Genomic DNA, 57671 nt, shown 5'->3' with positions numbered 1-57671 from the left:
TAAGGTATACCATTCATATGGGTACTCCTTATATTTACGATTCCATCGAATATCTTCCTCCCATTCATCTTCATGACAGTACGGTGCTCGACCACAGCAAACTGTCGCAGCTGCATAAGGGAGATAATTTTTCGTTGGATGGTCTGGTTGCAGACCGCAAAGAGATCAGCAATAAACTGAGGGATTACGGCTTCTATTTCTTTCGTCCGAACGATGTCGCTTTCGAAGCCGATACGCTCATCGCTCCGGGCAAAGTGCAGGTACGTACATTGCTTCCTGCCAATCTGCCCCGCCAGTCTCGCATGCCCTGGCAGATCGGCCGCATAGAGCTGCAGATGCGCAACCGGCAGGATGTGCTTCAAAATCGGGAGCTGAAAGATTCCGTACTGATAGACAGTGCCATACTGGTTCGCTTCAATGACGGACTGCCCATCCGAAAGAATGTACTCAAAAACCGTATCATGTTTCGCCCGGGCGATTTCTTCAATCAAACGAGAGAGGGGTCGACCCTTACGGCTCTCAGTGCCTTGGGCACATTTTCCAGCACCCGGTTCGTATATACGCCGCGTAACACGGAGGTACCGCAAACCGATACCGTGACGCGGCAAATGGAGGTGCTTGACAAGGAGGATGTGAAGCAGTTGTTTTTGCCTTATTCGGATGCCGGTAAGCTCGATCTCGAGGTGCGCATGATACAGGATAAACTTTGGGATGTTTCCATAGAAGCGCTCTATAAGGTAAAGAGCAATAATTATATGGGGCCGGGGCTGAATCTGGGTTTGGCGCGGCACAATATTTTCAAGGGCGGTGAAGTGCTTTCTCTGGATCTGTATGGCAGCTACGAGTGGCAGACAGGCAAGTCGCCTTTCGATAAACGTGCTTTCGATATCAACACCTACCAGTTCGGTGCAGACTTGAGTCTTAAGTTCCCGGCTTTGCTGATGCCGGTGTTGAGTGATCGTTATCTGAACGGTACGGCACGCACCACTTTTACGCTCGGAGCTTCTGTGCTCAACCGGGCTAATTTCTTCCGGATGAACTCTTTCGGGTTCGGCTTTATCTATGATTTTAATGTCACCCCGATCAATCAGCACAGCATTACGCCATTGCGCATCAACTATAATATGCTTTCCAGCCGTTCCCGGGAGTTTGATCAATTGATGGACGAAAACCCCGCACTACGCCTCAGTTTGCAAAGCCAGCTCATCGTGCAGAACGGATATACTTACACCTTCGATAATATCCCTGATTCCCGTATGGCACACCACATCTGGTTTCGTGTGGGAGTTTCGCAGGCAGGTAACCTGCTGAATCTTTTCTACAAGATGGCCGGCAAACCCTATAACGATACCAAGAAACTGATGGGCGTACCGTTTGCCCAGTTCGTCAAGGGTACGGGCGAGCTGCGCTATACCTACACCATAGACCGCAACCAGAGTTTGGCCATGCGTGTGGGCGGAGGCATCATCTACAGCTACGGCAATATGATCATACCGCCTTACAGCGAACAGTTTTATGTGGGTGGAGCCAACAGTATCCGGGCTTTTACCGTTCGCAGTCTGGGCCCCGGCAGTTTTAAGCCCGACCTTGAAGACCGTTATGGTTTCATCGATCAGACCGGTAGCGTAAAACTCGAAGCCAATCTGGAGTATCGGGGCAAACTGATCGGAAATCTTCATGGGGCGGTCTTTCTGGATTCGGGTAATGTGTGGTTGCTCAGAAGAGACGATCGCCGCCCCGGAGGCTCTCTCAGGGAAATATCTTCGACCACGGACTTTTTCAAGCAGATTGCCCTGGGTACGGGTGTGGGCTTGCGCTATGACCTCTCTTTCCTTGTGGTTCGTTTCGATGCGGGCATCGGTTTGCACCTGCCTTACGAAACGATCAAAAAAGGATATTACAATATTCCGCGTTTCAAAGATGGTCTGGCCTACCATCTGGCCATCGGTTATCCGTTCTAAACACAACGCCATGATTTCTTTTGCAAAACTTATGGCACCCTGTGCTTGCAGAATCGGGCAAGAGGTTTTTATCGAGCTTTATCTCGAGCTTTTACCACGGGGCAGTATGCGCAGCATATCACTCCGGAACAGGCTCGGGAGACTTTGGCACGACTGATGGCTGAGGGGTGGGGTATTATTGCATTCGACTATATCTGGACTACCCGGCAGGCCGCACACCGTGCCTGGCTGGGGGGATATAAAAAAGACGGCGAGTCTCTTACAGCGCCGGATGCACTCAAAAAAAGTTCTCGCTTCGTGGTTCGAGCAGGAGCGAGAGCCGGAAGAGCTGCTGCTCACGATGCCCGAGACTTCGCGTTTGTATACTGTAAGCCGTCAGCAGGTTACCTTTTGGAAAAAACGCTGAAAACAAACCGAAGAAACAAATATTTCGATATTTCCCCATTTTGATCGGGTTGTTTTTAGAAAGTGGTATTTTTTTTAATGTCACTTTTTTGTATATGATGGAAAATTTGTATAATTGCGAATAAAACATCAAAATATTTTCACGTTTTTCTTTTGTTTAATTCGATTAAAAACTCATTTGTCATACCAGATGGCATTTATTAAAAGATAATTCAGATTCATGAAAAAGGTAATCTTTCTGCTGTTTTTTCTCTCTCCTTTTATTCTTTTTTCGCAAAAAATTTCTATTTGCAGCCCCACGGCAACCAATCTGGGACTTTATGGAGAGATTCCCGTATCGTATTATACGGGTATTCCGGACATTTCGATTCCTTTATATGAAATTAAAGGGAAAAAGCTTCGTGTGCCTTTGCGCCTTCGTTATCATCCGGCCGGTATTCGTCCCGAAATACATCCGGGGCCGGTGGGCTTGGGCTGGTCCTTGGAAGCCGGGGGAGTAATCAGCCGCACTGTCAGAGGCAGTGGAGTTGATGAAAGTCTTTCTACTTCAAGTTTTCAAAAAGTAAGAGGATTTTTAACGTATGCTCACCCTCAAGGATGGATGGCCCAAAGTGACTGGAAGAAAAATGCAGAAAACGCTCTGAAGAATAATTGTACCCTTTGTCGAGAAAAAACGTCGCGTTCCTTTTTGGAAGATATCGAACCTGATGAATTTCATTTTTCCCTGCCAAATCTTTCAGGTAAATTTTATTTCGATCATACGGGAAAAATACAGGTTCAGTGCGACAGGCCTGTAAAAGTGATTGCATATGACGGTTTTATAACTCCTGATAAGGAAGGCATTCGGTTAGATTATGCCGATTATTCCGGTCATATTCGGGCGTTCAAATCTTTTATTCTCATGGATGAAGAGGGTACGCAATATAAGTTTGGTGGTCCTACGGCAATTGAATTTTCGGACCCAATCTCTTATGGTCGAAAAGGATTAAACGAAGTAAAAATTCCTACCGGAGAATTATTACACGCAACTTCATGGTTTTTGACAGAAATTATTTCTGCAGACAGTTTGGAGACGATTCGGTTAGAATACGAACGGGGGCCTTTTGTAAGCCAATTGTATCGTTCCTGGGATTACTTCGAGTATAAGCATGCAAATGGTCAGGGAACGCAATGGAACAGTTTGGAAATAGACGGTACATTCATCTCTCCGGTCTATTTGAACAGAATCGAGGTGTTTAGCGGAAAAGCCAGAGATTTGCAAGTCGATTTTTCTTACAGTGTCAGCAATGAACTCAAATATACAGAGCAACAGTATAGAGAAACATATCTCAATACTCCCGAAACCATGGATCAGTTTCTTCTATTAACCAAAATTCAGGCAATCCCAAGATTAAAGGATGATAAACCTCTATATTCTCTGAAGGAAAGACTGGATCATATCCAGTGGCTTAAACTGGACAGTATTTCTGTGAAAACGGATACGCTTACGTCCCCCTTAAGGCAGATACACCTGAGTTATAATGACCGTCCCGAAGAGCGTTTGTTTTTAGAGGCGCTCCGGATATCTGCGAAAGCCGTCGGTTCTTCTCTCGATATGCTGAATTATGGATTTATATATAAAAACAGAGAAAAGCTACCCCCTTATCTGGCCTGTATGACTGATCATTGGGGATTCAACAATGGCAAAAAGATTTCCGGTAGCGGTTTCATCTTTGAAAATAAGAAACCGGACTCCCGATATACCGATAGCGGAGTATTGTCCGGGATCCGTTATCCTACGGGAGGAACAGTATCGTTTGAATACGAACTGCACGACTATGGTAAGGTTGTGGATACGAAAGACCGCACACAAGTGGTCGCAAAGGAAGGAAAAGCAAGCGGTTTGCGGATAAAGAAAATCACCTCCGAAGCTTCTATCCGTGAGTTCTTTTATAGAAAGGCGCCGGATTACCCCCTTTCGAGCGGAGTGTTGAACATGCTTCCGCAATACCGCAATACCATCAAAGGCAAAGACTGCGGGGGAAAAGGGTTTGAAGTGATACAGGTTAAGAGCATGCCGGTTATTCCGCTGACAAAAGAGAATGAGGGCTTATACATGGGCTACACCTCTGTTTGCGAGCGCATTTCAGGTATAGATGGTTATGTTCGTTATGATTATACGAACCATGATAACGGGTATACGGATACCCGGCTACAGGACGGGATGTGGAACCGCGAAATTTTCATTACTTCCCCTCACTGCTCGCGCTATTTCGAGCGTGGACGGCTTAAGGCGCAGATGCATTATAACGGCAAAGGGATGCCGGTTGCCAGGCACATTACGGAGTGGGCACGTTACGGATCTCAAGGCGAAGATAACCCACGAGCTTTTTTCTTTGAGGGTCTTCCTTTCGGTTATTCTTACTGCTCGAGTGCCGCCTACCTCCATTACTGCTATAAGTTTTTACCTGCCCGAACGGAAGATACGCTATATGACCCCACGGGGCAGAACCCTGTAACGGTTTGCACCGAATATACCTACGGCGACGGCCTTTTGCTGGGGATGCTGCGAACGAAGATACAAAACCTCAGCGATGGCAGCCGGCGCAGGGAAACGTTTAAATACCCTTCGGATTATCAGTCTTCTCCCTACAAATCGATGGTGGAAAAATATATGTTGAATCCGGTAGTGGAATATTCGGTTTTTAACGGCAGCACCCTTGTTGAAAAGGTGCAGAACGATTACGAGCGGCATCATAATTTGTTTTATGCGCCGAAAGAATCTCGTCATCAACAGGGTGGAGGACCGCTGGAAAGTCGTTTTGCTTATCGATACGATTCCCGGGGAAATGTGCGGGAAGTAGTCAAGGATGGAGCCGAGCGTACCGTTTATATTTGGGGATACGATTACCTGTACCCGATAGCCGAGATTTTGAATGCCGATATCCAAGAGGTCGAAAAGGCCGTGAAATCCGTTTTTGGTGTCGAAAATCTCGAAGCCCTCTCGGAGCAGCGCATCCCCGATGAATCCAAGCTGAGGAATGGCAGTCTGCAGCGTGCTCTTCCCCAGGCGCTTGTAACGACGTACACTTATCGCCCACAGGTGGGAATGACATCCGGAACAGATTCCCGCGGCGTAACCACGTCTTATGCTTATGATGGTCTGGGGCGTCTCAGAGAAATCAGAGACCATGCCGGAAAAGTTCAGGAGCGATACGAATATCACTACCGCAACCGATAAGAGTGAGAGAGAAAGGGGTGTTTCATGGTTATGATTCACTTCATCGGGATATAATATCACAGTATACATATTACATAGAACAGACGGGAGCCGGCGGATTTTTGATCCGCTTCCTGCAAAATACATTACATTTAAGAATTATGATATCCATGCGTGCACGTTCTTTAATCCGGTTTGCCTTTGGGCTGCTGTCGGTTTTTTTGTTGCTCCTTTTGGCACAAACGCCTTTATGGGGGCAGTTTACCCGGCCTGTCACATGCGATCTTTATCCGTCCGAACCGGGCGTTTTGCTCTTCACCTCCGTCGGTCAGGAGCGTACGATTACGTTAAGAGGGGCAGCCGCTTCTCCTTCCGGGGGCACAGAACGTCTGTGTCCATATCGCATGCAACCCTCCTCTTATTTTCGATTCACACAGCTTGACGGAGGACGGAAGTTGCGCATCAAACTGCTTCGTTTTCAATCCGAATATGGAGTGTCCGAGCCTCCTGCTCCGGAGTTTATCGTCTTTCTGAGCGCATCGGATCCGCGTGTGGAGCTTCTTCGTATTCCCGTACGCATTCGGAAAGAGGAGGGAACGGAATTGAACGGTGGTGACATCGGTATTCTGTCTCTTGGAAAATATGTTTATTCCGAAGTCATCCCTATCGGTCAGAAGCCTTCTCTTTTGAGCAATCAGAAGCCTGCTTTCGGAGGAGGAAGCGGCGAGTACCGTTACCAGTGGCAACAGTCTTCCATAGAGCCCTCTTTGTCGATCGGGGATCCGTCTATCGGAGACGGTTACGACTGGCAAGACGTTCCCGGAGCAACGGATCTGTCGTATGCACCTCCGGCACAAATCCGCTCTGCGGCTTTCCGGCGTGTTGTCCGACAGGGCGAGCGCGTTTCGACATCGAATGTCGTCACGGTTTACGTGCGAAATCCTTCTACGCCCAATTTCCCGGTCGATGACCCTTCACCGGCTCCATCGGTGGAGAGCCGCCCTTCGTTGGAAGAGAACCATATCCTGATGCGCACGATGCAGAATGAAGCGGGAACGGTTTTCCGGGACCGTATCGTGTATCATGACGGTCTGGGGCGCCCCGTACAAACCGTGCTGAGTCGTCAGGGAGGCGGTGATGCCCGCAAAGATCTTGTGAGCATCCGGCAGTACGACTCTGCCGGTCGCGAAGGAAATGAATGGCTTTACACTCCCGTAACGGCTACTTCTCCGGGAGGTTATGTGGCGTTATCCGCCTTCGAGTCTTCCTCGCGTGCCTTTTACGCTGATGACGCTCCTTATTCTACCCCCATATACGAAGATTCGCCGTTGAGCCGTCAGGTTGCTTACTATGGCCCCGGCTCCCTTTGGCGTTCGGCACAGAGCGCAACGCATGCGTTGCCGCTCGGCAATACAGCTTCGGGTGAACTGCGTTGCGCTTTGTTCAGAGTTTCTTCTCCGGTATCGGTGGAGCGTAAAGGGAGCTATAATCCGGGAGAACTGTATGTGACACAAAAAAAGGATGAAGACGGGAATGTTTCTTACACTTTCAGGGACAAGCTCGGGCAGATTCTGCTGGAACGGCAGATGAACGGATCGGATCCTTGCGATACGTATTTTGTTTACGATGCGTTCGGAAATGTCCGCTATGTGCTTCCTCCCGAAGCCTCTGCAAGGTTATCGTCCGATGGAGTGTGGGCGGACTCGCACGACGTTTTGAGCAAGTATGCCTATATCTACAAGTATGATGGGCGCCGTCGTTGCATCGAGAAAAAACTCCCCGGCAATGCTGCCGTGCAGATGAGATATGACCGGTGCGACCGTCTCATTTTTGTTCAGGACGGTGTCCGGCGTTCCCGGGAAGAATGGATGTTCCGTCTATATGATACTTTCGGGCGCGAAACCGTTCAAGGAGTCTGCCGCATGGTCTCCCCTCCTGCAACCGACAATACGGTTGTCCGGACCGAATATACCGGAAACGGACCTCTTTCGGGTTACCGGATCAATCTCGGTTTGGAGAACTGTACGGTTTTGAGAGTGAATTACTATGACGATTATGCTTTTTTAGAGAATCTGTCGTCTGAAGCTCGTGTGAATCTTGAGGATCGTTCGGTTCGAGGCTATGGTACGGTATCTCGTCAGACACGCGGGTTGAGGACCGGCATCCGGGTTTACGGAGTGTCTTCGGAAAAAATCGATGAAATCTCTGCGATCTATTATGATGTTCGGGGACGTGTTGTTCAGACCCACGGAAACAATCATGTGTCGGGGTTCGATGACGAATACTTTTATTACGGTTTCACCGACAGAGTGCTACGTCGCATGTTGGTACATTCGTCGCGTGGCCATGTAGTTCAGGAGACGTATGTTTACGCTTACGATGCAGCCGATCGTCTGACGGATGTTAAGCACAAAGTCAATTCATCCGGTTCGGTGACGCTTTCACATTATATTTATGATGCTTCCGGCCGTTTGCTGGAGAAACATCAGGGAGGGGGTTCTGCAGAGAAAATGCGTTATGCCTGTAACGTTCGTGGTTGGCTTACGGGTCTCAGGGGAAGGTCTTTCAGCCAGACGCTTGCCTACAATGCCGATTGGGGCGGTCTCAGCGCAGTAAATAAACGTTACAACGGTAACCTTTCTGCAATGAGTTGGAAGGTCTCGGGCGATTCCCGTGAGAGGGAGTACCGTTTCATCTATGACGGCCTTAACCGTCTGACGGGTAGCTATTATGACGAGCGTGGCGTAACGGGTCATGTTAAGGGTCGTTTCGATGAGTTGCTGACGTACGACGGTGGTGGCAACGTTGTTACACTGGTTCGCTCCGGTCCTCTTTCTTCGGGCGGTTACGGTCTTACGGACGACCTTGTTTGTAGCTATACGGGAAATCGTCTTATGGATGTTTCGGACCGTATTCCCGATTCGTCTGTGGGAGTTGGTGCAACGCATTTCCGTGATGTTCGGGGCAACGTTTCGGACTATGCTTACGATGAAAATGGCAATCCGTTGCGTGACATGAACCGTGGTATTGCTTCTCTGACATACAATGTATTGAATCTTCCGGAGCGTGTTACCTTCTCGAGGGGCAGTGTGATAGAGAATGTTTACGGGTACGACGGTTTGAATCGTGCTACGGTTTACCTCTGCGCGGGAGATACGAGTCGAAGGGATTATGCGGGGAGCCGTATTTATGACAACGGCCATTTGCGTTTTTTGCTGACTGAGGAAGGTTACGTGACTTTTTCTGGAGAAGTTCCCCGTTATCATTATTATGTGAAGGATCATCAGGGAAACAACCGTTTGGTTTTGGATGAGAGAGGAGTTTTGGAGCAGGTTAACCACTATTATCCCTTTGGGGGTCTTTTCGGTGCGGGTTTGCAGTCTTCGTCCCAGCCATACCGTTACAACGGAAAGGAGCTGGAGAGGTTCGAGGGTCTGGAGTTGTATGACTATGGAGCCCGTCATTACGACCCTGCATTGGGACGTTGGACGACGGTCGATCCGTCGGCAGAGAAATATTATGCTATCTCTCCCTATGCCTACTGTGCGAATAATCCGGTGAATATGATTGACTCGGATGGAAGAGATAGTTATTTATTAGTTTGGTTTTCAAAGAATAATGAAACCGGACACGCAGGTATTGCTGTTGATAACTATAAGCAACAACAAATTATGGACAGTAAGGGCAAGCCCATTTTGGATAGCAAGGGCAAGCCTACCTATGAAATGGTTAAAGACGGAACTATGACCTATTATGATTTGTGGCCAAATAACCCCGTAGGGAAAACTGAGTTACAAAGCAATGTAAAGTCTGACTATTCCAAAGGTGTAATTATTAATAGCCTATCGGATTTAACTACAAAAGACCCAACAGGTTCGAGAAGCGGTAATGTAAGTGCAGAAGGAAGAGCAGCAGACGGAATTGTGCAGATAGGTACGACCTATACCCAAGACACAAAAATTCAAGTTTATGCTTCAAATACGGCTAATTCAGGTAAAGCATATAATGCAAGTAGCTTTAATTGTTCTACCTTTGCTGAAAGTGCTTTAAAAACGGTTTTCCCAACATTAAATGCAAGTCAATATGTAAAAATTCCTTTTCCATTAAATGTAATATACAAAAATACAACAGTTGTAGCACCTAATAATTTATACAATGCAACAATGAAATTGCCAAATGCTAAAAATATAAGTGGACCCAAATCTGTTGTTGCCAAACCTTATTTGGAATATTATGGAAAATAAAACTATCTTATATTTGTTCTGTTCTCTTATGTTGTCAATGAGTTCTTGTTCTGTTAATAAAACAGTAAAATTAGAAACGCCTTTTGTTGCAGTTGTCAAGCTGATAGATGCCGAGCAGGCATTGGATTTAGAAAACGCAAAACAATATATTGATGTGGCTCAGGTGTATACGAAATTTGGTTCAGAAAATCCACAAGAAGATTGGGAAAAATTGATACGGTTTAATTATAATCTTGGCAGGGATAAAAAATTTACAAATAATTTTGAATATAGGAACTATGATATAGAAGAAACGATCAATGGTAATAATGCAAGCATTTGTTTTAAAGCAAAAAGAGATAGCGTAAGTATAAAAACAATAATTTATGGATTAGAGAAACGACAGAAAAAATGGATAGTTGTTTCTATCAATTATGTGAAATGAATACAAGCCTCGCACTTGCGGGGTTTTTCTTTTTCTTTTTTGGCGACTTTGCCGCTGAAAAAGATTTTCAAAACATAATTACTACCTTTTTAGAAAAGTAATGAATAATTTATGTTTTTCTCATTACGACCCTGCATTGGGATGTTGGACGACGGTCGATCCGCTGGCAGAGAAATATTATGCGATCTCTCCCTATGTGTATACAGCCGGTAATCCGGTAAGGTTTATTGACCCTGATGGTAGAGACTGGTATGAGTATACAGATAAAAAAGGAAATTCTCAAACTATTTGGCGTAAATTGCAAGATAAAACATACAAAGACGGTAGTGGAAATATTTGGAATAATATCGGAGAAAATTATTTATCCCTAAAAGGCGATAATGCAACATTATTTACGCAGCACAAGAATGACAAAGGAGAGCTTTATTTAAGGAGTTCATCATATAATCTTACGAACGAGAGAAGTGCAAATACATTAACCTCGATATTAGGCGGTATTTTTTCAAAAGGTTCTGCTGTGGCAGGAGGATTAGGAGGTTATGCCAAAGGAAGTAAAGCGACCTTTCGGTTGACAAACAGCCAAGGAGCACTCGATTTTAAATTTTACGGAAACGGATGGAAAGGGAATCAGTGGGTAACCCCAACTTCAATTTCAAGTTTAGGAAAAGTAGTGCAAACAGCAGGAAAAGTGGCCGGTCTTGCCGGTATTGTTATATCAGGAATTCAATTTAGGCAAGCATCTACATTGGAAGGTAAACTTGAACACGGGCTTGATGTTTTTATGGGAGGGATTGGTTTTGTGCCTACTGTTGGGGCAGGAATTTCTTTGTATTGGTCTTTTGGTGGAAAGCAACTGCATCACGATTGGGTTGATGAGGTTTTGATGTCTCAAATGGAAATGAGGATACATGGTTATCCTTCTGTGCAACCTTTTAAATAAATCGATTATGAAAGATTTGTTTTATTATATATATTACAGAGCTTCTAAATTTTATGAAGATTGGGGAGAGTCAAACGGATATATTGGAGGTCGAATGGTTGCAGCAGGAAGCCTTTGCTTTATATTTTTATCAATTATGATTCCTGTACTACATTATTTATTTAATGAAAAAATTAATACCGATATCGCATGGATAGTAGTAATTATTACCAGTATTTTAAGCTTTTTTCTTAGCCAAAAAAGATATAAGGAGTTAGCAGAAAAATATAAAGATGAGAAGAATAGCAGATTAAAAGGTTGGTTAGTCTTTGCCTACATCATTGGTTCAGTTATTCTGTATTTTGTTTCATTGGCTTTATGGGGTTAGGTAAAGTATGTGTCCAATAATAGGGGTATCAGTAAAGGAAAAAGGTTTGTACCTGTTATTGGAACGAGTATCTTTTCCTTTGAAGGGTGGTGGCTTTGCCGCTGAAAAATATTTTCAAAACAGAATTTCTACCTTTTTTGTCATTTTATTTTCTAAATTGCCTTTTATAGAAAAGGAAAAAGAAGTAGAGTAGTATTTGAAAATGCAAATCGATGAAAAGTATTTTTTAACTGAATAATGACTTATCAAAGAAGTGGCTTTGCATTTGCGGAATTGTTTTTCCCTTTTGTGAGACTGTTGAGTGGTATTGTTTCTCTGACATACAATGTTTTGAATCTTCCGGAGTTTTACTGCTATCCCATTGATGATACAAGTATTGAGGTTTCTATGGCTGATGTTATTACGCTTGATGCAATTTTACATAAGGAGGATACCAAATGTCAATGAATAAAATAACAGGTGCGTTTATCTTGTTTTTGTTATTGGGGAGTCTGTCTGATAATAAAAAAATGAATATCGTAGAGGAGAAAAGAGAATTGACCGTAGCCGAATTCTTAAAAGCAGATACGGTGCCAGTAAACCGACAAGAGAATCGTTTTATTCCAGAAAAAAGGCCGTCACTGTTATTCCTGATACAACAATAAACAACAAATTGTTTTTAGAAAATTATAAGTCATTATCTAATTTTTATTCAGATGAAAAGCCATTGATATTAGTTGAAGGATTAAGAGAAAATCCCGTAATTATCTTTGCAAGTAAGTCCCTAAAAGAATACTTGTTAGCCTATCGATATGAAGGTAATATCGAAAATGCTTATAGTTGTTTTGAAATAGGTTATTTTGAAGAAGATAGAAAGGTGAAATTAGAAAAGGCTATCCGGATAAAAGAGAGTAATTTTCAAACGGAGTCCGGATTATGTTTAGGCCTTTCATTGAAGGACGTTATTCGTATAAAAGGAGAAGGATATGAGCAGCAAAAATCGGGAGATTATATTGTGTTGAACTATAAAGTGGAAGATTTTGAAAACTCGCCTTTTTTGCAACAATATAATATGTCGGGATACTTTATTAAAATCAAGTTGAAAAATAACATTGTAACCAATATAACATTTGGATTTGATTACCCTTGATGGTAAAAGGTTGCAATTAGTGAGCTTCTTTACCTTTAGTGCAGGTTTCTTCTTTTTATTGGGTGACTCTCAAAGATTGCAGGAAAATGTAATCACAAAATCGAAAGATGTTGTATTAAAAACGGTAAACTGTCAGGCTGCCATCGATATTCGGACTTGGTCGTATTCTTCTGTATGTTCCCGATATCCTCTCCGGGCTCAACACCCAGAGCCTTCAGCTATATCAGATGGAAAATCTTGTATAAATATCGACTGAGACATAAATCTACCTCATTTGCTTAATACCTCTCCTTTTTCATAAAAATAAGAAATGTAGGCCAACTAAGCCCGTTTGACGTCGCCTTTAGGCACAACCTTTTTTTGTTTTGTCTATTATGTGTTGAACTCATAATTGAAAAATACACCGGGAAAGCAAGCTTCGCATCTTAAACCATATTTACACTTTTTATTATCTTTATCCACTTTCCCTATCCTCCACATAGGAAGAGTGAAATTCCTTTTTCCTGTAATTTATGGCCAAGAATGTGGTAGAAACTCCGCTGATGCGGCAGTATTTCAAAATAAAAGAGCAAAACCCCGATGCGGTCTTGCTCTTCAGGGTCGGAGACTTTTATGAAACCTATTCGGACGATGCCGTTGCCGCAGCTGAAATTCTGGGTATCACGCTAACCAAAAGAGCCAATGGCGTTGCGGCAAGCGTAGAGATGGCAGGGTTTCCGCATCATGCTCTCGACAATTATCTGCCCAAGTTGGTACGGGCGGGAAAGAGAGTGGCTATCTGCGATCAGCTGGAAGACCCGAAACAGACGAAAACTTTGGTAAAAAGAGGTATCACGGAACTTGTGACACCGGGGGTCACACTCAACGACAATGTACTGGACAATAAGCAAAACAATTTCCTTGCTGCAATCAAACAGCAAAAAGACAATACTTGCGGATTTGCGCTGCTGGATATTTCGACGGGCGAATTTCTCTGTACCGAGGGCAATCGCGATTACATCGACAAACTGCTCGGCAGTTACCAGCCGAAAGAAGTGCTGGTAGAGCGTTGCCTCAGAGCCGATTTCGATCGTTTCTTCTCCACTAAAGCTTTTATTTATGAGTTGGATGACTGGTATTTCAGTCAGGACAACAATCGAGAACTGCTCCTGCGTCACTTCGGAGTACAAAGCCTCAAAGGCTTCGGTCTTGAAGAGCATCCGTTGGCAGCCACCACAGCGGGGGTTATTCTCAACTATCTGGAATTGACCAAACACACGCAAATCGGCCATATCACCACATTGGGACGTATCGACCGGTCGGGCTTTGTGCGTCTGGATAAGTTCACCGTACGCAGTTTGGAACTTCTGCAGCCGATCAGCGATGAAGGCGGGCGCAGCCTGTTGGATATCATTGACCATACCATCACCCCCATGGGAGCAAGACTTCTGCGCAAATGGATTGTTTTCCCTTTGGCAAAGACCGAACCGATTCATCGTCGGCAAAGTATGGTGGCCTACCTGTTCAAACATCCGGAAGAACGGGAGCAGCTCTGCGAACAATTCTCCATGGTCGGAGATCTGGAGCGGCTGTGCTCCAAGGCGGCAACCGGGCGTATCAGCCCGCGTGAGGTGGTACAGCTCATGGTATCGCTGGATGCTATCGAACCGATACGCAATATCTGTTTGAACAGCGATGAAGAGGCCCTCATAGACATGGGGCGAGACATGGATGTCTGCCATACATTACGCGAACGCATTCGTCGTGAAATTGTGCCCGATGCACCCATCGCACTGGGGCGTGGTACAGTAATTGCCACCGGTGTGGATGCCGAACTGGATGAACTGCGACAACTCTCCTCCGGGAGCAAAGAATATCTGATGAAGATGCAGCAGCGTGAAAGCGAGCGAACGGGTATCACAAGCCTTAAAATCGGTTTTAATAATGTTTTCGGTTACTATATCGAGGTGCGTAACACACACAAAGAGAAAGTTCCGCCCGAATGGATACGCAAGCAGACGCTCGTCAGTGCCGAGCGATATATCACCGAGGAGTTGAAGCATTACGAAGAGAAGATTTTGGGTGCGGAGGAACGCATTGCAGCCATCGAAAACCGTATTTTTTTCGCTCTTATCGGTGAACTTACAAGTTATATCGTGCAGCTCCAGACAAATAGCCGGACGGTGGCACAGTTAGACTGTATCTATGCCCTGTCCGAGGCTGCGAGGAGGTATAAATATGTCTGTCCTGCAGTAGACGACAGCTTGAGTATAGATATCAAAAAAGGCCGTCACCCGGTTATCGAGCAGCAGTTGCCGCCCGAAGCACCTTATGTGCCGAACGATGTTTTTTTGGACAATGAAACGCTGCAAATCATGATGGTAACAGGCCCGAACATGAGCGGCAAGTCTGCCTTGTTGCGACAAACGGCACTTATTACCCTGATGGCACAGATGGGTGGTTACGTGCCTGCCGAAGCTGCACACATAGGCATCGTGGACAGCATCTTTACTCGCGTAGGGGCTTCGGACAATATCTCCCGTGGCGAATCTACTTTTATGGTGGAGATGCAGGAAGCCTCGAACATCCTGAATAATCTGACCGAACGCAGTCTGGTGTTGTTCGACGAGTTGGGGCGTGGAACAAGCACCTACGATGGCATCAGCATTGCCTGGGCTATTGTGGAATATCTGCACAATAATAATCGCGGCCATGCTAAAACGCTTTTTGCCACACACTATCACGAGCTCAACGAAATGGAAGCCCAATTGCCACGAGTACGCAACTTTAACGTGTCGGCACGTGAAGTCAACGGCCGGATGCTTTTCCTCCGCAAGTTGGAACCCGGAGGCAGCGCCCATAGCTTCGGTATAGAAGTAGCCCGCCTGGGAGGAATGCCTCCGAGTATCGTAGAGCGGGCGAAAAATATTCTGAAACAGCTCGAACAGGATCATATCGACAGTGCCGACACTCCTATATCGAACGCAAAAGACAACTCGAAAAAAAAGAAAAAACATACCGTCGACGGTTACCAACTCAGTTTCTTCCAGTTGGATGATCCCTTGCTGAGTCAAATCCGCGATGAACTTTTAGAGGTGGACATCAATAACCTTACGCCACTCGAAGCCCTGAACAAGCTGAGCGACATCAAAAAACTCCTGAAAGGCTTCTAATCGTCTCTTTCCTTTTTGCAAAATATGTAAGGAGAATTCTTCAAAGCCTGTTATATACGCCACCCCCGGTCAGCACACTTACTGACCGGGGGTGGTATTCACGTTTTTATAATTCCTCGTTCTGAATAAATAATGGAATTCTTTAAACTCAAAGAATTTCCGGGCAAGAGAAAAGAAAGCGATATGATGCCCTTTAACAGACCGAGGTTATCTTGTCCTGTCGATTGTTTGAACGGAAAAAGAACTATTGGGAAAGTTTGCAGGCATCCCGGTAACGTTTGCCGACGATATCCCAATCGATGATGGTCCAAAGACCGGCCACATGATCGGCACGTTTGTTCCTGTAATCCAAATAGTATGCATGTTCCCACACATCGATACCGAGCAGTGGAGTCAGGCCGTTACGCACGGGATTCAGGCCATTGGCATCTTGCGTGATATGCAGGTATCCTTCCTTATCGGTAGAGAGCCATGCCCAACCCGAACCGAAAAGCGAATTTGCCGCTTTACTAAAAACCGCCTTAAATTCATCGAAGCTGCCGAAATCGCGTTTGATGGCATCGCCCAGTTCTTTTTCGGGAGCAGAAATACGTTGCTTGGGGGTAAACTGCTCAAAATAGAGGGTATGGTTCAGGGCTTGTCCGGCATTGTTGAGCAAAGCGCCTTCGGGGGCTTTTTGTACGATTTCGACAAGCGACATTTCTTCATATTCTGTTCCGGGAACTATTTTATTGAGATTCTCCACATAACCGCGGAAATGTTTTCCGTAGTGCAACTCCATTGTTTCGGTACTGATAACCGGTTGCAATGCACTCATGGAATAGAGCAGCACCGGTAAAATAAATTTTGCAATCATCTTTTTTGCTTTATTACGATAAGATTTTCATTGATTGAAAATAAAACAATCGGACAAAAAAAAAGTTTTACAAGACTTTTTCCGGGAAGAATGTCTTTTTTTACTGTTCCCCAAAACACGCTAAAGAGGGGCGAAGATGTTTTCAAAAATGCTTTTTTGTTTTTAGACTTGAAGAGGAGTAAGCAAAAATGCAAATTTTTATTACGGCATTACCAGAAAGTCCGCCACAATGGGCAGATGATCGCTATATCCTCCTTTATAGACCGGTCCTGTATAGGTGCGTTCGGGTACCGGGTCACGTATGCCGTCATCATAAAAATGAAGCAGAAATTTTTCATACATCGTGTGTGCCGATCCGGGCACATAGCTCATCGTTCCGTTTTTAAGCAGTAAGCTTTCGGATATGATCATCTGATCCAATTGTGTCCAACGACCTTTATAAACATAGCTACCCGAGGGATTGGCCGTTTCATGTTCGCCGAACAGATTATACAACTGCGGGGGGTAGGAGCGGATCTTTTCGGGGGCATGCTTGGGCAAAAGCAGTCCTGCCCTCAACTCATGCGTCGTAGCAGCCTCTTGAGGATTTCCGTTGAAATCGCCCATAATCAGGATATTGGCATCATTATCGTTCTTGGCCAGACTGTCGCACATCCTGCGCATAACGGCAGCAGTTTCCCGGCGAAAGATGGCTGTTTCGCGTGCACCTTCACGTCTGGAAGGCAGGTGGCATACCATGACATGCAGTAAGCTGCCATTGGGTAACTGCCCGCTCACGTAAAGAATATTACGTGAACGTTTTTCGGGATCTGTAGAGAAATGAACGGTAAACTCATTTCTACGTACAGGTTTGAAATATTCGGGCAGATAAAGCAGTGCTACATCTACTCCGCGTTTATCGGGGCTGTCGGTAATCATATATTTATAACCCCGATTTCTAAGTATGGAAGTAGAAACCAAATCCTTTAGTGCAAGATCGCTTTCTACTTCAGTAAGTCCTACAATGGCAGGCCAATCCCATTGCCCCGCCCGGCTGATTACTTCCCCGATCTGATTGATTTTCCGGTTATAGCGTGTTTTTGTCCAGTTCATCTTTCCTTCCGGCAGAAAATCCTCATCGTCTTTCTCCGGATCGTCTTCCAGGTCGAACAGGTTCTCCACATTATAACACATGACTCTGAAAAGACTTCTCTCTTTTCTGCAAGTATCGGCTGAATGGTTTTGTGCACAACTTAGTGGAAATACACCCATGGTTAGTAGCAATATGCCGGTATAGCGTCTAATTGTTTTTTTCATTCTGTTTCTCTTCCGGTTGTGATTTTCTCGGTAACCAACAGCCTTTTTCCAGACAGTAACAGCAATATTCGGATACACTTTTCCCCTCTGCATCCGTTCCATAGAGGGCAGGCATATCCAAAGGCATGCCGCAACGCAGGCAGTACTTCATCTCACTATCGCTCCGTTTTCTTCAGTTCCTCGCAAAAGAGGCGCATACCTTCTGATGCACCGGCGGTAATCTTGTGAATATCGCTGCGGTAAGAACTGCTTACGGGTTTGGGGTCGATTAGATAAACGGGAGCCGAAGAGGGAGCATAAGCCAGTAAGCCGGCTGCGGGGTAGACATTGAGCGATGTGCCGATGACCAAAACGATATCTGCTGTTTCTATTTCACGTGCGGCATCGGTAATTTTGGGTACGGCTTCGCCGAACCAGACGATATACGGACGTAGTTGAGTGCCATCGGGAGCGAGGTCGCCAAGATGTAATTCAGGATTATCCGGATCTACGTCAAAGACTGTTTCGCGATGTCCGTCCGAACAGTTCTTCATCAGTTCGCCGTGCAGGTGGATGATGTTGGTGCTGCCGGCACGTTCATGCAGATCATCCACATTTTGGGTAACCACCACCACTTCGTACTCTTTTTCCAATCCGGCCAGCAGACGGTGCCCTTCGTTGGGTTCGCAACCTTTGTATGAAGCCCGGCGTGCATTATAGAAGTCCAGTACCAATTTGGGGTTTCGGATCCATCCTTCGATAGAAGCCACATCTTCCACCCGGTACTGCTCCCACAGCCCGTTACTGTCGCGAAATGTTGAAATACCGCTTTCGGCACTCATCCCGGCTCCGGTGAGCGCCACTATTTTTTTTCTTCCGGTGTCCATAGCCATTTTGTTTTATTGGGTTTGTATATGAACTTAGATAAACAAATATACCAAACTCTGTCTACCTTTACCAATTGAAAACAGTCGAACGATCTTTCGTACGATATTGAAAAACTGCATTCAGCTATGCCTACATCGAACCAAGCAAGCAGAAATACAGCGTTAGATACACTCCGAACGCTCAGTATCTTGTTTGTCATTGCCATACACACAGCGGGGCGTTTCCTTATGCCTTATGCCGGATATACGAAATCTGTTTTTCTTCAGGGGGCGGTTATAGAATCTCTGGTACAGTGGGGAGTGCCGCTTTTCGTGATGCTCAGCGGGGCTTTTGTGTTGGGAGGAAACGATTCTGTGCAAAAGATTTACGGAAAGCGCCTGCCCAAACTCTTTTGGCCTCTGCTGCTTTGGTTGCCTGTGAACTGGCTGTGGGTACTGCTGACCGGAGCAAGTGCGAAGCTGATACAGCTGTTTTTGCATGGTCAGCCGTTCATGCATCTTTGGTTTATGGTGATGCTCATCGGGCTTTATTTGATTATTCCGCTGCTTAACCGCCTGATTAAAAAGGCCGGTCACCATCCCAACGTCCTCTATATCTTTGTTTTGTTCTTTATGTTTATAGCCGTTATTTGGCGTTTGTATATCTACCGGACGGCTCCCACGGATTTCAATCTGTACATGCATCCTCTGCTCTTTTTGCAGTATACGGGTTATTTTCTGACAGGTTATGTCCTGCGTAATTATCCGCTGTCTGCCGGTCGTTCCTCCGCCGGGCTGTATGTGTTGCTGATGTTTGCAGCATGGTGCTTTACTTTTCTGATGCTTCTAAAACAGAGAGGCATGACAGGAAATACTCCTTTGTACCTTTTGGATAATTTTTCCCCGGGCTCTGTTCTCGGCAGTATTTCTCTCTTTTCCCTCATGTGCCATCCGCGTATGCGAAAAATGAAGAAAAATATCCTCTCGGGCATACATGCAGAAGTTATGGGTATTTATTTGATGCACTTAATGGCGATCAATCTGTTGGAAAGGCCTCTCCTCGAAATCTTCCCGCAATTGATGAACCATCCTGTTGTTTTCACGCTTGTCATAGTCTTGGGGGTTACCGTCTTGTGCTTTGCGGGTACGCGCATTCTCCGTTCGATGGTATTTTTTCGCCGGTTCGTCTAAAAAAGAAATTGCAACAAAGATGTCGTTCATACGGTTTCTTCTTTAGAGATATAAAAAAGAAGGAAATGATCGAAATCATACATACAGAAAAGGAAGGCAAAGGTCTTTTCAAGGCAATGGAAAGTACCCGGGAAGCGGGTAAAATGAGCTACTATATCCGGCAAGGAAAAGGAGAAATAGTTATCGACCACACAGAGGTTGATAATGCCTTTACCGGTCAGGGTGTGGGGAGAAAACTGGTGGGGGAAGCAGTTGTTTTTGCCCGTAAAAGAGGGATGAAAATAGATCCTCAATGTTCCTTTGCCAGACATATTCTGGAGAAAGAACAGGTATTCGAAGACGTGCTCTAACTTCATTTCATAGATTCCCTTAAAATATTTGCCAGGTAACTTTTCAGCCTGTTTCCTTTATTTCATCAGTTGGGATTGTTTGGAAAAATCGGCTTGCCGGCGAGTGCATTCCTGTTCTGTGCGAGCGGCTAAATCGGGGCGTTGTAAAGAATCCCGATAGATTGTTGCCATCGTTTCCAGACTTTTCAAAATACGTTTTTGGGCAGCTCGTTTTTGTTCTGCTGTCAATGGCAATTCGGCAAGATGGTAATCTCGATGGAGAGGATCTGTCTGTGCTTTTGTGAAGTTTCCGGTCTCCCGTTGTTCAATGGTTCCCCCTTTTTGCACTGTTTTATTTTTTCGTTGCCAGTGATCTTCCGGCAGCCGGTAGCCCCACTGCCGTTCAAAAAGCTGCCGCCCGGCAGCCACCAGTTGCGGGTTGTAGAAATAGAAACTTTCGGCAGAATCGGAAGGAAAATCCTGATAGCTGTTTTCTACGGCCTTGCGGACATTTTGCTCTCTACTGTCAAAGCTCCCTTCATCGAGCAGTTGTTTACGGTGCGCTTTAATCCGGTTGTCGATAATATGCTCCCGTTCTTCAGGAGGCATGGATGCCACTTGCAGAAGGCTGTCTTCACGTTCTATCACGGCGCTGTTCAGAAGTAAATCATGGATAGCTGCATAGCGCACGAGTAAACGGTTGTAGAGCGTATCTTGCGGAGGTTCTGTTTCCAGCCACCGGCGATAGTATCCGGAGGCGGCATCGTAACTATTCCTGCACTCGCATAGATTTGCTGCTCCGAGGAGATTCTTGCGAACATAGACCCGTTGATTTTCAGTGCTGCTGTCTATGCCTGACAAAAAAGTTTCTTCCGCTTCGTTATACCTCCGCTGCTCACTGTATATTTGTCCCAAGGTGTATGCTAATCTCGGCCGGGCATTTGCATAACGTGGCTTCATAAACATCCGTTTTATAGTCTCTTCGCTTTTTTTATTTTGCCCGGCCAGCAACAGATGTGCGGTGACCTCATCTGCCAGGGCTATGGGAAGATTTACCGCCTTTCTCAGGTTTTTGTTCGTTTCCTGCATTTCCTTTCCCAAACGATAGTTCAAAAGTCCGGCCAGAAGATAAGCCCGGGCTTTCAATTCGACTCCAGGAGCATATCGGGCTAATGAGCGTATATGGTTCAGGGCTTCGGCATCATTGCCCGCAGCCAGTTGTAATTCAGCTTCTGTAAGTAAATAAAGCCATTCGGGTGCGTTATTGGATAAAGAAGAACGGTTATCCTCCATCAAACGGGCTGCCTCTTCGATATGTCCATAGAGCAGCCGGCAGCGAATAAGCCAGCAATGAACAGTTGCCTTTATCGGCTCATCCCGGATATAAAGATTTTCAAGATAAAGAAACAGGGCTTCGGCATCCGGCAAACGTCCTTCATAGAAATAAGAAGAGGCGAGCAACAGATAAATACGCCCCATAGCGGGGTTGTGCTCCCTGTCGTTCGATAACAAGCTGTGTTTTTCGATGGCCATGCGGCACTTTTGAACGGTTTGGGAAAAAGTGCTGAGAGGCTGATGCTGTACAAAAGCATTATACGCAACGTGAGCGGCAACATCCAATGGAGGTAAAAGCGTGTCGGTTTGCATCGAAGGAGACAACAAAGCCGAGCGATATGTCCGGTTGAAAGCCTCTTCGGCATTCGTTAGATAGTTGTAACGAGTATTGAACGCATGGTAGGAACGAGAAAGAACAGAGTGTGACCGCACTCCGCAACCGGCTAAAAGTAAAAGGAGCGCCGGCAAAAGTAAAGCCAAAGCTCTACGCATGGCGGGATTTGGGTATGTGGTGCAGAGAGCTGATCATTTTACCCGCACCGAAGAATAAAACCAGTAGCAGCACAATAAAAGCCCCTGAAGGCAATCCGAGATAATAGCTGCCTAACAAACCGCCTGCCGATCCGATAAGTGCAAGTACCACCGATCCGAAAATAATGTGTTTGAAACGGTCGGTAAAGAGATTCATCGTACTCTGCGGCAGTGTGAGCATGGACATCAGCAGCATAATGCCGATAAGGCGTATGCTCAGTACGATGCCTAAAGCGATGGCAACAAGCATGAGATTTTCGATAAGAGCCACTTTCCTGCCGCGGGTACGTGCAAAATCGGCATCGAAAGCCGTATAAAGAACAGATCTGTAAGCCAAAGAGAAAAAAAGCACCAGCATCACAGCCATACACAGGAGAAGAAGGAGATCCGTTTTTGTGACCAGCAGGATATTGCCGAAAAGATAGGCGGAAAGATTGGTTGTGTAGCCGGGTGTCATGGCCATAAAAAGTACCCCCACGGCCATCCCCAGAGACCAGATACCGGCAATGGCAGAATCCTGTCTGATGTGCCCTGCCCGCGACACATAGCCGATACCCAGAGCCGACAGTATGGCAAAGCAGGCAGCCCCCACCATCGGTTCGAAGCCGGCATAAACACCCAAACCCAAACCTCCGAAAGAGGCATGCGTGATACCGCCGCTCATAAAAGCCATCCGCCGAACTACAATATAACTGCCGATGATGCCCGCCACGATGGCAGTCAGCAAAGAAGCCCATAAAGCATTCTGAAAGAACTGATAGCTAAATATCTCCACTTTTCTTTTTTCTCTACCCTTGTTTAACTCTTCCCGGTATGATTCGATATCTCCGACCAAATCTCAAAAGAGAGCCAGCTATCCGAAAACTTTCGAGATGTTTTTTCTTTGGTAATCATACTTATATCTCTACTTTACGGCATCGGTTTTTCAACATCCATCTTGAAGACAGTCTTAGATAATCCGCATTTACACCATGTCATGTCTGTGTTGCACCCGATGTTCGCCCACGATGAGCAGAGCATCAGGCAGCAGGTCTTCGGGCAAAGCCACGTTGCGTAACTGTAAGCTGCGCAACCAGCCGGGCACATCGTCTTCCTGCAAAGTGAGCAATACGTCTCTAAACTCTTCGACTTCCTCTATACTGTATTCATCGGCCTCGCGTCCTTTATAGAGATCCAATTCCTCATCGTCGTAATAAACGATCTCTTTACTTACAGCTGCCAGCAGGCTGTCCTTTTCGCAGATGATGTGCATGCCGCAACATTCGGGGTCGGAACGGCCGACTTCCGGCTGCTCTGCGGCCTCCTCTCCAAGAGCGATACGCTCCTGTCTGTTTTTATTCTGCCTTTGCGTTACAATCCATGATAACAAGCCCAGCAAGACAAGGCTGAGCAGTATCCATAGCGTTCCTTCTATCATGATACTTTGTCTTTCTTTATATAATGTTCCAACTGCCAGGCCGGTTCTAAGGCATGCCAAAAGCCGGGCCAGCTTTTGGAAACGACTTCGCTGTCCCGGATAATGATACCGTCGGGCAACTTGAAAGCCAAAAGACCGAAAGCCATGGCTATGCGATGATCTCCCATAGGATCGATAACGGGGATATCTGTCTTATTGCATGTAGCAGTGCCGTCATACGAAAGCATATCGGTCGACACACCTATGCGAAAACCGGCTTGAGAAGCATTGTGCTGCAAAGCCACGATGCGGTCGCTCTCTTTGAGTCGCAGGCGTGCCACTCCTGTAAAGCAGAATGGGATCTTAAGCCCTAAGCAGGTCACCACCACGTTTGGCACGATGTCCGGTGTCTGTTCAAAGTCGGCCTCGATGTAAGGAATCCGGGGTTTGCCCGAATATCTGAGTGTCACACCTTCTTCATCGAATAGCGTTTTAACACCAAGCTTCTCGTACAGTTCCACAAGCACATTCGCATCGCCCTGCAAGGAATGAGCCTGCAAGCCGGGTATTTTTACCTTAATGTGAGACAGCGCACAAAGAGTATACAGAGCGGAGGCGGCCGTCCAGTCCCGCTCTATTTCCGGCGTATCGGGTAGTTCTTTCTCAAAGCTTTTTTGGATTAATTCTTCTGTCATGCGGATATAAGGCTCGGAAGGTTGCATCGTCTTTTGGGCATAGTTCACTTTCAATCCCTCTTCAAACAGCGGGCTGATCAATAAAAGAGCGCTGACGTACTGTGAACTGTGACCGGCATCTATGTCTACCTCTCCGCCTCGCAAGGTGGAAGGTTCGATAAGCAAAGGCGGATAACCTTCCGATCCGGCATACGTGATTTTGGCGCCCATACTGCGCAACGTATCGACTAAAGGCCCTATGGGACGTTGATACTGTCGGCCACGACCTTTCAGCATAACTGCCGAACGGGTAACAGCTGCCAGATAAGCCGTGAGGAACCGCATAGCCGTACCGCTTTCTACCACATCGATCTCCGTTTTACCGCTCCGAATGTCTTCCAGCGAGTTGTAAAGTGCATAAACGTCGTCTCCTGCTCCGGCAGGAGGCTTCGGCAGTGTTTTGCCATGGATGGCATACAGCATCAGCACACGTGCCCACAAACTTTTTCCGGGAGGTAATGCCACACGGATTTCTTTGGAGGCCGGTTTCTTTCGTTTTACATGGAGAGGAGCTGATTTCATGGAGAGATAAAAAACAGTCGGTTATAATAAAGCAATATCTTTTACAAACGGAGCTATCAGACGGGCGACTTCAGCGAGCCAATAGCCATCCACGGACAAACTAAAGTCGTTTAGCTTATCACTGTCTACATCCAGCACGCCAACCACTTTACCCTCGTGGAAAACAGGTACTACCACCTCGGAGCGTGATTGACTGCTGCAAGCGATATGTCCGGGGAAAGCGTCCACATCGGGAATAATCAATGTGGTCTGCTGCGCCCATGCGGAACCGCAGACTCCCTTGCCATGACGGATGCGCGTACAGGCAATGTCGCCCCGGAAGGGTCCCAGCAGCAGTTCATTGCCATACACGCGATAACAACCCACCCAGAAGAAGCCCATGGCCTGAGACAAGGCTGCGCATACGTTTGCAATATTGGCTATGGCGTCCTTTTCTTGCTCCACCAGCGATTTCAGCTGCGGAAGCAATTCCCGATACCGTTCCTGACGGCCGGAAGAAGTTATATTTAATGTTTCGCTCATAAATTCAATGTGTCTTTAAGATTGGAGTAAAGATAATAAAAAGCAGAGAGAGCATATGCCGGCTCCGGAACGTATTGATGAGTACAGATTCTGCAGGCGAGTACGAAAGTTATGCCAATTTTAGATAGGCGATATACAAGAATATCGTTCAGTGTGCGGTTTCTAAAGAATTTAGTACATTTGCAACGACTTCCGAAAAGGAAAGCACTTAAACGTGGACGGATTTGTCAAAGCTTGCAACCACGAGAAAAAATGCTAAAACTTGTCCCCATTAGCTTGTACGCCTTGTTCCGAGGCTCCTTTCAAACTTTTTCAAGCTAATCCGAATCAGTCAAGTTTAGTTGTTTTTTACGTTGTGGTTATAAGTCTCACAACGTTCGTTTTACGTGTGATGTCAAATTATAAACAATAAAAACAACTAAACAATATGAGTTACCTGTTCACTTCCGAATCGGTTTCCGAAGGACACCCCGACAAAGTAGCGGATCAAATTTCAGACGCTATTTTGGATCAGTTCATGGCTTTGGACAAAGAAAGCAAAGTGGCCATAGAAACATTAGTAACCACCGGTCAGGTGGTTCTGGCCGGTGAAGTCAACAGCCAGGCCTATGTAGATGTACAAAGCACGGCGCGCGACGTAATCAAACGTATCGGCTATGACAAACCCGGCTTGGGTTTCGAAGCCGACAGTTGCGGTATCTTGACAAGCATACACGGGCAAAGCCCTGACATTAATCGCGGTGTGGACAAAGCAGACCGGGAGAATCAGGGTGCCGGAGACCAGGGGATGATGTTCGGCTTCGCCACGCGTGAAACGCCTAACTATATGCCTTTGCCCATAGACCTTGCTCATGCGTTGTTGCAGGAGTTGGCGGCTATCCGTAAGAAAGAACCGGCACTGATGCCTTATCTGCGTCCGGATGCCAAAAGTCAGGTTACGGTGGAGTACGATGACCGGGGTAAACCTGTGCGAATCGATACCATTGTCATCAGTACGCAACACGATGAGTTTGAACGACCTGCCGGCGAAAGCCCTGAAGCAGCCGCTGAAGCGGATGAAAAAATGCGCTGTCGCATCGAGCAGGATATACGCAATATCCTGCTACCCCGTGTTCGTGACAACTACAACAAACGGGTCGCTAATCTTTTTGACGACAAGATCAAACTGTACGTGAATCCCACAGGCAAGTTCGTAATCGGCGGCCCTTACGGAGATACCGGTCTCACCGGCCGGAAGATTATCGTGGATACCTATGGCGGTAAAGCCAGCCACGGAGGAGGTGCATTCAGCGGAAAAGATCCCAGTAAGGTAGACCGTTCGGCAGCCTATGCGGCACGGCATATTGCCAAAAATATGGTAGCCGCAGGCGTGGCAGATGAGATGCTCGTACAGCTCAGCTATGCCATCGGTGTGGCGCAGCCCATCAACATTTTTGTAAATACGCATGGCACGGCTAAAAACGGACTTACCGATACGGAAATTGCTGCAAAAATTGCCGGACTCTTCGATCTGCGTCCCTACGCTATCGAACAGCGTCTCAAACTGCGCGCTCCGATTTATGAAGAAACGGCAGCTTACGGACACTTCGGGCACGAGCCGGTAACTGTGAAGAAACGGTTTGCCACATACCACCGCGGAATAATCGAGGTGGAAACCGAGCTCTTTACATGGGAGCGTTTAGACTATGTAGATACCATACGCAAGGCTTTTTGTCTGTAAAAATTATTTTTGAGATAGAGACTGTTTGCTGTGCTTTTTGCATGCAAACAGTCTTTTTCGTTTTCAGGCTCAAATCTGCCGTTTTCTCTAAAATACCGGAATGTAGTACCTTTGTGTCCCCTCCAAGAACTTCATAACCAGTAGTTAGAGGGAAAGAAACAAGCATAAATTGAACTTTTATACGATTAGAAACGATGACAAAGACGAAGCTAAAGTTGTTTATGGCTATTGCCGTAGCTGCGATTTCTCTGGTTGGATGCAATCAGGAAGATCCGATAAAAACGAAACGCAATCGCCTTGAAAAGGAAATGGAGGAAGAGAGTAAAAAGGTTTATGAGATCAGTAAATTTACGTTTGATAACTGGTCTCAGGTGCAAAACCCTGCAACCGAAGGCGGTAAGGCTACTTTGATGCCTTATTGGTTGCCTGTGGAAAAAGAAGATAAAGATGCCACGGAAAAAGGACGGTTCTGGAAGTCGGCCAGCAACAGAGGGTTTAGCATGAATTTTTTTAACGAAGACCGGAATCATGCCGATAAGTATCCGGTCTATTGGACGGAACAGGGAAAATCAGGAAAAGGGCTTCAGCTGCAAACGGCTAAAGGACTGATGTTCTTCGGAACCGGCTCATGGATCATTCCGGGTTCGCTGTACAATGGATTGCTCGATGAAAAAATAATGGCGGTCAAACCGCTGGAAAGTACTCTATTCGGTACAGAGTTCGCAAAATTGCCTTCTAAAATCAAAGGCTACTATCAATATAAAGCCGGTCCCAAATATATCGATGGAAAAGCCGGTAAATTCGATACACCTGCCGAGGGCAAAGATCAGGGCGTTATCTCCGGGGTATTCTATGAAATTACGGAGAACGAAACATACTTGAACGGTATCACGCTTTACACCGATAAGCGAATCGTTTCCATGGTGAAAATGGTTGTAGATGACACCGAGGGAGATAGTTGGAAAGCCTTTGAGGTGAAGTTCGAACCGGTAGATCAGGAGCGTTTCAAAGCAATCGACTTTAAGAAAAAGAAATATCGTCTGGCTATTGTCATGTCTTCCAGTGCCAATGGGGATAAATTCCTTGGAGCTATTGGCAGCAGATTGTTGGTGGACGAACTTGAAGTAATTGCCGAAAGGAAAGATAATCAGGACAAAAAATAGCATTCGATGAAAATATTCAAGCATTTATCCATAGCTGCAGTGGCAGTTATGTTTTTCTCTGCAGAAGCGGTCGCGCAAAACAGCATGAGGTCTTTTTCCGATAATTGGGAAATCGGTATTACGGGCGGTTTGAATGTGGGAGCAACCACTCCGCTACCGAAGCCGTCGGAGGTGGAGCATATCTATGCATGGCAACCGCACATGAACCTTGCCCTAAAGGGATGGGCAACCTATCGCATAGAAAACTACGACCGATGGGGCATAACCACCGGGTTGGAAGTGGAACGGAAAGGTATGTATGCATCGACCAGAGTCAATGCAATCAAGGTGCATATGGACAAATATGGTTTCAAAGGCGAAAGATATACCGGTGATAACAGCACCGAAATAGATAATTATTATCTGACCCTGCCGGTTATGGCTTCTTATATTACTCTGAATGAGAAGTTCCGGATACATGCCGGACTTTACCTTTCCTATGCCATGCAGAGCAGTTTCAAGGTAACACTGGATGGAGACGGTATGCTGGATGATCACAAACTGCAAGAAGGTTCTCTGGTGGATTTTGACTTCTCAGACCAAATGAAGTCGATGGACTTCGGGGCACGTATCGGTTTCGATTTCTTTTTTACGCCGCGTATCGGCGTGACGGGACAGGTTAATATGGCTTTCACTTCTGCCGTAAAGAGCTCTTTCGATGTGATGCCTTTCAGTCTGTACAATACCTATGGCTTCCCGGGATTTACCTACAATCTTTTCAAACGCTGATATTGCGTAACAGGATAACGCAGGAAAATCCAAACAGGGAGCTGTGTCAAAACTCCATTCTCCCTAAATCAACTATCATTTGTAAAGAACAATCGCTATCAAAGAGCTAAAAACTTAATGATAGCGATTGTTTTATTTGATTAGAAAGGGTGGTAACTATCAATATGAAAGGAAACTTCTCTCAATTCCATGTTTTGACACGCCTTGTTTTATTTCGAGTCCGGTCTTTTCAAGAACATTTTTCTCAAAAAACGATAAGGAGTACGGTCATGAGCCGGCCACCGCTATTCTTGGAGAACAGCTGATGAAAGAAGTTTAGAAAAGGGGGCTTTTACCGAGTTCGAGCATGCTCCATCTTCGTTCAGTGGAGGTCTTTGCAACAAATGTCAATCCCAACCGTTCTGCTTCGGTACGAAGCGGAGAAACATCTTCCTCGTAAAATCCGCTCAATATCAATGTTCCGCCCGAATTCAAGTGCTTTACGTAGCCTTTCATATCCTGTAGAAGTACATTGCGGGTGATATTGGCTAAAATCAGGTCGAAACAGCCAAGCGACGCCAATATTGCAGCGTCGCCGCAAAGTATTCTGGGCACATTCTCCAAACCGTTCAGAGCAGCATTTTCCCTTACGTTACGGTAGGCCCATTCGTCTATATCTATTGCTGTAAGGCTACTTGCTCCCATTTTCAAAGCTATGAGACCGAGTATGCCCGTGCCGCAGCCCATGTCCAGTACGGACAGACCTTTGAGATCGTGTGCCAGCAGGTAGTCTATAATGAGCGAGGTGGTGTCGTGATTACCCGTACCGAAAGCCATTTTTGGGGATATGATGAGCTCGATTTCAGCATCGGGGTGCGCTTCGTGAAAGGGTGCACGTATTACACAGCGTCCGCCACCCATGACCAAAGGTTTGAAATAGTTGCGCTCCCACTCTTCATTCCAGTTTATATCGGGTTCATCTTGATGTGTTACGGTAAAAGAAACACCTTCCAGCGGAAACTCGGCAAGCAACGTGCCGAGAGAACATTTATTTGCCTGTGCATGCGGAATGTAGGCCTCCAGCTGTTCTTTACCCGGGACGAAACTGTCGAAGCCGGCAGATGCCAGCAGATCGGCCAGCAGGTCGAAAACGATCTCCGGGTCGTAAGCCGTTCCGGAGAATTGCGGTTTGAATGTAAATCTTGTGTATTGCATAACCAAAAAAAACGGTGTGTCATCATGCGCAAATTCAATATTCGGCTTCGGTCACGTATTGTCAGGCCTCAATCTTAGTATCTTATACTTTACGCATTCTGACACAACTGAAAAGGGCTGTGCCGAGATTTATTTTGACTCAGCTGTTGTGATTTATGAGTTAAACATGACGTTCGGCATGGTAAGAAGAGCGTACCAGAGGTGCACATTCGATATTCTTAAAGCCTTTTTTTATACCGATGAGTCGTATCTTTTCGAATTGTTCGGGCGTTACATACTCCGAAACGGGCAGATGTTTGCGGGTCGGCTGCAGATATTGACCGATGGTGATGGTGCTTACACCGGCTGCCAGCACCTCGTCCATCAGTTCCAGAATTTCTGCTTCTGTTTCGCCCAATCCCAGCATGATACCTGTTTTGGCAGAGATACCTGAAGCTGCTATATGGCGAAGTACGTTCATGCTTGTATCGTAAGTGGCCACACTGCGCACTGAGGGGGTGAGTCGTCGTACCGTCTCGAGATTGTGGGAGATGACATTAGGACCGGCGTCAATGATGAGGTCTACAAGATCCAGCCTGCCGCGAAAATCAGGGATGAGTACTTCGAGGGTCGTATCCGGATTACGTTTCTTGATAGCCTCGATACAGTTTACCCAGTGTGCGGCACCAAAGTCGGGTAGGTCATCACGGTCTACACTCGTTACCACGGCATGCTTGAGTTTCATCAGTCCCACACTTGTGGCCAGTTGTTCCGGTTCATCCGGATTGAGCGGAGCCGGACGTCCGCTCTTCGTATTGCAAAATCGGCAACTGCGTGTACATATGTCTCCGCCTATCATGAATGTGGCGGTACCCCTGTTCCAGCATTCACCCTGATTGGGGCAACGACCGCTGGTACAGATGGTATGCAGGCAGTGTTTTTCCAGAACCTGTTTGGTATAAGTAAACTGCTCGTTGTCGCCCAGTTTGATTTTCAGCCAGTCCGGTTTTTTAACGTGCTTGGTAGGAGTCATGATGCGTTACAGATTTTCAGCGATAAATTCGACAAAACGGTTGAAAAGGTGATAGCGAGTGTTTCCTCCGTAGATACCATGGTTCTTGTCGGTATATATCGCCATATCGAAAGGAATGTTATTCTGCACGAACTGTTCTGAAACGGCCATCATATTTTGCAGGTGGACATTGTCATCGGCGCTGCCGTGTACGAGCAGCAGTTTCCCCTTCAAATTGCCGGCAACGGGCAAGACTGACGCTTTTTTGTAACCGTCTGGGTTCTCTTGCGGTGTGCGCATAAAGCGTTCGGTGTATATCGAGTCATAAAAATGCCAGTCCGTTACCGCAGCAACAGCAATACCCAGTTTGAAAGTACCGTTGCCATGGCATAGACTCATCAACGTGTTGTAACCTCCGAAGCTCCATCCCCAGATACCGATACGGCCGGCATCTACGTATGGCAGTTTACCCAGTGCACGTGCTGCGGCTATCTGATCCTGACTTTCCAAAACGCCCAACTGCATATAGGTACACTTGCGCCACTCCTCGCCGCGTGCTCCCGTTCCCCGTCCATCCACGGAAACTACGATAACGCCTTTTGCTGCGAGGTGATACTCCCAGCCGAACTCATAACGATCTAAAACCTCCTGCGAGTTGGGGCCGCTGTATTGCAGCATGAGCACCGGATATTTTTTGTTCGGGTCGAAGCCGGCCGGCTTCAGTATCCAGGCATTCATATCCTGCCCCCGGTCATTTTTAAGGGTAATGAACTCTTTCCGGTTAAACCGGTAAGAAGCCAGTTCCCCGTTCAGTTTCGCATTGTCTTCCAATATGCGCAGCTGCTTGTTGCCCTGTGTGGCATACAGTGAGGTTACGGTAGGGGTGTTGATGTTGTTGTAAGCGTTGAGATAATAACGGAAGTTGGTGCTGAAAACAGCATTGTTGGTTCCCTTTTGAGTGCTTAGCTTTGTTTTCTTGCCCTGTGTATTTATCGTGTATACCGCGCGTTGCAACGGGCTTTCTTCGGCGCTTTGGTAATATACCGTTCCTTTGTCATCCATACCATACAGATCGGTTACATCCCATGCTCCCTGAGTGATCTGACGCAGCATATTGCCATTGTGACCATACTGGTAGATGTGTCGGTAGCCGTCTTTTTCACTCAGATAGAGAAAACCCTTTTCATTGAACTGTACGGCGTTGAGATTGTCGTTTTCTACATACTGTTCTTCTTTATCCTCAAAAATCATTTTAGGAATCAGCGTTTTGGCGTCTACCGAGAACAGGCGGAAGTCGTTTTGCCTCCTGTTCAGGGTAAAGATTGCAAATTCATTGTTGCGTGTTGTGGCTGCGATGCGGGGGATATAGGCATCTTTCGGCAGTTCCAGTCCGACCTGCTTCTTCGAGCGATCGCCCACATTATATACCCACAGGCTGACTGTCGAATTGTCTTCTCCTGCTTTGGGGTATTTATAGCTGTAATTAGAGGGGTACATTTCTTTCCCGTACATAGGCATATCGTACTGTTTTACATGGCTTTCGTCAGAGCGTACGTAGCTAAGGAATTCGCTGTTGCTGCTCCAGGCAAGCAGGCTGGTAACGGCAAATTCTTCTTCATACACCCAATCCGTAACCCCGTTCAAGATATGGTTTTGCTTGCCGTCTTCAGTGATTTGCACTTCTGTATTGAAGTCGAATTTCCTTATGAAAAGATTGTTGTCCCGAACGAAGGCCACCATACGGCCGTCCGGGCTGAAAGTCGGTATCATTACCATGCCCGGTTTATCGCTCAACGGCGCCACCCGATTGCGTCTCACATCGTAGTGGTATGCTTTGAGCAGTCTGGAGCGGCGGTAGATGGGTTGCATTTCGGAGTATATAAGTATATGATGTCCGTTCGGACTGATTTCATATCCTCTGACATACTTGAAGTCACAATCGTGTGCTGTTTTTACGGAGAAAAGAGTATCTACCGCCTTTCCTGTGGCATAACTGTATTTCAGGATAGCTGTATGGTCGTTGCTGATTTGTGTGTAGTGTTCTCCATCGGGCATGGACATCATGCCATAGCCGGCACCCTGAGCATAGAATTTACCGTCGGTAATCTCTTTCAGTTGCACCGGTTGCGCTCCGTTTTGTGCGTAGGCAGTCAGGCCGGCCATGCCCAGCACTCCGGTCACTAAGGCGATAAATAGTTTTTTCATTGTATTGCAGTTGTTTTACTGGTTTTATAAAAGCGTAGAAACAAAGATACTAATTAGTTACATTGCTTTCCGGTTGTTTGAAAGTTCCGGGGCGTTCGGTTAAGGTTCTCAGTAATATTTCATACATACCGGACCGTGCAGTATAAGACGTTTAAGTGCATTTATTATAAATAAACCGGTACCGATTGAGTATGAAAATGGCAAATAACCCGCATATTTGTACCGGTAAGGAAGATTCCGGACCGGAATGTTACATGAACAAGATATATGTATGATAAAGGTTAAAAGAGATTATTTATTATTATTCTTCTTCGCTCTGTTCGTTTTTGGACTGAACAGCTGCGTGAAGAGTGAGCCTGAGGAATGGGAATACTCAAACACCGGTTTGGATTTCGATATTGTTTCTGAAGACGGTAAAAGTTTGGTAAACCCTTTGTCTAAACAGGGAGCAGAGTGGTTACAAAAGATCGTTGTCGAGTATAATGGCGAAAAATATTTTTATCAGGGACAACCGGTGCGTCAAACCCGTGCGATTACCGAGCGTTACAAGTCTTTCAATGTAATCAGGATAGAGAAGCGTTTTTATTTGCATTTTGGTGAATTCCAGCCGAACTACAAAGAGAAGCAAACTCTCAAACTGCATCTGCCCAAAGGCGATGTCAAAGAGGTCCGATTCGTTCATTATGCGGAGGGAGGAAAATTCATCTCTAAAATGTGGCACGATGGCAAAGAGGTGGAAGGGCGAATGATTAAAATTGTTTCTAAGCCTTATTTGGCCGAAGGGGAAAAGGAAATTCCTTTGTCCGTCTATGTCTATTTAGCGAGTCGGCAATTGCTGACGCCACCGGATTTGCCGGAGGAGTTTCTGTCGATGAAAATTTTGTACAAAGAGAAGGATTATCAGATCCCGCTTAAGATGGATGAACCGGGTGAGGCTGAGTTCGGATTCAGAAAAGAGATCGGCAAATTGCTTCCTTTGGCTTTTACAGAGTGTTTTTACTTTAAGTTCGGTCCGTTTCATCCCGGCGATAATCATAAAAATGAAAAATTTGAACTGATAAAAGGAGAGCATAAGTTTAAGATTCAGTTTTCGTGCTACTTGGATGAGAAGGGCGAGGTCGTATACGAAGCAGCCGATAAAAATGGAACGGGGCAGACAAAGCGGCTTTTCTTTAAGAACGGTCCTTTGGTTGTTTTACCGTTATAGCGGTTGTAAATGAAATTTGCAACCCCGCTAAAAAGTCATTATTTACAAAAACAAAGGCTTGATCAGTGAGGATTATACACATTTGTTTATTGCTATAGAAAAATCATATAAAATAATAGTCAAATGAAAAAAAGTTTTTTGTGGATTGCCTTAACCTTTTTTCTGATAGGAGGGACAGGTTGTATCAAGAACGACCTTGAAAAAAAGGGCAATACCGGTATAGGTCTTGCTTTCGACATTACCTCTAAGACAGGGAAAAGTTTGATTAATCCAACTTCCAAACAGGGTGAAGAGTGGCTGAAAAAGATGCAAATTGAGTACAAAGGGATTAAATATTCCTATCAAGGACAACCTGTTCGTGAAACACGGGCAATAGAAGAGCACTTTAAGCATTTCGACGTTTTCAGTATGGGAGGACGGTTTTATCTCAGATTCGGAGAGTTTCAGCCAAACTATAGAGAAAAACAATCGTTAAAGCTTTATCTGCCTAATGGCATGATTCAGACAATACATTTTGTGTATTATACCGAAAACAATAAGTTGATCTCTAAAGTATGGTATGATGGCAAAGAAGAAGAAGGCCATATTGTTAAAATTATTACTGACCCTTATCTGAAAGAAGGTGAGAAAGAGAAGTCTGCACCAGTATACATTTATTTAATTAACAGGATTCCTTTAAAAGAATTGCCCGAAAAATATAAAAAGATGGAAATTCTATACAAAGGGAAAACCTACAAGTTGAATTTGGTATTACCTTCGGAGGATGGAGTAGAAACATTAAATTTTGAAACTGAAACGGGTAAAATGATTCCGTTGATTTTAGAAGATTGCCTTTACTATAAGTTTGGACCATTTTACCCCGAGAATGATATTAAAAATGAAGATTTGAAACTGAATACAGGAGAAGGAGTATTAAACTTATATTTTTCTTGTTATTATGACTCTCAAAAAGGAATAGTTTATGATGCGGGGATTTCTCCAAATGATCTTTCAAATAAGACTTTGTATTTTAAAAACGGTCCTTTGGTAGTACTGCCTGTGTAGTCTTTTTTATATCTACATGGTTTTTTCTTTAATTGATAAGCGCAAATCTGTCCTAATGTATATCGGGCAGATTTNCGCTTATTATCTTAACTTGATTTCTGTTCGACTTAAGTGCAAGTGGGCTGTCTCATTTTCTGATGATTTATAATTCCTTTTCTGCCGGATCATGCAGTATTAGCTGTTTACGGGCATTTAATAAATAAGAAATCATAAAACCTTATACAATATGGAAATAAAAAGGAGAAACCGAATGACAATCTTTCTGAGCATGCTTGTTGGTTGGTTGTTTTTGAATACCGGTTGCGACAGCACGGATAATGGAGGTGAAATGATATGGGATTATGCTAACCGTCAATTCACTTTCGAGGTGACCACTGCCGATGGTCAACAGCTTATCGATCCACATACCGGGCAAGGATACGAATGGCTCAATAAGATTTATGTGGAATATAACGGCAATATGTATGCCAATGAAGGACGCCCCATACGTGAAGAACAGGAACTCCGAGCCATGATCGAGCAATATAAGGGACTCAATGTGGTCAAGAAGCAAGGACGCTATGTTTTGATGTTTGGCGAGTTTCAACCCCGGTATGGAAAGAAGCAGATGTTTAAGTTGCATTTGCCGGACGGACAGACCGATGTGGTTGAGTTTACCCATACCGCTAATAATGGGAAATTTTCCACTCATATTTGGTTGAACGGTAAAAAGCAGCACGGTTTCGATCTCAAGCTTGTTGCCAAGCCGTATCTGGAACCCGGTGAAAAAGTGACCTCTGCTCCGGTGCATATTTATTTACGGTTGGTAGATCTCAAAGGAACCGTATTGCCCGATGATTTGGTCAATACTACTATTTTGACATACAAAGGCAATAACTACACTTTGACAGAAAAAGGCGAGCACCTGATGCTGCTGTCGGGCATAAGTAGTTTTATGCCCTGGTTTTCTCCTGATACGGGACATTTATATCTCTATTTTGGCCCGTTTTATCCGGAAGAGAATATAAAAGACGGTTCGTTTGTACTCACTCTCTATGGGAAAGAGATTCCCGTTCATTTCCAATGTTATAAAAATGAAGCCGGAGAAGTTGTCTATAAGGCAGAGTCCGGTATCGAAAAGAAACCTGCGAAGTCTTTTTATTTCCGTAATGGTCCTCTGATCAATGTGAAAACAAAATCATGATGCAGTAAAAAGCTAAGGTTTGCATTTTATAGAATAGACAAAAACAGAGTATATATTCTATATGGAAAAATGTATCTTTATTAAATGTATTTTTTAAGATGATGAAAAAAACTTATTTGTTATTGCTATTGTTGCTAACGATGTTAGGGGCAAGTAGCTGTCTGAAGAATGATCCGCAAGGATGGACGTATGACAATGCAGCTTTTGGTTTCGACCTTATGTCTGCCGATGGGAAAAGCCTTATCAATCCGAACTCCAAGCAAGGAGAAGAATGGTTGGGGAAAATCGTTATCGAATATAAAGGTGAGAAATACCGTTATGAGGGGCAGCTTGTACGTACAATGCGTGCCATAGCCGAGCGTTACAAATCTTTTAATGTTGTAATGGAAAATAAACGCTATTACCTCCGGTTTGCAGAGTTCCAACCTGTCTACAAGGAAAAGCAGAGCATCAAACTGACTCTGCCTAACGGTCAGGTCAAAGAAATACAGTTTGTACACTATGCAGAAGCCGGTAAACTTATATCAAAAGTCTGGTATGATGGTAAGGAGACGGCAGGCGACCGTATTGTGAAGATTGTGACTGATCCGTATCTGAAAGAGGGAGAGAAGGAGATTCCGCTGCCGATGTATGTTTATGTTGCGAGCCGATTTATTATTAAAGCTCCGAATCTGCCCAAAGAATACGAAAATATGCAGATACAATATAAAGAAAAGGTCTATAAGTTAGGAGAAAAGCCTCAAAAAGACGGAGATAAATTATTTTTCGATAAAGAGATTGGTAAGTTGATTCCTTTGGTTTTTGAAGACTGTATTTACTTTAAGTTCGGACCTTTCTATCCTGAAAACAGTGTAACTAAAGGACAATTAAAAGTAGAAAACGGATCGAATAAAATCGCTGTAGAATTCTCTTGTTACTACGATAAGGACGGGAAGTTCTTTTATGAGGCCTATCCGTTATTATACGACGGTCCTCAGCCCAGAAAACTTTATTTTAAAAATGGTCCATTGGTAATATTGCCATTATAACAACTTTAATCCTAACGTGTCTGCCGAGCAGAATTTAGTAAAACAATGTAAGGCTGGGGGGCGCGAAGCTTTCCAGACCTTATATTGTTTGTATGCTCCTCTCCTATTGAGCGTTATACGTCGCTACATAGACAACGAAGATACGGTACGCGATTTGCTTCATGACAGTTTTCTGAAAATCATAAAGGACTTTCAACGATTTGAATATAGAGGCGAGGGATCTCTGAGAGCCTGGTTGAGCCGGGTATGCATTAACCAAGCCCTGATGTGGTTGCGTTCCGGAGAGCATCGTTTTACTGACAGCATGGAGAGTATCCCGATACAATTTTCCGAGGAGCCGCAGGAAGAGGAGGTGGATAAGCTGAGCGAGGAACAGTTGATGAGTTTTATAAGAAAACTCCCTGTGGGTTATAGAACCGTTTTTAACCTCTATGTGTTCGAGAATCTTTCTCATCGCGAAATCGGTCAGGCTCTGGGAATAAATGAAAAATCTTCTTCTTCTCAGTTGGCGCGTGCCAAAAAGATACTGGCAAACCAGATCAAAGCTTATTGGAACAGTAAAGAATGAATAAAAAAGATAATCGATTGGAACCCTGGTTGGATCGGGTAAAGCAGAAGTTGGATCCGCCTGCTCCTGCGTCGCCTCTACTTCCGGATGAAGTTTGGCAGCGTTTGGAGGAGGAATTGTTTGCCGGTCCTGTTGTCGTTCGACAGCCGCACCGGTTTTACAGATGGATTTCTGTGGCGGCTGTTTTCTTCGGTTTGCTGGTCGGTGGGGCTTTTTTCCTTTACCGTCGAAGCAAATCTCCTACAGAAACACTCGTAGCAGTGCGTGCAGTCGAGCAAACGGAGAATTCGGTATTGCCGAAAATTCAATTCCCGCGTGGCGCAAAAGATGAAAAAGTATCCGCTCCTTTCAATAAATCGCAAATTGCTCCTCAAAAAAAACTTTCGGATATAAAATCGAATATAAAAGAAGAAACCGCTTCCGGCAATGTACAAAAGCCGGAACAAACCTTCGGGGAGACTGAAGCCGAAGACTCGTCTCATTCCGAAGATAATGGGCCTGAGTCCGAAACCTTGATTATGAAAGAAGGGGATGGAGGGTTGATCCCTGAAGCGGGGAAAAGCCCTCACAGCCCCTTGTCCGTACGGGATGAAAGAGAACTGGATCTCTTACTACCAAAGAAACCCCGTGCTAAATTGAGTGTGGGGATGTATATGGGTAATTCGGGAAGCATGACTTTAACCTCAGGCGATGATTATGCTTTTTCGGATAAGGTGGTTCAGTCGGATATTTCTACCAGCAGTATTCGTAATAAGGATTTTGAGAGAGAGTATGACGAGTCTTCTTTTACTCACCGTCTGCCTCTGAACATCGGCATAAAGATCGGTTACAGTCTTTCAGATCGTTTTTCCCTGGAAAGCGGGCTTGTCTATACTTATCTTTCCTCGCAGGTCTCTCCCCGCGCCACGGATAAATCATTAGACCAGAGGGTGCATTACATAGGCATACCCATAGGAGTGAATTACAGTATTTGGGAAAACCGTCACCTGAGTATTTATGCCGGAGTGGGCGGTCGTGTCGATAAGTGTATCAGCGCCGTTCTGGACGACCGCTTTTTGCGTATGAATCCCTTGCAGTTTTCTGCCGGAGGCCGTGTCGGTCTTAATTATAAACTTAGTCGTCATGTGGGGTTCTATCTGGAACCCGGTGTCAGCTATTTCTTTGATGACGGCAGTGCACTTAAAACGACCTATAAGGAAAATCCTCTTAAAGCTACCCTTTCGATGGGCTTCCGTTTATTGTATTGAGATACATCTTTTCTTTTTCCTTCTATATGGACAATAAGCCATGCGAAGGGATATAGTTGCAGTTGCTTTTGTTATCTTTGTGGAGTTATTAAAGAATGGTGAAAGAATTATTCAGATAAATTATCAGAACTATGAAAAGAGTTGTTTTACTCCGTCACGGGGAAAGTGTGTGGAACAAAGAGAATCGTTTTACGGGTTGGACGAATGTAGACCTTTCTGAAAAAGGTGTTGAAGAAGCAAAACGTGCAGGCGAACTGCTTAAGAAAGAGGGCTTCCGTTTCGGTATTGCTTTTACTTCTTATCTCAAAAGAGCTGTTAAAACGCTCAATCAGGTACTCGATATTATGGACCTGGATTGGATACCCGTAGAGAAAAGCTGGCGTTTGAATGAAAAACATTACGGTATGTTGCAGGGGCTTAACAAAGCCGAAACGGCAGAGAAGTACGGCGACGAACAGGTGCTTATCTGGCGCCGTAGCTACGATGTGCCTCCTACACCTTTGGATAGAAATGACGAACGTTCTCCTTTCAAAGATCCTCGCTATGCCAGGGTGGTGCCGGCATTTATTCCTTTGACCGAAGCCTTGTGCGATACGGTAGCCCGTACGCAACCTTATTGGGAGGGGAGCATTCTTCCCGCTCTCATGGAGCATGACGATGTACTGGTGGCAGCCCATGGCAACAGTCTCCGTGGCATCATCAAAGTATTGAAAGGCATCAGCGACGAAGATATTGTAAGTCTTAACCTGCCTACTGCTGTACCTTACGTCTTTGAATTCGACGATGAGTTGAACATGGTTAAGGATTACTTCCTCGGAGACCCCGAAGAAATCAAAAAATTAATGGAAGCAGTAGCCAATCAGGGTAAAAAGAAATAAAGGGAAATCGTCTTTTTACATAGATATTTATAAAGGACCGTGTCGGGAAGAGCTTCCTGATACGGTCTTTTTTATATATTTCTTTATGCCAAAGTTTACCGGTATGGAAAAAGAATACTTTATGGTTAACGTGATTTCGACCCAGATGCAGTAGCGCAAAGCCTGTTTATGAACGAAATTTTTTGAGGGAGAAATTCCCGGTATCGGTTGTTAATCTCCTTTTTGTCGTTTTTTATACCTTATTTTATGCCGGGCGGAGTGAAAAGAGCGAGAGGACGCCCTAAAAATTGGGATATGTAAGAGCCTCTTTTACCAAACATTAGGGATAGGACGACTCGAAGTGACCGACTACCTTAGCGAAACAAACTAAACCAATTTTATTACGATGAAAAAAATAGGAATCTTTTACGGTTCTTCTACGGGTAGCACTTCTGATCTGGCTCAGAAGATTGCAAAAGAACTGAATGCCGAAGCTAATGTTTTTGATATTGCTAACTGCAGTGCATCCGACCTGCTTGCTTACGATGTGCTTTTACTGGGCAGCTCCACTTGGGGTATGGGAGATCTTCAAAGCGATTGGGAGACCTTGCTGCCCGAGTTGGGAAAGCAAAACCTGAGCGGTAAGAGCGTGGGATTGTTCGGCTGCGGAGACTCTGCTTGCTATTCGGATACTTTTTGCAATGCTTTGGCTTTAATTAAAGAAGGGCTTGAGGGCTCCGGTTGTACTTTCATCGGCAGCTATGCTCCGAAAAATTACAGCTATGATGAGAGTGCCAGTGAGCAGGATGGTGAACTTATCGGTCTTTGCATCGATGAAAGCAACGAGTCCGATATGACCGACGAGCGTATCGATACATGGATTAAAGCCATGCAACCCGCATTGTAAAGCAACTTTTCTTTCTTCATCTAATAGATCAGAGGCCGCCTCCGGGTTAAAACGGGGCGGCCTCTTTGTTTGTCTTACGGCAATGTTACAGGCGTATGTTCTTCCTCAGGAAGAAGAGTATAAAAAGCAGATTGAGTTCTAAAAAACCTAACCCGATCAACACGACGTAGCATTGCATGCTGTTTAGGAAAAAACAGCTCACAAGGGCAACCACGACCAGAAGACCCATAAGCCAGAGTATCAGGCGGGTGATTTTATTTCGGCTGAATTGTTTCATAACTCCAAAGCTACGGCATTTATCTTAACTTTGACAAAAGTGAACGAAAAAAATGATTTGAACCGGAAAAATCCGAACCGGATTTTTTAATATGGTATGGTATGAAACGCTTTTGTCAGACTTTAGAACTGTACGATGATCGTGAAAAAATAGCCCGCTACATAGATGCACACCGGCATGTGTGGCCTGAAATTCTCGATGGGATACGGAGTGTGGGCATTCTGGATATGCAGATTTTTATTCATGGGCATACATTGTTTATGATTATGGATACTGTCGATGATTTCGATTGGGAGAGAGATAATGCCCGCCTTGCCGCACTTCCCCGGCAGGCCGAATGGGAGGATTTTGTGGGGCAATTCCAACGTTCGGAATCGGGACAGGCTTCCACCGAGAAATGGCAATTGATGGAACGCATTTTTAAGTTATAGCTTCCTCGATCCGGTTAAACCTCTTCGCTTCTTTTTCTTTATGATACAGAAACTCATATCCCTCCCTCCCAATCTGGTCGATTCATTTCATGAACTTCGTCATGCTTCCCGTTCCGAGTGGTATGTCGATGCAGATCCTGTAGACCGTAAGTTGGGCTCTGGAGGCGGAACGTCCTATCTTTTGTCGCAAGCCCATAGAGCCTCTACTGCCGATATTTCTTTTGATGAATGGCTGGGCAGGAATAAACGTATCATTATTCATGCCGGCGGCCAGAGCCGTCGATTGCCGGCTTATGCTCCTTCGGGCAAGGTGCTTGCTCCGATACCTGTTTTCCGCTGGGAGAGAGGGCAGAGGCTGGGGCAGATGTTGATAGACTTGCAAGTACCTTTTTATGAAGATTTGCTTGAACAGGCTCCGGAGAATATCCATATCCTTGTGGCAAGCGGAGATGTGTATGTGCGGACCGGTGAATGCCTTCCGTCTATACCGGATGCCGATGTGGTTTGCCTCGGCCTGTGGACGGATGCGGCACAGGCAACGCGACACGGTGTTTTTGCTGCTAAACGGACAGAACCGGGCAAGCTGGATTTTATGCTTCAGAAACCTGATGCGGAAGAATTGCAACGACTTTCCGACTCTCACCAGTTTATGATCGATGTGGGAGTCTGGTTGCTCGGTGACCGGGCTGTAAAGGTGCTTAACGGGAAAAGCAAGAGTGCACCGGACGGATTTTACGACTTATACGGAGAGTTCGGTTGTGCATTGGGTGAAAATCCGAAACTGGTCTGCGAGGAAGTGAAATCGCTTCGTGTGGCTGTTGTGCCTTTGCCGCAGGGCGAATTTTATCATTTCGGTACCAGCCGGGAGTTGATCGATTCCATGGTGGCCTTACAAAACAGAGTGGCGGACAAAAGGCGCATCATGGGAGCAAAAGTTAAACCGCACCCGGCCATCTTTACACAGAACGCCCTTATTGAGACGACTTTTACCGGAGCACATGCTTTTACATGGATAGAGAACTGTCACATCGGTAAAGGATGGAAACTTAATGGAGAGCAAATCATCACCGGCATTCCGGTGAATGACTGGCAGATCGAACTGCCACGCGGTGTTTGTCTTGACCTGGTGCCGGTCGGAGAGAACGGTTATGCCGTACGTCCTTACGGTATGGATGACGGGAGCCGGGGGGCAATCGGTAAAGAAAAGACCTTGTGGATGGGTGTTCCCGTCAGGGAATGGTTCGGCCGGCGCAATATCCCGTTGGCAGCGGATCCGGGAACGGATATTCAGTCTGCTCCGCTTTTCCCCGTAATCACGGAGGAAGAGGTTATCCCGGATGTGATTCGCTGGATGACAGCAGAGCCGGAAAATCAGGCCGGCAGGGAGGCATGGCAGAAAGCGGAAAAGCTGAGTGCCGATATTTTAGCGCAGCGTGCAAACCTTCGGCGGCTGTTCCGAAGTCGTGAGACTTTTACCGAAAAGAATTGGAAAACGATAGAACGAAACTATAAACAGAGTGTGTTTTATCAGCTCGACTTATCGGATGTCGCTTCCGAATATAAACGCTTGCGGCTCGATGTGCCGGAAGTGCTTCCGCCGGAAACTTCGCGCATGATGCGTATTCACAACCGCATGTTGCGCTCGCATATTCTGGACTGTAAAAATGAAGAAGAGCAGGCTTTCAAGCTTTTATCCGAAGGAATAAACGAAGCGATGAATATTCGCAATCATCCCATGCTTTCGGTACTCTCCGACCAAATTATATGGGGGCGCAGCCCCGTGCGCATCGATCTGGCCGGTGGTTGGACGGACACACCGCCGTATGCACTGTATGCCGGCGGATATGTGGTGAATATTGCCGTGGAACTGAATGGTCAGCCACCGTTGCAGGTTTATATCAAACCCTCAGAGAGGAAACATATCGTTTTGCGCTCGATCGATTTGGGGGCGACCGAAACGGTGACGGATTTTGAAACGCTGAAAGATTTCAACCGTGTCGGATCACCTTTTTCCATACCCAAAGCTGCTTTATCTCTTGCCGGATTTGCGCCCGAATTTTGCTCCGTTCGTTATCGTTCGCTGGAGGAACAGCTCGATGCATTCGGCTGCGGTTTGGAGGTCACCCTTCTTTCGGCTGTTCCTGCCGGTTCCGGGCTGGGTACGAGCTCCATTCTGGCTTTAACCGTTTTGGGTGCCATCAATGAATTTTGCGGGCTGCAACTCAATAAACCCGATTTGGCTAAATATACGCTGGTTTTGGAGCAGTTGCTCACCACCGGCGGCGGTTGGCAGGATCAGTACGGGGGGCTGTACCGGGGTATCAAATTGCTGAAGTCCGAACCCGGTTTCTTGCAAATGCCGGAAGTTAACTGGCTGCCCGATCCGGTTTTTGAACAACCCGAATACAAAGCCTGCCATTTGCTCTATTATACGGGTATTACCCGTACGGCTAAGGGTATTCTTGCCGATATTGTACGCAACATGTTTTTGAATGAGGGGCATGCCATGCGTTTGCTGGAACGGATGAAACACCATGCACTGCATATGGCGGGAGCATTGCAGCGTGCGGATATCGAAGAATACGGCCGGTTGCTGCGGCATACATGGACGCAAAACTGCGCCTTGGACGCCGGTACCAATCCGCCCGCCATACAGGCCATTATCCGGAAGATAGATGATGAACTGGCCGGTTACAAGCTGCCGGGAGCCGGCGGTGGAGGATATATTTATATGCTGGCCAAAGATCCTGAGAGCGCAGCGCGTGTGCGCAGGCATCTGATTGCCAATCCGCCTAACGGACGCGCCCGCTTTGTCGAGATGCGCCTGTCCGGCGAAGGACTTAAAATTTCCCGTTCATAATTCCATATAGACAGATGAAAATAGTGAAAGCCGAAGACGGCACCTCTTATCTGATTCCATTCATATTGGTTACCCTGCTGTTCTTTCTGTGGGGATTTGCACATAGTTTTCTGGATATCCTCAACAGGCATTTTCAGGAAATTCTGGTGATTACCAAGGCACGTTCCGGGCTTATCCAGTCCGTGGTTTATGGCGGTTATTTTCTGATGGCACTGCCCGCGGGGCGGTTTATTCGCCGTTTCGGCTATCAAAAAAGCGTGGTCCTGGGGTTACTGCTTTATGCCGTGGGGGCACTCCTTTTTATTCCCGGCACCGGGATGATGTCTTTCCCGTTTTTCCTTCTCTGTCTCTTTATTATCGGCTGCGGACTGACTTTTCTGGAAACTTCCGCCAATCCTTATGTAACGGTATTGGGCGATCCGGAGTTTGCCGCCAGCAGGCTTAATCTGGCACAGAGTTTCAATGGATTGGGGTGGATTGTGGGGCCGCTGGTCGGCGGGCTTATTGTTTTCGGACAGGGTGGCAGCATTGCTCTTCCGTATGCGGTCGTCGGCTTCTGTGTGTTGGCCGTGGCTGTACTTTTTTCCCGAATTAAACTTCCCAAGATTGCAGAGAGGCAGGCAGACGAAGAAAATAAAGACCTTTTTGCGGAGAGACTTCCTTTATTTAAGCGTTCTCATTTTGTGTTCGGTGTCATCGCCCTTTTCTTCTACGTGGCTGCTCAAACGGGAATCAATAGCTTTTTCATCAACTTCGTAATCGAGTCCGATCCGCTTGTCAGCAATCATACGGCTGCTCTGATGCTTTCGTTCGGCGGTATGGGGTTGTTTATGTTCGGGCGTATGGCCGGCAGTCGCCTGATGCGCACCGTGCCGGTGGAAAAGCTTCTGCTCTTTTGTGCTGCGGCTGCTGCCGTATGTATGGCGGTGGTGTTTGCAGGGGCCGGCCGTTTGTCCGTTTATGCTCTGATGCTGTGCTATCTGTTCGAGAGCATTATGTTTCCCACCATCTTCTCCCTTTCGATCCGGGGGCTGGGAGCATTAACCCCGCAAGGCTCTTCGTGGTTGATCATGAGCATAGTGGGCGGGGCTGTGGCACCTGTTCTTATGGGGTTGTTGGGCGAAGCAGAGATGAAAAACGGCTTTGTGGTTCCTCTTTTCTGCTTTTTTATTATAATTGTTTACGCTTTCTCTTTATTGAAGAAAAAACAAAAATAAAAATCCTTACACCGGAATACCAAACAGAAAACGTTATGATGCGGAAAGCACCCTTTTTTATTTCTCTTTTGCTGATCTTGTTTACCGGAAGCTCATTGATTCGGGCTCAGAAACCCGGCTGGGAGTTCATACCCTCTACGGACAGCACCATCTATGTGGCGGCCGATACATTGAGTAATGGTGCTGTGAGCCGGCAGATGGTTCGTTTGCTACGCTACAGGCCACTGCCGGAGTTCGTACGCATACATCGCGGATACAGCATTATGGAGAAAGCCAACGAGCGCTTTCTGGAGCAGGATAGAACGAATATCCATCCCAACCGTATGATTAAAAGAGACAGAAACGATTTCGGTCTTCCCAACGTCCTTTTTGGTAAAGCTTTGGATTATGGCAGGCATTGGCGTTTGGTTTTGCCGGGGTTGGCATCCGTATTTCCTGACTGGAACAGTGTAGATGGTTTGTGGACAGGCCTTAGCGTAGGGCTTTCATATCGTTTTAGCCCCGGTGTGAGATTGACCTACAGGCCGGATGCCTATTATACGTGGAAAAGCAAGCATATTTTCACGCATCATTACCTCTATTTACACTATGCCCCAAGAGTGGCAGGGCTTTTTTTGGCAGGAGCAGGTGTAACATCGGACTACACCAATATGCCTACGGCCAAAAACTATTATCTGAGCGAGCATACCACGGGCCTTTTAGGCAATAATCCGATTCATATATTCAAGAAAGAATTTCTCGCAGCCCGGAACGAACTTTTCGTCGGTCCCGTTCAACTCACCTTTAGCGGAGCTTATGAGCGACGCAGAATGTCCGACCTTACTCCCGGGAATGAGATGCTCGAACATAATTCGCTGGCAGTGGAAGCAGAGGTGCTGTTTCATACAACACCGCGCTATCTGTACTCTACGGCCGGCGGTACGAAGTATGTCAATCCGGCCGGATACCCCGGTCCCGTGCTTGGGGTTGTTTACCGTCAGGCTTTCAAGCCCGGTAAGGCGGACGACACGCTGCCGTGGTCGGAATACCGGAGAATCGAGCTTTTGGCACGGGGCGTGTTTCGCTTCGGCGAAGCCGATGTGCTGAACTATCAGATTACGGGTGGAAAGTTTCTGAACAGAAAGTATGTGGGGCTTCCCGACGAACGTTATTTTACCAAAAGTCTGAGTGCCAATTTGAATCAAATGGATTTCCGTTTCTTTACCACGCCCTCGAATTACAGCGGTGGAGAGAGTTGGGGATCGCTGATTTTGTCCTACCATCCGAAACGGCTGTTCATACGTACCGATGGCAAGAGCCTTTTTATTCCTGATGAAGCTTTGCACTTCAACATGATAACCCGCTTCGATGGCTATGCGCCTTATGCCGAAACAGGCTATTCCGTAGGTTTGGGTTCCGATTTTATCCGGTTAGGAGCTTTTGTCGGATATGATTTCGAGGCTAAATCGTGGCGACCTGCCATGCGGTTGAGCATCCCGTTCGCCCGTTTGACCATGCTGATTACAGACCGAGAGTAAGGTGTGTTCGCCCGTTTCGCTCCTGTTTGTCGAAATCTTTTTCTGTTATCTTTTTCCTTTCGTCTTTTTGGTGTAAAGAATCGTGTAAATGGTTCCTGCCGGAAGGCTGCGCCCCCCCCCGCCATTGCCCGATGTCGTAGGCAGCAGGTTCGATAACCTGATGGCCTGCCAACTGATGTTTACCCCTTGCAGTATGCCCGGCGGGAGGTAAAACATATTGACGATTTTCTCCATCTGTATGGCAATTCGTATCGATAAGATTTTGTATTCGATATGAAAAAAGGAAAGTCTGCCTCGATTTACAGACTGAGGCAGACTTTTCCGATGAACAGGTCACAGCCGTGAGGTAAAACCCCGACCGGACCGTTGTTACTGTATGATGCCGTGTTAGAAGTTATAAGCCACTCCCACACCGATCATTTCGCGTATTTGCAGGCGTGGTCCGATTTCCTTGCCGTCTTTGTCTACTGCATGAACGTCATCGTCGTACAGCATGTTCAATGTCAGAGTGGTAGTCAGATATTTGCTCACCTTCATGGACAACATATTGTCCCAAATCATATCCACGTTGCCGAAGTTATTGTTGTATGCAGAGAAGAGTGTCAGCTTGGAGATATAGCTGATGTTTTCCGTGAACTTTTTGTTCAGGTTGGCAACCACGGAAGCACCGAGTTCGGCCAGCGAGTGTTTGCCCGGCTTCACACCGAAAGCCCCGATGGAAGAAAGATAGTCGTCATGAACAAATGTCAGTTTGCCGGTGACGGGTGAAATCAGTACCGAGAAATCATCGCAAGGTTTGTATTCCGCACCCAGAGCCAGTGTCAGATATCCCGGAGATAAGAATTTGGAGATATGAGGTTTGCCGTTTTTCTTGTCGGCTGCATCTTTGTAGCCCGGTGCATATTGAGTGAGGAAGTTGCCCATGAAAGCAATGTTCCAGTTCTTTGAAAACGCATATCCCAATTTGGAGGTGAGTTCGATTTTATCGACAGCCTTTACCCAGTCATTGCTCTTTGTGTAAGTTTTACCGAAGTCAGAATTCAGGGCATTATCCCAACTCCATCGGTTTTTCTTATAGTTGGCCTGTACATTCAGGTACACATTGCCTGTAAAAGTGTTTTCACCACCGGCAGACCAGTTACTCAAAGCTGTTTGAGAGGCGTTCAGGCCGGTTACCCCTTTTATCATCCAGTCTTTTTGCTCCTTGTCATCTTGAGCGAATGTCAACGATGCAGTAAGAAGAGCAAGTATGCCAACATAAAAAATCTTCTTCATAAGTTTCAATCTTTAATAGTTACGATAGTTCTACAAAAAAAGACCGAATGGCTATGTATAGTCATTCGGTTTCAGGTTATAATTCTCGGTGTGGGCCCAATAGGATTCGAACCTATGACCCTCTGCTTGTAAGGCAGATGCTCTAAACCGGCTGAGCTATAGGCCCAAGAATATTTTTTGTTGCGGCTCTCATTGTGCCGTAGGTGCTTTCGGAAAAAACGGTGGGCCCAATAGGATTCGAACCTATGACCCTCTGCTTGTAAGGCAGATGCTCTAAACCAGCTGAGCTATAGGCCCTTTCTTCTTTAGCGTTGCAAAGATATATTATTTTTTTTATACATCAAAATATTTGAAAGCAACGTTGTTTCCGTATATTCCCGGTATAAAGCGATGTGCTTGCTTAAATGTAACGAAAAACAAGACTTCGCAAGCAGCCTCTTTCTAAGGAAGAAATGCCGGTGAACAGATAATCGAAAAAATCAAAGAAAATACCATGAAAACCGGGCGTGGGGAGAAAGGGAAAATTCTCTGCCTGAAAAATAAAAAACGAAGTTAACTTCGTTGAAAAACCATAGCGCTAAGAATTTTTATCCATTGCCTGAAGAATTTTGAACCGTCAGGCAATGCTTTTTTGTTCCTTCTGAAATCGGTGGAAATCATATTGAAAATGGAGCCGTATCATTCAGCTTATCCGGCTCAAAAAAAGCCTTTTCTCCTCTATCTGTAAGGGCTTTCTTTGTATGCCAAATTAAACTTTTACGGTTTTTCTTTTGAAGACCGTGTTCATAAAGCTGTGGTGAATGTCGTTTCCGGGATAAATAAGCTATTTTTGTAGCTGTGTTAGAGGGGGAAAAGAACAAAACCGATAAATTATACCTCCTCCGGGAAAAACCAGGAGAAAAACAGTGACATGGATTTACATTTAGAGAATGTGCGGCGCGAATACACTGCCCGCAGCCTTAGCCGGAAAGATATGCCGGTCAATCCGCACGATTTGGTAACGAAATGGATTCAGGAAGCAGTGGATAATAAGGTTAACGAACCCACTGCCGTTATCGTTTGTACGGCCACGCCCGACGGCCACCCCAGTGCACGTACCGTATTGCTGAAAGAGTTGCTGGACGAAGAGTTTATTTTCTACAGCAATTACAACAGTCGCAAAGGGCAGCAGATGAAGTCCAACCCTTATGTCAGCCTTACCTTTCTGTGGCATGAAATGGAGAGACAGATACACATCGAAGGTACTGTCCGGCATGTAAGCCCCGAGGTCAGCGATGCCTACTTCCGTACGCGTCCTTACAAGAGCCGTGTGGGAGCACGCATATCCCCGCAAAGCCAACCTATTCCCGGGCGCAGTTTCATTGTGGCGGAGTTTGCCAAAGAGAGCCTCAAGTTCATCGGTCGTGAGGTACCCAGACCCGACAGTTGGGGCGGCTTTGCCGTAAAGGCTGTGCGCATCGAATTCTGGCAAGGGCGCGAAAGCAGGCTGCATGACCGTTTCTTATATGAGAAACAATCCGATGGCACGTGGTCTTTCGGCCGCATTGCCCCTTAGTGTTCATATAAAAAAGAGCCTTTTGTTCAAGTTTTTAGATCATCCGCCGTTTATCAGCCGTTTTGCCAACACGCTGGCCAATAATTTCAAGATACGCAACGTGCTCATCGTTGCCGGTATCGTTTTGGCCTTCGTTTCACTGGGTATCTCCGACAGTCTGGTGGAAAAGCTGGCGCAGGAAGAGCGTGCCAAGATGGAGTTATGGGCACAGGCCAGCAGTGTGGCGGGTACGGACGAGCCACAGCTTTTCTATGCTCTTATTTACCGCATAATCGAGTCGAACACGTCCATCCCGCTTATTCTGACTTCACAGGAGGGGCAGATTCTGACTTACCGTAACATCAAGCTGCCTCGCAAAAATCCGGAGAAGTTTCTGTATAAGAAGCTCAATAACTATCGTAAGGGATACAGACCTATACGCATAGATCAGGTCAATGGAGAGGTCAGCTATCTTTATTATTCCGACAGCCATACGCTGACGAAACTGCTGGTTTACCCCTATATTCAGTTGGGCGCTTTTTTTCTGTTCGTACTCATTGCCATTCTGGCTCTGCTTACGTCGAAAAGAAGCGAGCAGAACCGTATTTGGGAGGGATTGTCGCGAGAAACGGCACATCAGTTGGGCACGCCTATCTCCTCGCTTATGGCTTGGAACGAACTGCTCAAAAGCTCTGATACCGACCCCGTGATTGTGCAGGAAATAGACAAAGATATCACCCGTCTGAGCATCATTGCCGACCGGTTCCAAAAGGTCGGCTCCGAGCCGGCGAAAACCACGGAGGAGCTGGGCAAAGTTCTGCAACGCTCGACAGATTACCTGCGGGTACGTATTTCGCAGCAGGTCAAGGTGGACCTTACCTTATATCCTGAGCCTGTTTTTGTCAATATCTCGGAATCCCTGATCAGCTGGGTGCTTGAAAACCTGATGAAGAATGCCGTCGATGCCATGCAGGGGTCGGGTAGTATCTCAATCAAATACACGCCCAGGAATAAAACGGTTAATATAGACGTGACCGATACGGGTAAGGGTATATCCAGACGTAAGGTAAGAACGATTTTTGAACCGGGCTATACCACCAGAAAAAGAGGATGGGGGCTGGGGCTTTCACTGGCTCGGCGCATTGTGGAGGATTATCATAATGGGAGAATCTTCGTTAAGCAAACCGAAATCGGCATAGGCACCACGTTTCGCATTGTGCTGCCTTTGGCCGGGCCGGCCGACGACACGCACGAACGGGATACGCAAGAGTTTGAAGCTCTGCAAAATAAAATCAGCGACTGACGGGGTGGAAGTCCTCCCTGCGTCAATCACTGATGAATGATATAAGTCAGGTATCTGTTCAGTAACAGCTATCCAGGATCTTCCGGGTGCATTCGGCATCTACCGTGCCGGCCTCTCCCAATTTTACATCCCGTTCGGTAAAGCGGCGTACGATCTCGTCCGAAACCTCACGGCCGATATTCATTTCGTTCAATCTCGTAGGCAGATCCAGCGATCTGAAGAACTGTTCCGTAGCTTCTATGGCTGCGGTTATGCGTTCGTCTTCCGTGCCTTCGGTTATATGCCATATCCGCTCGGCATACTGCAACGTTTTTTCGCGTTTGAGGGTATAACTCAGCACCCGCATCGTTCCCGGCAGCACGATGGCGAGGGTATGCCCGTGCGTAAGGCCGGTGAGGGCTGTAATTTCGTGTCCGATGGCATGCGTGCTCCAGTCTTGCGTTACCCCGATACGGATAAAATCGTTCAATGCCATGGTAGCGCAGAGCATCAGGTCTGCACGAGCGTCGTAGTTCTGTGGATCTTCTTTGATGATAGGTGCCAGTTCCTTCAGGGAGAGCAAAATGCCTTCGGCCCAGCGGTCCATGAGGCGGCTCTGCCCCGTGGTGGTCAGGTATTGCTCCATGACGTGCACGAACGTGTCGGCTATACCGCAGGAAACCTGATAGGCCGGTAAAGAAAAAGTAACCGTTGGATCCAGTACGGAAAAACGGGGATAGGCGCCTGAAAACCCGAACTTCTGTTTCGTTTCGATGCTCGAGATCACTCCGCCGCTGTTCATCTCGCTTCCGGTGGCCGGTATGGTGAGCACTGTGCCCAGCGGCAGGCTCTCTTCGGTTATCTTACCGCTCAGTACGATGTCCCATGCATCGCGTTCCGAAGGTATGGCTCCGGCTATCAGTTTGCTGGCGTCGATTACCGACCCTCCGCCCACGGCCAGCACAAAGCCGGCATGGTGCTCACGCCCCATTGCCACCGCTTTGCGGATGGTTTCCACCTTCGGGTTCGGTTCTATACCCCAGAACTCCACAAAAGAAAGGTCTTCGAGGGCTTTTATCACCTGATCGTACACGCCGTTTTTGCGCACGCTTCCGCCACCGAATGTAACCAGAATGGTTTTGTCCGTGGGCAGCTCCGCACGCAAGCGGGTAACGATGGTATCCTTTCCGAAAATCAGTTTGGTAGGATTGTTGAATACAAAGTTTTTCATCCGATTATTCTTTTATTGGGCAAACAGCATGGCATATACGGCTAAGCAAGGCAGTAGACGCGCTGTTCGATTTCTTCCGTAATACGGTCGTACTCTGCGGGGGAGAGAGGCTTGCTGCTCATCACTTTCATTTCCAGAGCTGTTTCTCCGGGGCAGTCGTACACCGGTTGCATGTAGTCATAAGGGAGTGTTGCAAATCCCAGACGTTCGTAGAATTTGATCCTGCGTGCAGCCATCTCTCCGGCGTCGGGCAGCTCCACTTCCAACACCATCGGCAGGGGGTTGCCTGCCTGCAATCGCAGAAGTTCGGAAATGGTGGCCGAACCGATGCCTCCGTTACGCCTTTCGGGACTTAAAGCAAAATGTTCGCCGTAGACGCAGCTATCCAAATACCAGAACGACAGAAAACCGCAGGGCATACTGTTGTCTTCGCTTTGCAGGTCATGTATCAGAGCGAGGTCGAACTGCGGGTGAGAGGAGATAAGTTGCTGCCACGAAGTTTCGTTGCGCCTCTCTTCCGGAGGAAAGCTGTTCTTGTAGAGAGGTAGCAAAAAATTCTTATACATGGCCTGCCTCTCTTCTTCTGCCAGCGTACGTACCGATATCAGCCGTATCCGGGCTTTATCCCTGTTCTCCATGTCCGTTTGCTTCGTTTTCTATCATTTCCAGCGTTGTGCGGATAGCCATCAGCTCTTTGCGTACTTTCTCCAGCCGTTCCAGAACATCCACTCTGCGTACCTCGGCATCCGGATTATGCTTGAGTGAACGCTTGGCTCCATCGATGCTAAGTCCCCGTTCGCGCAGGAGATGCTGAACGGTTCTCAACTTCTTGATATCCGATGGCGTGTATTGGCGTGTACCTTTCTTGGAGGTGTGCGGTTTGATGATCGAGAACTCCTGTTCCCAATAGCGGAGTGTGCTCCGCTCCACCCCAAGCATGCGGCTGACCTCGCCTATCGAATAAAAAAGTTTGTCCATGACTCTTTCCGGTTCACACAGATACAAATATAACCAATTCGCAGGGGTTGCCGGTTCATATGCCGGAAAATAGATATTTTCAGGATTGCCTTTCTTATATTTGTTAGCAAAACAACCAAACAACAAATTATTATGGCAAAAATACTTATTGCATTCGACACCGTGCGCGAGGGCTGGGATGAGTTGATGCGTGAACATGAGGTGACCTTTCCGCCCGAAGGACGCGATTTTACACAAGAAGAACTGAAAGAGATGCTTCCGGGCTACGATGTGCTCTGCTCGGTATTCGACATTCCTGTGCGTGCCGATCTGCTGGAAAAGGGCGCAAAGCTCAAACTGGTTTCCAACTATGCCGTGGGGTATAACAACATCGACCTCGACTACTGCAGACAGCATCATATTGCCGTTACGAATACGCCTTATGCCGTTATCGAACCGACTGCCGAACTGGTAATGGCTTTGATGCTGTCGGTAACCCGGCGCGTAGCAGAGCTGGACCGGTTGATACGTACCGAAGGGCCTAAGGTTACCCTTTCGCGTATCGAACGCCTCGGGGTAGACCTTTTCGGAAAGACGGTGGGCATCGTGGGCTATGGCAATATAGGGGCTGCTGTGGCGCGCCGTTGCAAGGCCTTCGGTATGAAAGTGCTGTACAACAAACGTACGCGCCTGAGCGAACGCGAGGAAATCAATGCGGGTATCACCTATGCTTCTCTGGAAGAACTCCTGCAGCAGAGCGACATCGTATCGGTACACACCCCTTATTCCAAAGAAACGCATCACCTGATCAATGCCCGGACCCTCAGGATGATGAAAGAAAAGGCTATCCTTATCAATTCATCCCGCGGTGCTGTGGTAGACGAACAGGCTTTAGTGCAGGCGTTGAAGTCGGAATACATTGCTGCTGCCGGTCTGGATGTGTTTGAGAATGCCGATGTGCCCGTAGCCGATCTGCTCAAACTGGATAACGTGGTGATGACTCCGCATGTGGGTACGCAAACTTACGATGCCCGTGTGCGTATGGTGTACGAGCTTGTGGATAATGTGCTGGGGTTCCTGCAAGACGACCGCAAAATCAGCCGCGTAGTGTGATTCTTTAATCCGTTACGGTCGTTTGGATCATCGGCAATAATTGAAGGGCAGTATGTCATCATCTGCAAATGACTGCATTGCTTGCAACATTCGACTTCAGTCACGTGCTTCGGTACGCTCCTTTCAGCCTCAGTCTCGGTGCCTTGTACTTTATGGATTCTGACACAGCTGAAAGGGGCTGTGTCAAAATTCATTTTTGACACACTGTCTATTCTTTCTTGAAAGATGATATAAAGAGCTGTATTATTCAAGGAAAAAATATACATTTGTTGCGATTAACCTTTAATTTAATTTGAATATGAAGAAAACACTCTCTTTTTTCATGTCAGCCATTCTCATGGCTGCATTATGGAGCTGTCGTTCGGATGAGCCGGAGGAAAATCTTTCTTCGCATCACGAGCCGAAAGTTCAGGTCAAAGAAGAAGCCCGTGCATGGTTTCGCCAACAGTTGCCTCTGCTTCGCAGCTCATCCTCCCCAGCGCTTTACGATGACCCGACATGGCGTTTTACATCGGTGAACCGGAAAGGAGCTGAAGTAGCTGTTGATGTCGATCTGACGGATGTTTCCCATTACGACATTCTGACGGAAGAATCCTTGGAGCGACTAAAAAAGAATCCTGACGACTGGAAATACTATCATTCCGTAACCCGTTTGGTGCTTACCCGCGATACGGTTTCCAAAGACGGCTTCCATGGTTTTTTGATGGTCCTTCTGCCATCGAAGAAGTATATCGATACACGGTATGCATATTTGCATCGCAATACCTATCTGTATATGGATGGCGATTATGATGGAAAGGTTCTTTTCTTCTCCATAGATGGTCGTCCTCTTTATGGTAAGCTGTATGAGCAGGGGGTGGTCACCGGTGGGTTCAAGCCGGTGGGTAGGGATGAGAATATACCGGCCGATTCGATTGCATTCTCATCGATGAATTACCCCGGTTCGTATACCGTTTCTACCGGCAATTTAAGAAGAGTATATGACGATTATATGTGGGATTGCGGGGAGTTGGATGGAGTTGTTGTTGTCGCTCATCGACGAGAGAGTTTATCGGAATGGATGCTGCGGCGCCATAATCAACTGTGTGAGATGGGCCAGTTCTGGCAGCGAGCAAGCATAATTGAAGGATGGGATGATTTATAGGGTATGACACCGGCGGAGGTGGCGGTGGGAATCATATCGCAGCACCTCAAGATGGTGATAAGAAAGATATCAAAAACATCCTGAAAGATCCGGAGGTCATAAATGCCATAAAGGATATGTGGAAACAGATCAAAGATGCAGCAACTCCCGAGGGACGTTTAGAAAAAGGTTTTTATGTATTTTACGACTCTGCAAGCGGCAAGTATTATATCGGCAATATGAAAACGGGTTCTTTAGTCAAAGGAGGTGAGGGAACCAAAGGTTCTGTATATGCCGGAAGCGCTCAGTCGAGGCATAATGGCGATCATATCCCGAAAACGGCCATGCCCGTCTGTTTTATACATGGACATACTCCGCTGACCCATGTGAAGGGAAAAGTGTGTAGAACGGTCGGAATCTCTGAAGCGGACCAGAAGTGGGCGGATGAGAACGGAGCACCCGTGGTAGCGCATGACTATGTCGGAGAGTATGACTCTGAACATTTTGGATATATCATTAAAAGCGGTCATGACAAGAATGCCCCAACCAAAAACTATATTGCATATCCCAAAAAGAAAAAATAAGTATGAAAAAGAAATTGTTATTGATGGTACTGGGTATCATTTCCTGCGGTATTGGCAGCAGCCTTAAAGCACAGAAACTTTCGGATCTTCCGAAGGCGGAGCGTGAAGCGAAGCTTCTGGAGATAGCCCAAGAGGTTTACCAAAGGGATCGTTTCAAGGCGTTTTATCGAGAGTATGGCGAACCCTTTATCACGGAGTTTGTTTACACATTCGATAATGACAACCCGAACAGCCCCTCTTATGGTGCGAGAAAGGGTGATATTATGTATAAGGTGCATTTCCCTTACGACCGGACGAAAGAAGTGATGGAAGCAAAGTATGCTGCGGTAGTCACAATCTATGATAAAACGGCAGAAGCAGTACATATCTTTTTAGGCAACAACTATATCATTATCTTGAAAGAAATCAAGGAAAAGGAGAAGTAGTTTAGCGTAAAAGAAGAGTTGTTATCTCTTTGTAAAGGGTTCGTCATACTTAGATCTTATATCCCCAAAAGGCAGAAACGATGAAAAAGAAATTGTTATTGATGGTACCGGTTATCATTTGCTGCGGTATTGGCAGCAGCCTTAAAGCACAGAGACTTTCGGATCTTCCGAAGGCGGAGCGTGAAGCGAAGATTCTGGAGATAGCCCAAGAGGTTTACCAAAGGGATCGTTTCAAGGCGTTTTATCGAGAGTATGGCGAACCCTTTATCACGGAGTTCGTTTACACGTTCGATAATGACAATCCGAACAGCCCCTCTTATGGTGCGAGAAAGGGTGATATTATGTATAAGGTTCACTTTCCTTACGATCAAACGAAAGAAGTGAT

General features: G+C 46.2%; 52 protein-coding genes and 2 tRNA genes (1 of these 54 running past the window's edge). 34 read left to right on the top strand and 20 right to left on the bottom strand.

The genetic code is table 11. The annotated features are described in order from the left end of the window. The 10 genes from tamL to mutS all read left to right on the top strand — a co-directional run. Window positions 1–1961: the 3' portion of a translocation and assembly module lipoprotein TamL gene (gene tamL, locus A3GI_RS0110080; protein ID WP_018361328.1), read on the top strand. Its footprint begins 469 nt before the window's first position; only the last 1961 of its 2430 coding nucleotides appear in the window; its start codon lies off the left edge, out of view; the stop codon is at window positions 1959–1961. 45 nt (window positions 1962–2006) lie between these two features. Next, window positions 2007–2411: a hypothetical protein gene (locus A3GI_RS0110075; RefSeq protein WP_018361327.1), complete on the top strand. Its 405-nt coding sequence runs from the start codon at window positions 2007–2009 to the stop codon at window positions 2409–2411. A 175-nt stretch (window positions 2412–2586) separates the two neighbouring features. After that, on the top strand, window positions 2587–5586 hold the full coding sequence (locus tag A3GI_RS0110070) for an RHS repeat domain-containing protein (protein WP_018361326.1): 3000 nt from the start codon (window positions 2587–2589) through the stop codon (window positions 5584–5586). Window positions 5587–5726: 140 nt separating this feature from the next. Then, the gene (locus A3GI_RS11690) at window positions 5727–9809 is read left to right on the top strand and encodes an RHS repeat domain-containing protein (protein ID WP_147277710.1); all 4083 of its coding nucleotides are present in this window, start codon (window positions 5727–5729) and stop codon (window positions 9807–9809) included. After that, window positions 9799–10233, top strand: coding sequence for a hypothetical protein (locus tag A3GI_RS0110060; protein ID WP_018361324.1), 435 nt, complete (start codon window positions 9799–9801; stop codon window positions 10231–10233). The genes A3GI_RS11690 and A3GI_RS0110060 overlap by 11 nt, the downstream gene beginning before the upstream one ends. A gap of 100 nt (window positions 10234–10333) precedes the next feature. Then, the gene (locus tag A3GI_RS0110050; protein WP_018361322.1) at window positions 10334–11173 is read left to right on the top strand and encodes an RHS repeat-associated core domain-containing protein; all 840 of its coding nucleotides are present in this window, start codon (window positions 10334–10336) and stop codon (window positions 11171–11173) included. A gap of 7 nt (window positions 11174–11180) precedes the next feature. Next, entirely contained in the window at window positions 11181–11540 is a 360-nt protein-coding gene (locus A3GI_RS0110045) for an ABC-2 transporter permease (RefSeq protein WP_018361321.1), read from the top strand. A gap of 443 nt (window positions 11541–11983) precedes the next feature. Then, on the top strand, window positions 11984–12184 hold the full coding sequence (locus A3GI_RS0110030; protein ID WP_018361318.1) for a hypothetical protein: 201 nt from the start codon (window positions 11984–11986) through the stop codon (window positions 12182–12184). 8 nt (window positions 12185–12192) lie between these two features. After that, window positions 12193–12669 carry a hypothetical protein gene (locus A3GI_RS11050; RefSeq protein ID WP_025079558.1) on the top strand — a complete coding sequence of 159 codons (477 nt, stop codon included), beginning with the start codon at window positions 12193–12195 and terminating at the stop codon, window positions 12667–12669. Window positions 12670–13181: 512 nt separating this feature from the next. Further along, window positions 13182–15821 carry a DNA mismatch repair protein MutS gene (gene mutS, locus A3GI_RS0110020; protein WP_018361316.1) on the top strand — a complete coding sequence of 880 codons (2640 nt, stop codon included), beginning with the start codon at window positions 13182–13184 and terminating at the stop codon, window positions 15819–15821. A 244-nt stretch (window positions 15822–16065) separates the two neighbouring features. On the opposite strand, the gene A3GI_RS0110015 is transcribed toward mutS, so the two are convergent. The 4 genes from A3GI_RS0110015 to A3GI_RS0109995 all read right to left on the bottom strand — a co-directional run bounded on the left by A3GI_RS0110015 (window position 16066) and on the right by A3GI_RS0109995 (window position 18845). Beyond that, window positions 16066–16677: a superoxide dismutase gene (locus tag A3GI_RS0110015; protein ID WP_018361315.1), complete on the bottom strand. Its 612-nt coding sequence runs from the start codon at window positions 16675–16677 to the stop codon at window positions 16066–16068. Between the two features lie 201 nt (window positions 16678–16878). After that, window positions 16879–17973: an endonuclease/exonuclease/phosphatase family protein gene (locus A3GI_RS0110005; RefSeq protein WP_026216070.1), complete on the bottom strand. Its 1095-nt coding sequence runs from the start codon at window positions 17971–17973 to the stop codon at window positions 16879–16881. Then, a complete protein-coding gene (locus A3GI_RS11550; RefSeq protein WP_018361312.1) occupies window positions 17957–18124 on the bottom strand; it encodes a zinc ribbon domain-containing protein in 168 nt (55 codons plus the stop codon). The genes A3GI_RS0110005 and A3GI_RS11550 overlap by 17 nt, the downstream gene beginning before the upstream one ends. Before the next feature lie 4 nt (window positions 18125–18128). Next, window positions 18129–18845, bottom strand: a complete 717-nt coding sequence (locus A3GI_RS0109995; RefSeq protein ID WP_018361311.1) for an SIR2 family NAD-dependent protein deacylase — start codon at window positions 18843–18845, stop codon at window positions 18129–18131. 120 nt (window positions 18846–18965) lie between these two features. On the opposite strand from A3GI_RS0109995, the gene A3GI_RS0109990 reads away from it, so the two are divergent. Next, window positions 18966–20009 (top strand): acyltransferase, encoded by a 1044-nt coding sequence (locus A3GI_RS0109990; RefSeq protein ID WP_018361310.1) that lies wholly within the window; start codon window positions 18966–18968, stop codon window positions 20007–20009. Window positions 20010–20074: 65 nt separating this feature from the next. Next, on the top strand, window positions 20075–20359 hold the full coding sequence (locus A3GI_RS0109985) for a GNAT family N-acetyltransferase (protein WP_018361309.1): 285 nt from the start codon (window positions 20075–20077) through the stop codon (window positions 20357–20359). 57 nt (window positions 20360–20416) lie between these two features. Here A3GI_RS0109985 and porW read toward each other — a convergent pair whose 3' ends face one another. The 5 genes from porW to A3GI_RS0109960 form a co-directional block, all read right to left on the bottom strand. After that, window positions 20417–22165 (bottom strand): type IX secretion system periplasmic lipoprotein PorW/SprE, encoded by a 1749-nt coding sequence (gene porW / locus A3GI_RS0109980; protein WP_018361308.1) that lies wholly within the window; start codon window positions 22163–22165, stop codon window positions 20417–20419. Then, a complete protein-coding gene (locus tag A3GI_RS0109975) occupies window positions 22158–22979 on the bottom strand; it encodes a metal ABC transporter permease (RefSeq protein ID WP_018361307.1) in 822 nt (273 codons plus the stop codon). Before A3GI_RS0109975 ends, porW begins: the two co-directional genes overlap by 8 nt. A gap of 189 nt (window positions 22980–23168) precedes the next feature. Next, window positions 23169–23621, bottom strand: a complete 453-nt coding sequence (locus A3GI_RS0109970) for a hypothetical protein (protein ID WP_018361306.1) — start codon at window positions 23619–23621, stop codon at window positions 23169–23171. Next, a complete protein-coding gene (locus A3GI_RS0109965; protein WP_018361305.1) occupies window positions 23618–24856 on the bottom strand; it encodes a 3-phosphoshikimate 1-carboxyvinyltransferase in 1239 nt (412 codons plus the stop codon). The genes A3GI_RS0109970 and A3GI_RS0109965 overlap by 4 nt, the downstream gene beginning before the upstream one ends. Window positions 24857–24877: 21 nt before the next feature. Next, window positions 24878–25378, bottom strand: coding sequence for a GAF domain-containing protein (locus tag A3GI_RS0109960; RefSeq protein WP_018361304.1), 501 nt, complete (start codon window positions 25376–25378; stop codon window positions 24878–24880). 427 nt (window positions 25379–25805) lie between these two features. Here A3GI_RS0109960 and metK point away from each other — a divergent pair, with 427 nt between their 5' ends. From metK to A3GI_RS0109945, 3 genes are all read left to right on the top strand, one after another. Further along, a complete protein-coding gene (gene metK, locus A3GI_RS0109955) occupies window positions 25806–27098 on the top strand; it encodes a methionine adenosyltransferase (RefSeq protein WP_018361303.1) in 1293 nt (430 codons plus the stop codon). 194 nt (window positions 27099–27292) lie between these two features. Beyond that, the gene (locus tag A3GI_RS11045) at window positions 27293–28261 is read left to right on the top strand and encodes a PCMD domain-containing protein (protein WP_018361302.1); all 969 of its coding nucleotides are present in this window, start codon (window positions 27293–27295) and stop codon (window positions 28259–28261) included. Window positions 28262–28267: 6 nt separating this feature from the next. Beyond that, the gene (locus tag A3GI_RS0109945) at window positions 28268–29029 is read left to right on the top strand and encodes a porin family protein (protein ID WP_018361301.1); all 762 of its coding nucleotides are present in this window, start codon (window positions 28268–28270) and stop codon (window positions 29027–29029) included. Between the two features lie 315 nt (window positions 29030–29344). Here the strand turns inward: A3GI_RS0109945 and prmA are convergent, their stop codons facing one another. The 3 genes from prmA to A3GI_RS0109930 form a co-directional block, all read right to left on the bottom strand. Beyond that, the gene (gene prmA / locus A3GI_RS0109940) at window positions 29345–30223 is read right to left on the bottom strand and encodes a 50S ribosomal protein L11 methyltransferase (protein ID WP_018361300.1); all 879 of its coding nucleotides are present in this window, start codon (window positions 30221–30223) and stop codon (window positions 29345–29347) included. Between the two features lie 160 nt (window positions 30224–30383). After that, window positions 30384–31235, bottom strand: a complete 852-nt coding sequence (lipA, locus tag A3GI_RS0109935) for a lipoyl synthase (protein WP_018361299.1) — start codon at window positions 31233–31235, stop codon at window positions 30384–30386. A gap of 6 nt (window positions 31236–31241) precedes the next feature. After that, window positions 31242–33419 (bottom strand): S9 family peptidase, encoded by a 2178-nt coding sequence (locus A3GI_RS0109930; protein ID WP_018361298.1) that lies wholly within the window; start codon window positions 33417–33419, stop codon window positions 31242–31244. A 271-nt stretch (window positions 33420–33690) separates the two neighbouring features. Here A3GI_RS0109930 and A3GI_RS0109925 point away from each other — a divergent pair, with 271 nt between their 5' ends. The 8 genes from A3GI_RS0109925 to fldA all read left to right on the top strand — a co-directional run bounded on the left by A3GI_RS0109925 (window position 33691) and on the right by fldA (window position 41460). After that, window positions 33691–34626, top strand: coding sequence for a hypothetical protein (locus A3GI_RS0109925; RefSeq protein WP_018361297.1), 936 nt, complete (start codon window positions 33691–33693; stop codon window positions 34624–34626). 123 nt (window positions 34627–34749) lie between these two features. Then, window positions 34750–35670 carry a hypothetical protein gene (locus A3GI_RS0109920; RefSeq protein ID WP_018361296.1) on the top strand — a complete coding sequence of 307 codons (921 nt, stop codon included), beginning with the start codon at window positions 34750–34752 and terminating at the stop codon, window positions 35668–35670. A gap of 250 nt (window positions 35671–35920) precedes the next feature. Next, on the top strand, window positions 35921–36853 hold the full coding sequence (locus A3GI_RS0109915; RefSeq protein WP_018361295.1) for a hypothetical protein: 933 nt from the start codon (window positions 35921–35923) through the stop codon (window positions 36851–36853). A gap of 98 nt (window positions 36854–36951) precedes the next feature. Further along, window positions 36952–37881, top strand: coding sequence for a hypothetical protein (locus tag A3GI_RS0109910; RefSeq protein WP_025079562.1), 930 nt, complete (start codon window positions 36952–36954; stop codon window positions 37879–37881). A 16-nt stretch (window positions 37882–37897) separates the two neighbouring features. Beyond that, window positions 37898–38449 (top strand): RNA polymerase sigma factor, encoded by a 552-nt coding sequence (locus tag A3GI_RS0109905; RefSeq protein ID WP_018361293.1) that lies wholly within the window; start codon window positions 37898–37900, stop codon window positions 38447–38449. Continuing rightward, a complete protein-coding gene (locus A3GI_RS0109900) occupies window positions 38446–39696 on the top strand; it encodes a porin family protein (protein WP_018361292.1) in 1251 nt (416 codons plus the stop codon). Before A3GI_RS0109905 ends, A3GI_RS0109900 begins: the two co-directional genes overlap by 4 nt. A 131-nt stretch (window positions 39697–39827) precedes the next feature. Then, window positions 39828–40574, top strand: coding sequence for a 2,3-diphosphoglycerate-dependent phosphoglycerate mutase (gene gpmA, locus A3GI_RS0109895; RefSeq protein ID WP_018361291.1), 747 nt, complete (start codon window positions 39828–39830; stop codon window positions 40572–40574). A gap of 385 nt (window positions 40575–40959) precedes the next feature. After that, window positions 40960–41460 carry a flavodoxin FldA gene (gene fldA, locus A3GI_RS0109890; RefSeq protein WP_018361290.1) on the top strand — a complete coding sequence of 167 codons (501 nt, stop codon included), beginning with the start codon at window positions 40960–40962 and terminating at the stop codon, window positions 41458–41460. A gap of 85 nt (window positions 41461–41545) precedes the next feature. Here fldA and A3GI_RS11685 read toward each other — a convergent pair whose 3' ends face one another. After that, the gene (locus A3GI_RS11685; protein ID WP_026216067.1) at window positions 41546–41737 is read right to left on the bottom strand and encodes a hypothetical protein; all 192 of its coding nucleotides are present in this window, start codon (window positions 41735–41737) and stop codon (window positions 41546–41548) included. 101 nt (window positions 41738–41838) lie between these two features. Between A3GI_RS11685 and A3GI_RS0109880 the strand changes: the two genes are divergently transcribed. Genes A3GI_RS0109880 through A3GI_RS0109865 form a run of 4 tightly spaced genes read left to right on the top strand, consistent with a single transcriptional unit; the run spans window position 41839 to window position 47762 of the window. Beyond that, on the top strand, window positions 41839–42168 hold the full coding sequence (locus A3GI_RS0109880; RefSeq protein WP_018361289.1) for an L-rhamnose mutarotase: 330 nt from the start codon (window positions 41839–41841) through the stop codon (window positions 42166–42168). A 43-nt stretch (window positions 42169–42211) separates the two neighbouring features. Further along, window positions 42212–45028 carry a bifunctional fucokinase/fucose-1-phosphate guanylyltransferase gene (locus tag A3GI_RS0109875; RefSeq protein ID WP_025079563.1) on the top strand — a complete coding sequence of 939 codons (2817 nt, stop codon included), beginning with the start codon at window positions 42212–42214 and terminating at the stop codon, window positions 45026–45028. A 14-nt stretch (window positions 45029–45042) separates the two neighbouring features. Then, window positions 45043–46245 carry a sugar MFS transporter gene (locus tag A3GI_RS0109870; RefSeq protein WP_018361287.1) on the top strand — a complete coding sequence of 401 codons (1203 nt, stop codon included), beginning with the start codon at window positions 45043–45045 and terminating at the stop codon, window positions 46243–46245. 35 nt (window positions 46246–46280) lie between these two features. Continuing rightward, complete coding sequence (locus A3GI_RS0109865; protein ID WP_018361286.1) at window positions 46281–47762, top strand: DUF5686 family protein; 1482 nt, start codon at window positions 46281–46283, stop codon at window positions 47760–47762. A 45-nt stretch (window positions 47763–47807) separates the two neighbouring features. Here the strand turns inward: A3GI_RS0109865 and A3GI_RS0109860 are convergent, their stop codons facing one another. The 4 genes from A3GI_RS0109860 to A3GI_RS0109845 form a co-directional block, all read right to left on the bottom strand. Then, window positions 47808–47996, bottom strand: a complete 189-nt coding sequence (locus tag A3GI_RS0109860) for a hypothetical protein (protein WP_018361285.1) — start codon at window positions 47994–47996, stop codon at window positions 47808–47810. Window positions 47997–48149: 153 nt separating this feature from the next. Next, window positions 48150–49037, bottom strand: a complete 888-nt coding sequence (locus A3GI_RS0109855) for a DUF3078 domain-containing protein (protein ID WP_018361284.1) — start codon at window positions 49035–49037, stop codon at window positions 48150–48152. Between the two features lie 91 nt (window positions 49038–49128). Then, window positions 49129–49203, bottom strand: a tRNA-Val gene (locus A3GI_RS0109850). A gap of 56 nt (window positions 49204–49259) precedes the next feature. Continuing rightward, a tRNA-Val gene (locus A3GI_RS0109845) sits at window positions 49260–49334 on the bottom strand. A 613-nt stretch (window positions 49335–49947) separates the two neighbouring features. Here A3GI_RS0109845 and pdxH point away from each other — a divergent pair. Then, window positions 49948–50592, top strand: a complete 645-nt coding sequence (gene pdxH, locus A3GI_RS0109840; RefSeq protein ID WP_018361283.1) for a pyridoxamine 5'-phosphate oxidase — start codon at window positions 49948–49950, stop codon at window positions 50590–50592. Then, window positions 50543–51874 carry a sensor histidine kinase gene (locus A3GI_RS11040; RefSeq protein ID WP_238319983.1) on the top strand — a complete coding sequence of 444 codons (1332 nt, stop codon included), beginning with the start codon at window positions 50543–50545 and terminating at the stop codon, window positions 51872–51874. The genes pdxH and A3GI_RS11040 overlap by 50 nt, the downstream gene beginning before the upstream one ends. 58 nt (window positions 51875–51932) lie before the next feature. On the opposite strand, the gene A3GI_RS0109825 is transcribed toward A3GI_RS11040, so the two are convergent. The 3 genes from A3GI_RS0109825 to A3GI_RS0109815 are packed head-to-tail and all read right to left on the bottom strand — an operon-like array spanning window position 51933 to window position 54062. Further along, entirely contained in the window at window positions 51933–53084 is a 1152-nt protein-coding gene (locus A3GI_RS0109825) for an iron-containing alcohol dehydrogenase (protein ID WP_018361281.1), read from the bottom strand. A gap of 41 nt (window positions 53085–53125) precedes the next feature. Next, window positions 53126–53722, bottom strand: coding sequence for a GNAT family N-acetyltransferase (locus A3GI_RS11035; RefSeq protein WP_018361280.1), 597 nt, complete (start codon window positions 53720–53722; stop codon window positions 53126–53128). Further along, window positions 53706–54062 carry a MerR family transcriptional regulator gene (locus A3GI_RS0109815; RefSeq protein ID WP_051074595.1) on the bottom strand — a complete coding sequence of 119 codons (357 nt, stop codon included), beginning with the start codon at window positions 54060–54062 and terminating at the stop codon, window positions 53706–53708. The genes A3GI_RS11035 and A3GI_RS0109815 overlap by 17 nt, the downstream gene beginning before the upstream one ends. A 132-nt stretch (window positions 54063–54194) precedes the next feature. On the opposite strand from A3GI_RS0109815, the gene A3GI_RS0109810 reads away from it, so the two are divergent. The 5 genes from A3GI_RS0109810 to A3GI_RS0109790 form a co-directional block, all read left to right on the top strand. Further along, a complete protein-coding gene (locus A3GI_RS0109810; RefSeq protein WP_018361278.1) occupies window positions 54195–55154 on the top strand; it encodes an NAD(P)-dependent oxidoreductase in 960 nt (319 codons plus the stop codon). A 298-nt stretch (window positions 55155–55452) separates the two neighbouring features. Continuing rightward, window positions 55453–56298, top strand: coding sequence for a hypothetical protein (locus A3GI_RS0109805; RefSeq protein ID WP_026216065.1), 846 nt, complete (start codon window positions 55453–55455; stop codon window positions 56296–56298). A 116-nt stretch (window positions 56299–56414) separates the two neighbouring features. Continuing rightward, window positions 56415–56861, top strand: a complete 447-nt coding sequence (locus A3GI_RS0109800; protein ID WP_018361276.1) for a hypothetical protein — start codon at window positions 56415–56417, stop codon at window positions 56859–56861. A gap of 2 nt (window positions 56862–56863) precedes the next feature. After that, the gene (locus A3GI_RS0109795; protein ID WP_018361275.1) at window positions 56864–57286 is read left to right on the top strand and encodes a hypothetical protein; all 423 of its coding nucleotides are present in this window, start codon (window positions 56864–56866) and stop codon (window positions 57284–57286) included. 80 nt (window positions 57287–57366) lie between these two features. Further along, window positions 57367–57671 (top strand): hypothetical protein (locus tag A3GI_RS0109790; protein ID WP_018361274.1); only part of this gene is annotated, 305 nt, incomplete at its 3' end.

Origin of the sequence: Porphyromonas macacae DSM 20710 = JCM 13914 (genome assembly GCF_000379945.1) — a bacterium.
Lineage (GTDB): Bacteria > Bacteroidota > Bacteroidia > Bacteroidales > Porphyromonadaceae > Porphyromonas > Porphyromonas macacae.
The sequence above is the reverse complement of the archived record's forward strand: the minus strand, read 5'-3'. Positions and strand labels throughout refer to the sequence as shown.

Coding starts and splice junctions, on each gene's coding strand:
- A3GI_RS0110070 (WP_018361326.1), top strand. CDS start 2,587: ATGAAAAAGGTAATCTTTCTGCTGTTTTTTCTCTCTCCTTTTATTCTT.
- A3GI_RS11690 (WP_147277710.1), top strand. CDS start 5,727: ATGATATCCATGCGTGCACGTTCTTTAATCCGGTTTGCCTTTGGGCTG.
- A3GI_RS0110060 (WP_018361324.1), top strand. CDS start 9,799: ATGGAAAATAAAACTATCTTATATTTGTTCTGTTCTCTTATGTTGTCA.
- A3GI_RS0110050 (WP_018361322.1), top strand. CDS start 10,334: ATGAATAATTTATGTTTTTCTCATTACGACCCTGCATTGGGATGTTGG.
- A3GI_RS0110045 (WP_018361321.1), top strand. CDS start 11,181: ATGAAAGATTTGTTTTATTATATATATTACAGAGCTTCTAAATTTTAT.
- A3GI_RS0110030 (WP_018361318.1), top strand. CDS start 11,984: ATGAATAAAATAACAGGTGCGTTTATCTTGTTTTTGTTATTGGGGAGT.
- mutS (WP_018361316.1), top strand. CDS start 13,182: ATGGCCAAGAATGTGGTAGAAACTCCGCTGATGCGGCAGTATTTCAAA.
- A3GI_RS0110015 (WP_018361315.1), bottom strand. CDS start 16,677: ATGATTGCAAAATTTATTTTACCGGTGCTGCTCTATTCCATGAGTGCA.
- A3GI_RS0110005 (WP_026216070.1), bottom strand. CDS start 17,973: ATGAAAAAAACAATTAGACGCTATACCGGCATATTGCTACTAACCATG.
- A3GI_RS11550 (WP_018361312.1), bottom strand. CDS start 18,124: ATGAAGTACTGCCTGCGTTGCGGCATGCCTTTGGATATGCCTGCCCTC.
- A3GI_RS0109995 (WP_018361311.1), bottom strand. CDS start 18,845: ATGGCTATGGACACCGGAAGAAAAAAAATAGTGGCGCTCACCGGAGCC.
- A3GI_RS0109990 (WP_018361310.1), top strand. CDS start 18,966: ATGCCTACATCGAACCAAGCAAGCAGAAATACAGCGTTAGATACACTC.
- A3GI_RS0109985 (WP_018361309.1), top strand. CDS start 20,075: ATGATCGAAATCATACATACAGAAAAGGAAGGCAAAGGTCTTTTCAAG.
- porW (WP_018361308.1), bottom strand. CDS start 22,165: ATGCGTAGAGCTTTGGCTTTACTTTTGCCGGCGCTCCTTTTACTTTTA.
- A3GI_RS0109970 (WP_018361306.1), bottom strand. CDS start 23,621: ATGATAGAAGGAACGCTATGGATACTGCTCAGCCTTGTCTTGCTGGGC.
- A3GI_RS0109965 (WP_018361305.1), bottom strand. CDS start 24,856: ATGAAATCAGCTCCTCTCCATGTAAAACGAAAGAAACCGGCCTCCAAA.
- A3GI_RS0109960 (WP_018361304.1), bottom strand. CDS start 25,378: ATGAGCGAAACATTAAATATAACTTCTTCCGGCCGTCAGGAACGGTAT.
- metK (WP_018361303.1), top strand. CDS start 25,806: ATGAGTTACCTGTTCACTTCCGAATCGGTTTCCGAAGGACACCCCGAC.
- A3GI_RS11045 (WP_018361302.1), top strand. CDS start 27,293: ATGACAAAGACGAAGCTAAAGTTGTTTATGGCTATTGCCGTAGCTGCG.
- A3GI_RS0109945 (WP_018361301.1), top strand. CDS start 28,268: ATGAAAATATTCAAGCATTTATCCATAGCTGCAGTGGCAGTTATGTTT.
- prmA (WP_018361300.1), bottom strand. CDS start 30,223: ATGCAATACACAAGATTTACATTCAAACCGCAATTCTCCGGAACGGCT.
- lipA (WP_018361299.1), bottom strand. CDS start 31,235: ATGACTCCTACCAAGCACGTTAAAAAACCGGACTGGCTGAAAATCAAA.
- A3GI_RS0109930 (WP_018361298.1), bottom strand. CDS start 33,419: ATGAAAAAACTATTTATCGCCTTAGTGACCGGAGTGCTGGGCATGGCC.
- A3GI_RS0109925 (WP_018361297.1), top strand. CDS start 33,691: ATGATAAAGGTTAAAAGAGATTATTTATTATTATTCTTCTTCGCTCTG.
- A3GI_RS0109920 (WP_018361296.1), top strand. CDS start 34,750: ATGAAAAAAAGTTTTTTGTGGATTGCCTTAACCTTTTTTCTGATAGGA.
- A3GI_RS0109915 (WP_018361295.1), top strand. CDS start 35,921: ATGACAATCTTTCTGAGCATGCTTGTTGGTTGGTTGTTTTTGAATACC.
- A3GI_RS0109910 (WP_025079562.1), top strand. CDS start 36,952: ATGATGAAAAAAACTTATTTGTTATTGCTATTGTTGCTAACGATGTTA.
- A3GI_RS0109900 (WP_018361292.1), top strand. CDS start 38,446: ATGAATAAAAAAGATAATCGATTGGAACCCTGGTTGGATCGGGTAAAG.
- gpmA (WP_018361291.1), top strand. CDS start 39,828: ATGAAAAGAGTTGTTTTACTCCGTCACGGGGAAAGTGTGTGGAACAAA.
- fldA (WP_018361290.1), top strand. CDS start 40,960: ATGAAAAAAATAGGAATCTTTTACGGTTCTTCTACGGGTAGCACTTCT.
- A3GI_RS11685 (WP_026216067.1), bottom strand. CDS start 41,737: ATGAAACAATTCAGCCGAAATAAAATCACCCGCCTGATACTCTGGCTT.
- A3GI_RS0109880 (WP_018361289.1), top strand. CDS start 41,839: ATGAAACGCTTTTGTCAGACTTTAGAACTGTACGATGATCGTGAAAAA.
- A3GI_RS0109870 (WP_018361287.1), top strand. CDS start 45,043: ATGAAAATAGTGAAAGCCGAAGACGGCACCTCTTATCTGATTCCATTC.
- A3GI_RS0109865 (WP_018361286.1), top strand. CDS start 46,281: ATGATGCGGAAAGCACCCTTTTTTATTTCTCTTTTGCTGATCTTGTTT.
- A3GI_RS0109860 (WP_018361285.1), bottom strand. CDS start 47,996: ATGGAGAAAATCGTCAATATGTTTTACCTCCCGCCGGGCATACTGCAA.
- A3GI_RS0109855 (WP_018361284.1), bottom strand. CDS start 49,037: ATGAAGAAGATTTTTTATGTTGGCATACTTGCTCTTCTTACTGCATCG.
- pdxH (WP_018361283.1), top strand. CDS start 49,948: ATGGATTTACATTTAGAGAATGTGCGGCGCGAATACACTGCCCGCAGC.
- A3GI_RS11040 (WP_238319983.1), top strand. CDS start 50,543: ATGAGAAACAATCCGATGGCACGTGGTCTTTCGGCCGCATTGCCCCTT.
- A3GI_RS0109825 (WP_018361281.1), bottom strand. CDS start 53,084: ATGAAAAACTTTGTATTCAACAATCCTACCAAACTGATTTTCGGAAAG.
- A3GI_RS11035 (WP_018361280.1), bottom strand. CDS start 53,722: ATGGAGAACAGGGATAAAGCCCGGATACGGCTGATATCGGTACGTACG.
- A3GI_RS0109815 (WP_051074595.1), bottom strand. CDS start 54,062: ATGGACAAACTTTTTTATTCGATAGGCGAGGTCAGCCGCATGCTTGGG.
- A3GI_RS0109810 (WP_018361278.1), top strand. CDS start 54,195: ATGGCAAAAATACTTATTGCATTCGACACCGTGCGCGAGGGCTGGGAT.
- A3GI_RS0109805 (WP_026216065.1), top strand. CDS start 55,453: ATGAAGAAAACACTCTCTTTTTTCATGTCAGCCATTCTCATGGCTGCA.
- A3GI_RS0109800 (WP_018361276.1), top strand. CDS start 56,415: ATGTGGAAACAGATCAAAGATGCAGCAACTCCCGAGGGACGTTTAGAA.
- A3GI_RS0109795 (WP_018361275.1), top strand. CDS start 56,864: ATGAAAAAGAAATTGTTATTGATGGTACTGGGTATCATTTCCTGCGGT.